Genomic DNA, 52,984 nt, shown 5'->3' with positions numbered 1-52,984 from the left:
CCGGGTCATGGCGGGGGCCACGGGAGAGAAAGACATGAAGACCAAGATCATCCTGGCCGCGCTCGTCGCCGCCACCGGCGTCGCGGCGATGCCCGCGGTCGCGCAGGACCGGTTCGATTTCGGCGGCGGCCGTCCCGACGGTCCCGAATACCGGCTGTTCGGCGCGGGCGTGCCGATGCTCGATGCGCCGCTGCGCGAAACCGGCCGCGGTCGCGCGTTCGTGATGCGCAATTTCGATTTCGACCATGACGGCCGGATCGACCCGCGCGAGGCGGATGCCGCCAACCGCGCGTTCGAACGCTTCGCGGGCGATCGTCGCGATCGGTTCGATTGGGACGCGCACGATCGCGGTGATGGGCCAGGACCCGATCGCGACGGACGCGGCCCGCGCCCCGACCGTGTCGTCGTCGTCGAACAGAGCACGACCTATGATCGCGGCGCGATGCGCGGCTATGGCTTTCGCCAGACCCCGCGCGGCGCGGCGATGACGCTTTCGGGCGACGTGCTGTTCCAGACCGACAGCGACGTGCTGCGCCCCGGCGCGATCGACCGGTTGCGGCCGCTCGCCGGCTATCTGCGCGCCAATCCGGGGACGCGCGTCGCGATCGACGGCTATACCGATGCGCGTGGGTCGGACGCGCACAACCAGGCGCTGTCCGAACGCCGCGCCGCCAGCGTGCAGAGCGCGTTCGACGCGATGGGGGTGACGCGAGCGCGCTTCGCGGTGGACGGGCATGGCGAGCGCGATCCGGTCGCGTCGAATGCGACGAGCGAGGGCCAGCGACTGAACCGACGGGTCGAAGTGACCTTGCTGGGGCAGCGGGCGGACCGGTTCTAATCCTTGTCATGCCGGGCTCGTGCCGGCATCCAGGGCCGCGGGCGATGCGCCTGCGGCCCTGGATGCCGGCATGAGGCTGGCGTAACGGCGGACAGGCTGTCCTACAGGGCGCGTTTCGGCTTACCCCCACGCCATGTCCCGATCCCTCGCCCCGTCTTCGTCCAATTGCTTCCCGGTGTCATTGCGCGGGGGTGTTTCCGACGCCGACGCAGCGTGTGGTTCGTCCACTTCCGATCCCGCGACTCGAGCAAGTGGAGGCGCGATGGCAGTCCTCCACTTCCTCCACTTCCGGGTGGCGGGGGGCGACCGCGCGGCCATTTCGCTTCCGTTTCGGGCCCGTCGTGCCTATATGCTGTCCATGAACGACACACCCGAAGACGCCGGCCGGCACGCCGCGCCAGACTCCGCCGAAAACCCCAACAAGAACGATTACGGTGCCTCCTCTATCAAGGTGCTGAAGGGGCTGGACGCGGTGCGCAAACGGCCGGGCATGTATATCGGCGATACCGACGACGGGTCGGGTCTGCATCACATGGTATTCGAGGTCAGCGACAATGCGATCGACGAGGCGCTGGCGGGGCATTGCGACCGGATCGACATCCAGCTGAACGCGGACGGATCGGTCAGCGTGACCGATAACGGCCGCGGCATCCCGACCGGCATCCATCCCGAAGAGGGGGTTTCCGCGGCCGAGGTCATCATGACTCAGCTCCACGCGGGCGGGAAGTTCGAGAACACGTCCGACGACAATGCCTACAAGGTCTCGGGCGGGTTGCACGGCGTCGGCGTGTCGGTGGTCAACGCGCTCAGCGAATGGCTCGATCTGACGATCTGGCGCGACGGTGAAGAAAACTACATGCGCTTCGCGTTCGGCGACGCGGTCGCGCCCTTGAAGATCGTCGGCCCCTCGAACGGCCGCAAGGGTACGAAGGTAACGTTCTTCCCGTCGCCCGCCACGTTCAAGATCACCGAGTTCGATTTCGACAAGCTCGAGCACCGCTACCGCGAACTGGCCTTCCTGAACTCGGGCGTGCGGCTGTTCCTGACCGATGCGCGCCACGAGGACCCGAAGACGGTGGAGCTGTATTACGAGGGCGGGATCGCCGCGTTCGTCCGCTACCTCGACCGGACCAAGTCGCCCCTGTTCCCCGATCCGATCGCGATCCATGGACAGCGCGACGATGTCGGCATCGACGTCGCGCTGGAATGGAACGACAGCTATTACGAGAACGTCCTCGCCTTCACCAACAACATCCCGCAGCGCGACGGCGGCACGCATATGGCGGCGTTCCGCGCCGCGCTGACCCGGACGCTCAACAATTATGCCGAGAAGTCGGGGCTGCTCAAGAAGGAGAAGGTTACGCCGACCGGCGACGACATGCGCGAGGGGCTGACCGCGATCGTCTCGGTGAAGCTGCCCGATCCGAAATTCTCGTCGCAGACCAAGGACAAGCTGGTCTCGTCCGAAGTGCGCCAGCCGCTCGAAAGCCTGATGGCGGACAAGCTGGCGGAATGGCTCGAGGAAAACCCCGTCCATGGCCGCTCGATCGTCGGCAAGGTCATCGATGCCGCCGCGGCGCGCGAGGCTGCGAAGAAGGCGCGCGAACTGACCCGGCGCAAGGGCGCGCTGGACATCGCCTCGCTGCCCGGCAAGCTCGCCGATTGCCAGGAGAAGGATCCCGCCAAATCCGAACTGTTCCTGGTCGAGGGCGACTCCGCCGGCGGCTCGGCCAAGCAGGGCCGCGACCGGCATTTTCAGGCGATCCTGCCTCTGCGTGGCAAGATATTGAACACCGAACGCGCCCGGTTCGACCGGATGATCTCCTCGCGCGAGATCGGGACGCTCATTCAGGCGATGGGCACCGGCATCGGCCGCGACGATTTCAACGCGGACAAATTGCGCTATCACAAGATCGTCATCATGACCGACGCGGACGTCGACGGCGCGCATATCCGGACGTTGCTGCTGACGTTCTTCTATCGGCAGATGCCCGAAATCATCACGCGCGGGCATCTCTTCATCGCGCAGCCGCCGCTGTACAAGGCCACCAGGGGCCGGTCCGAGGTTTATCTGAAGGATGATGCCGCACTCGACGAATATCTGGTCGATGCGGGGGTCGGGGCGATGGTGCTCGAGACGAGCGGCGGGGCGCGGTCTGGTCCCGACCTCAAGAGCCTGATCGACCATGCCCGGCGGATGCGTTCGGTGATGCGATATGTGCCGCGACGTTACGACGCGTCGATCATCGAGGTACTGGCGCTCGGCGGCGCGCTCGATCCGGTCCTGACGCGCGACCAGCGCGCGGCGACGGTGTCGGAGGTCACGCGCCGGCTCGACGCGGGCGATGTCGGCGAAGCGGGCGATGCGCGCTGGTCGGCGCGGCTGACCGAGGATGGCGGCGTCCATTTCGAACGGCTGTGGCGCGGCGTGACCGATCACCATATCGTCGAGGCGACGTTCCTGGGCTCGGCGGAGGCGCGCAAGCTGCATACGCTGGCGGCGGAACAGGCGGCGAGTTTCGAACATGCTGCCAAGCTGGTGCCGATGCGCGGGGCGGCCGCGCAGGAGGAGACGCCGGCGGATGCGAACGACGCGCCGATGACCGACGAGCAGGGCGCGACGACGACGCTGGCACGCGGCCAGACCCGCGTCGCGCGGCCGAGCCAGCTGCTCGACGCGATCCTGATCGCCGGCCGCAAGGGCCTTTCGATCCAGCGCTATAAAGGACTAGGCGAGATGAATGCGGAACAGCTCTGGGAAACCACGCTCGACCCCGCGGTCCGCACGATGCTGCGCGTGACCGCCGAGGAGACCGCGGCCGCAGACGACGTATTCTCGCGCCTGATGGGCGAAGTCGTTGAACCGAGGCGAGAATTTATCCAGGAAAACGCGCTGAACGTGGCGAACCTGGACGTTTGACGTCTATCGCTTCTGGGCGAAGGCACCGTATCGCATAACGGTTCGCCGGGAACAGGCGATAACCGTGCGTCGGCAACGCGTCGTTTACGAACCTCGGCTAGACAGGCCCAATGGGAATGGAAAGCCTCATTCGGGCGGCGGACGCCGGACGGCATGACGTCTGCGCGTTCCAGATGCTCGATCTGCTGCCGGGGATCGTCTCCTACGTTACGCCGGACCTCGTGTGCCGGTATGCCAATGCACGTCACCGCGAATGGTTCGGGCGGTCCGTGGCGGATATCGTCGGGCGGCCATTATCCACGCTGATCGCACCGAAGACATGGCCGATGATCGAGGTCCGGCTCACCCGGGCCCTGGCAGGCGAGCGAATCGATTTCGAGGAAACGGTGGATGTCGGCACCGGCCAGACGATGGTGCAGGGCAGCTACATTCCCGATCGCGGCGGCGACGGGCAAATTCGCGGCGTCGTCAGCATGGTGTCGTTGCCCGGCGTGCGAAAGGATTTGCGCGCCCGGCTCGCCGAAAGCCAGGCGCTGTTCGATACCGCGTTCGGCACGGCACCGATCGGCATGACGCTGATAACGCCACAAGGTCGCCTCCATCGGCTGAACCTGGCCATGGCGACGATGCTGGGACACGACGAGGCCGATCTGATCGGCCGTCACTTCGCCGATCTGACGCATCCCGACGATGTCGCGGTCAGCCTGGCGCAGTTCGACTCGGCGATGATCGACCGGACCGGCGGATATCGACTGGAAAAACGCTATCGTCACGCCGACGGCGGCACCGTACACGTCAGGCTGGCGGTATGGATCGTGCGCGATGCCGATGGCCGGCCGCTGCATTGCCTGACGCAGGTGGACGATATCAGCGATCGCCACCGTGCCGAACGCGCACTTCGCGATCGTAACGCGACATTGTCGCGGGCGATGGACGCCATCAGCGGCGGCTATTGGCGGATCGATACCGGCACGGGTTGCTTCGCTCTTTCGACGCAGCTGGCCGCCTATGTCGGCGTGTCTCCGGACGCATCGCTCGCCGATTATATCGAACGCATCCTGCCCGAGGACCACGCCCAGACTGACCTGTCGACACTGTTGCTGCCGGGTAGCGAACGATCGTCGGGGGAATATCGGATCAGGACCGCTCGGGGTCTTCGCTGGGTCCGAAGCGACCGTACCGTCGTGTATGGGCCGGCGGGGGAACTGCGCGAGATCGTCGGCGTCATCGCCGATGTGACCGATCAGCGCGAGCGGCTGGCCCGTGCGGAAGCGAACGCCATCACCGATCCGCTGACCGGTGCACTGAACCGGCGCGGGTTGCCGCGGCGGTTCGCACCCGGCAGCCATGCGTTGCTGGGCGTCGCGGTGATCGACCTCGACGGCTTCAAGGCGATCAACGATCGTCATGGCCATGCGGTCGGCGACGCGGTGCTGGTCGAGGTGGTGCGCCGGCTGAAGGGCTTGGGCAAGGGCCGCGTCGTCCGGCTGGGCGGCGACGAATTCGCGCTGATCGCCGAACGCGCCGATGACGCCGCGATCGTGCTGATCCGGCGCCGGATCGAACGCGCGATGGCGCGGCCGTTCGTCGCCGCCGGGTTGACGCTGACGATCAGCGCGAGCGTCGGCGTCGCCTCGACGGTGGACGGGTCGATCGACGTCGACGCGCTGATCCGGGTTGCCGACGGCCATGTCTACCGCGCCAAGCGCCGGACCGGCTGATCGCCGCCGCCAGTGCTGGCGATCCGTCGACCGGCGTGCGACGGGTTGCCGATAGACCCATCGGGAGACGATCGATGATCCGCCACGCCCTGTTCGCCACGCTTGCGATCGTGACCGCGGGTGGGCTTGCCGCGCAGATCCCTCGGACCGATGCCGGTGCCGCGACCGCGACCGCGACTGCGACCGCGCTCGCCGACCCGGCGCGTGCCGATCAGGCGACCGACGACGATCGTCGAATGGCCGCGCAGGCGCTGGCGTTTCGGGGGTGAAGCCGGGCGATCGTTCGGCGAAGGCGCTACCTGATACGCTGCTGAAATGGAAACGCGCGAATGTCGGCTATGTCGCCAATCCGACCAATCTGCCAAGCGCGTCGGTGCCTGTCGACCTGTTCTGGACGGTCGAGAATTATCACGACATTCCGCGCAACGGCACCGGCGAACCCGCGCTGCGCGCGTTCGACGGTGCGGTGTTCAGGATGCTGAAATCGGGCGGGACGTATCTGGTGGTCGATCATGCCGATGTGCCCGGCACCGCGCTGGCAGGCACGCAGGACAAGCATAGGATCGATCCCGACTTCGTGAAGCGTCAGATCCAGTCGGTCGGCTTCCGCTTCGTCGGCGCATCGCCCGCGCTGCGCAACCCGGCGGACGATCACGGCAAATCGGTGTTCGATCCATCGATCCGCGGACACACTGACCAGTTCATCTATAAATTCCGCAAACCATAGGCCGTCAGAGCAGCAGTTCCTGCGCAGTCGCCCGGCCGACCGGGCTGCCGTCGCGGCGGCGGTCCATCTCCGCCTGCGCGGTAAAGCGGACATCGGGGTCGCGATCGGTCAGGAACCCCATCAGCGATTCATGCCCGATCTCGCGCCAGTCCTTGCCGCGATCGGGACCATAGCGGACGCGGGGCAGCAGTCCGGGGGTACGCGACCAGTCGATCAGCTGCGCGACACTCGCCTCGTTCAGCATATCGCGCAGGTGGAACGCCGTGACATAGGCATCCGGAAAGGCCCGGTGCGCGGGCAGCCCGCGCTCATGATCCAAGCCCGCCGGGTCGCGCCAATAGCGAAGCACCTGGTTCGAAAAGCTCGGCGAGTCGGGCCAGAGCCGAAGCGCGCACTTCCAGGTGCAGATCCATTCCGCACCGTGAGTGAGCGTCGGACTGCAGAATTGCTGCTCGAATTCCGCACGATGCGCCGCCAGCGCGATGCGGCGCGGATAGGGATCGAGCACCGGCCGCGCGACGTCGTGCCACCAGCGCGCGTCGGCTACATCCTCGTCGCGGATATGATGGATCGCCATGGTCACCGGCGGAATCCGCCGGCCGGGATTGACGAGGATGTTGCCGCCCTCGCCGTGCAGTTCCCAGCGCCCGTTCGTGCCGAGAGCGACGTCCTGCCAGCCGATTTCGCACACGCCGTGCGCGGGGGGTGCGCTTCCCGTGGTTTCGAGGTCGATGACGCGGACGATCTGGAGTTGCGGCGGTGGCATGGGGGGTTATGTGGGCATCGTCAGCTGAAAAGCGAGCCGATCGGCACGACTCCGCTCGCGATCAGGTGCGCATCGATCGCCGCGACCAGTCGCGCCAACCCCGCATCGTCGTCCGCCTCGGCCCGGATCGTCAGCGCCGCCTCCGTATTCGACGCGCGCAGCAGCCACCAGCCATCGGGTGTCGTCACCCGCGCGCCGTCCGTCGGGTTGAGATCCGCGCCCGCTGCCGTCAGCCGCTCGAGCACCTCGCCGACGATTGCGATCTTGCGCGCCTCGTCCACCGGCAGCCGCCGCTCGGGCAGATCGACGACCGCTGGCATCGCAGTCTTCAGTTGGGCCAGCGACCGCCCCGATTCATGGATAGCCCGGATCAGCCGCACGGCGGCATAGGCCGCGTCGTCATAGCCATAATAATCGTCCGCGAAGAAGATGTGCCCCGACATCTCGCCCGCCAACGGCGCGCCCGTTTGCGCCATTTCGGACTTGATGACGCTGTGCCCGGTGCGGGTCATGACCGGCTTGCCGCCGAGTTCCGCGATCCGTTCGAACAAATGCCGGCTGGCCTTGACATCCGCGATCACGGTGGCACGGGGATGCGCGCGAAGTACCGGTTCGGCCAGCACCGCCAGGATCTGGTCGCCCCACACGACGCGGCCCAGCGCGTCCACCGCGCCGATCCGGTCGCCGTCGCCGTCGAAGGCCAGTCCGAAATCGAGCCGTTTTTCCGCGACCAGGCGTTTCAGGTCGCTAAGGTTCGCTTCCACGCTGGGATCGGGATGATGATTGGGAAAATTGCCATCGACCTGGGTGAAGAGCAGGTGATGCTCACCCGGCAACAGCTTTACCAGCTGCTCGATGACCGGGCCGGCCGCGCCGTTGCCGCAGTCCCAGCCGATCCGGTACGCGCCGATCGCTCCCTCGGCGAGGCGCGCGACGTAGCTGCCGAGGACATCGGTCTCCGCAACGCTGCCGGCACCCTCGGTCCAGTCGCCCGTGGCGGCCAGTGCCGCAATGTCCTGGATATCGTCACCGAAGAACGCGCGATGCTGAAGCACCATCTTGAAGCCGTTGTGGTCGCCGGGATTATGGCTGCCGGTTACTTGTACCGCACCATCCACCTCTAGCGTGGCCTCGGCGAAATACAGCATCGGGCTCGGGCCCAGGCCGATCCGGACGACATCGACGCCGCCCGCGCGCAATCCCGCCACCAGAGCCGCCTCCAGCATTGGCGAGGACAGCCGCCCGTCATAGCCGACCGCGACCCGCGTGCCGCCTAAGCGCCGGACCCGCGTTGCGAAACCGCGGCCCAGTGCGTGGGCATCCGTCTCGCCGAGGGTCCGACCGACCACGCCGCGAATATCATATTCGCGCAGGATGCCGGGGTGAAAGACGTGGGCCACCTAACGCGGGCGCGTCAGCAGGACGTCGCGCGCCGCATTCACCCGCCGCGCCAGCTCCGCCGAACCCCCGCGATCGGGATGAACGCCCGCAACCAGCCGGCGATGCGCTGCGCGGATAGCATCTTCATCCGCGTCGGGTCCGACGCCAAGGACTGCGCGCGCCTCGGCATCGTTCGGTACCGCGACACCCGGCTTGGCAGCGGGACGCTTGAACCAGGTCCACGCCGCCCAGATGAGGACGAGCGCGACGATGTATTTCAAGCTGCTACCCCCGGTAGCCCGGGCTGTTGGTTCCGTTCGGGCAGTTGCAATGCCGCCATCATCTCGCGCAGCTCCTGCCGCGCGGCGACATGCGACAGGCCCATCGAGCCGAACGCCTTGGAGTCGATCATCGTCAGTCCGCTTGGAAATAGCTCGCGATAGATCACGCGCTCGCCGAGTCCCGGAATGACACGGAATCCGACCCGCTTCGACAGCTGCGCCAGCGCATCTGATACCCGTCGCATGTTGCGCGCCTCGACATATTGCAGGCGGTTGCGAAGCACGACCCAGTCGATCGTCGTCCCGTCATGCCGCGCGCGCTGCTTGCGCGCATCCCAGATCAGTTCGGAATAGAAGCTGGGGCGGGTCACCTGGAACGTCTCGGGATGAACCTGCCCGATCAGGTCGAAGTCGACGAAGCTGTCGTTCATCGGCGTGACCAGCGTGTCCGACAGGGTTGCGGCGGTGCGTGCGAAGGGATCGTCGCGGCCCGGCGTATCGACGACGAGATAGTCTGCATCCTGGAGCAGTTCGGCCCATAAGGTCTCGAACTGCGCTTCGGTCTGGCGGTCGAGCGTCGCGTGGAAGGGCATTGGCAAGTCCGAGCCCGTGCGCTCGATCGTCGCGGTACGGTTGTCGAGATAGCGCCCGACCGTGCGTTGGCGGTGGTCGAGATCGAGCACCGCGACGCGCGCGCCCTTCGCGGCCAGCGCGATCGCGACATGGACCGCGGTGGTCGATTTGCCCGTTCCGCCCTTTTCGTTGGCGAATACGATGACGTGGGTATTCTCTGGCCCCTGGGGCAAAGCCTCGCATCCCTTGTTGATCGGCGGAAGCGTCGATCATAGAAGCCGACGCCTCGGGTAACGAGGGGTAAAATCACGTCATGGATATCGTTCGGGAACTTGCCACCTTGCGCACCGCGGTTGCGACGCTGCGCAGCGACGGCGCGAGCGTCGCGCTGGTTCCCACGATGGGTGCACTGCACGCCGGTCATGTTGCGCTGGTCGAGGCGGCGAAGCGACCCGGCACCAAAGTCGTGGCATCGATCTTCGTGAACCCGAGGCAGTTCGGTGCGAACGAGGATCTGTCGCACTATCCCCGGCGCGAGATGGCGGACTTGAAAATGCTGACCGAGACGGGTTGCGACCTCGTCTGGCTGCCCCCGGTCGAGGCGATGTATCCGCAGGGCTTCGCGACCAATATCGGCGTGACGGGGGTCAGCGACGGCTTCGACGGGGCCGCGCGACCCGGCCATTTCGACGGGGTCGCGACCGTCGTCGCCAAGCTGTTCAACCAGGTCGCCCCCGACCACGCCTATTTCGGGGAGAAGGATTTCCAGCAGCTCGCGGTCGTTCGCCGGATGGTCCTGGACCTCGACTTCGCGGTTCAGATCGTCGGCGTGCCGACGCAGCGCGACGATGACGGCCTCGCGCTGTCGTCGCGCAACATCTATCTCGACGAGGACGAGCGGACGAAAGCCGTGGCTCTGCCGCGTGCACTCGGCGTGGCGGCGCGCGGTATCGCTCGCGGCGACGATCCCGCGGATGCCGTCGCTGCGGCGCATGCCGCGTTGATCGCCGCCGGGTTTGCGGTCGACTATCTGGCGCTTGCGGATGCCGAAACGCTGGCCGCGGAACCGGCCGCCGATCGGCCGCGCAGGCTGCTCGTTGCCGCCCGGATCGGTACCACGCGCCTCATCGACAACATCGCGATCGAGCCACCCGAACAGGGTTAGCACGCGTTAACCATCTGGTGACGCGAATCGGTGCAAGCTTCCTTCAGGGCCAAAAAGGGGGCTTTCACGATGGGCAATGCAATGAAGAGCGCGCAGTTTCTGATCGACAGCCGGATCGCCGATGCGGCGTGCGGCAACAGCGATGCGCTGTACGATCTGGGGGTCTGTTATTCGACGGGCACGCGCGGAGTCGCGATCGACCTGATCGAGGCACATAAATGGTTCAACTTGGCGGCAGTCGGCGGCATCGACGCGGCGCAGGATGCGCGCGCCGACGTGGCCGAAGACATGACCGCGCGCGAGATCGCCACCGCGCAGGCCGCCGCTCGCGCGTGGCTCGGCACGACTCGCGCCCGCGCCGCCTGATTTCCCGCCCCCGGTCCGGAATACCGGTTGTTCCCCCGCGAACGCGGGGGCCCAGGGGCCACAAGCGGTAACCTGTGCGACCCCGGGCTGCTGCTTTCGCAGGAGAACGTCTGAACATTCCAGTTCGCTCAGGCGGCTATTCCTTCAGTTTTTTGACGACCTTCCTAGCCGGTGCCTTTTTCGGTGCCGCTTTCTTCCCCTTCTTGACCGGTGCCGCAGCCGCGCGCACGTCGATCAGCGAAGCAGCTTCCTCCAATGTCAGCCGATGCGCCTCGATCGACTTGGGCAGCGTGGCGTTCGTCTCGCCGTCGGTGACGTAAGCGCCGTAACGCCCCTCCATCAGCTTGATCTCCGCCTCGGTGCGCGGATGCTTGCCGAGTTCGCGTAAGGGTGCGCGCGGCGCGCCCCGTGCCGGTCGCCCGCCATTCGCCGCTGCCTCCGCCAGCTTCACGACTGCGGCGTTCATCCCCGTCTCGAACACTTCGGCGGTGGAGGCCAGCCGCGCATATTTGCCGTCGTGCACCAGATAGGGGCCGTAGCGACCGATCGCCGCGGTGATCGGGTTGCCGCTTTCCGGATGGTTCCCGATCGTCCGCGGCAGCGCGAGCAGCTTGAGTGCGATCTCCAGATCGAGTTCGACGTCCTTCGGGATAGAGGCGCGCTTCGCCTCCGTGCCTTCGCCCAGCTGGATATAGGGCCCGAACCGCCCCGCCTTGCGCTCCACGGGCAGCCCGGTCTCGGGATCGTTGCCCAATGTCTCCGGCCCGGTATCCTCGTCCGCCGCCCCGCCTTGCGCGAAGCGGCGGGTGAATTTGCAGTCCGGGTAGTTCGAACACGCCACGAACGCGCCGAACTTGCCGCCACGCAGCGCGAGGCGCCCCTCGCCGCAATTCGGGCAGAGCCGCGGATCGCCGCCGTCCGCCCTGGCGGGAAACAGATAGCTTTCGAGGAAGATGTCCAGTTCGGCGGTGATCGCCGACGGCTGCTGCTCCATCACTTCGGTCGTGCGCGGCTTGAAGTCCCGCCAGAACGCCTCCAGCACCGCCTGCCACTGCGCGCGACCGCCCGATACGTCGTCCAGCTCGTCCTCGAGTCCCGCGGTGAAATCGTAGGAGACGTATTTCTCGAAGAAGCGTTCGAGGAACGCGGTCAGCAGTCGGCCGGTCTCCTCCGCGAAGAAACGGTTCTTCTCCAGCCGGACATAGCCGCGGTCCTTCAGCACGTCGATCGTCGAGGCATAGGTCGAGGGCCGCCCGATCCCCAGTTCCTCCAGCCGCTTGATGAGGCTGGCGTCGGAGAAGCGCGGCGGCGGCTGGGTGAAATGCTGTTCCGCCTCGACCGATTTCTTCGCGGGCGCATCGCCTTCGCGCATCCGCGGCAAGCGGCGCGAGTCTTCATCCGCCGAATCGTCGCTGCCTTCCTCGTATAGTGCCAGATAGCCCGGAAAGAGCACCACCTGCCCGGTCGCGCGCAGCACGTGTCGCCCGGTGCCCTCCGCCAGTTCGACGACGGTGCGCTCCATCCGCGCCGACGCCATCTGGCTGGCCAGCGCGCGCTTGAAGATCAGGTCGTACAGCCGCGCATGATCGCCGCCGCCGACCTTGTCCTTGGAAAAGTCGGTGGGCCGGATCGCCTCATGCGCTTCCTGCGCGTTCTTCGCCTTGGTCTGATATTGCCGCGGCTTGTCGGGGACATAGCTCGCGTCATAGCGGTTCGCGACGGCGAGGCGCGCGGCGGAGATGGCGGACGAATCCATCTGCACGCCGTCGGTGCGCATGTAGGTGATCGCGCCGTCCTCGTAGAGGCCTTGCGCGATCCGCATCGTGTGGCTGGCGGAGAAGCCGAGCTTGCGCGCCGCCTCCTGCTGCAAGGTCGATGTCGTGAAGGGTGGCGGCGGGTTGCGTGTCGCGGGCTTGGTCTCGACGCTCTGGACCGAGAAGCGCCCCTCCTCGACCGCCGTCTTCGCCGCCATCGCATCGCCCTCGCCGCCGATCGACAGCCGCTCGAGCTTCTTGCCGTCCCACTGCACCAGCCGTGCGGTGAAGGGCGTACCGTCCTGTTCCAGGTTCGCGATCACCGACCAATATTCCTGGGCGCGGAATTCCTCGATCTCGCGCTCGCGCTGGACGACGAGGCGCAGCGCGACGGACTGGACGCGGCCCGCGGACTTCGCGCCCGGCAGCTTGCGCCACAAGACCGGCGACAGCGTGAAGCCGACCAGGTAATCGAGCGCCCGGCGGGCGCGGTACGCGTCGATCAGGTCGGTATCCAGCTCGCGCGGATGCTTCATCGCCTCGGTCACCGTCGCCTTGGTGATCGCGTTGAAGGTGACGCGCTCGACTTCCCTGGGCAGCGCCTTGCGCAGCCGCAGGACCTCCTGCACGTGCCAGCTGATCGCCTCGCCCTCGCGGTCCGGATCGGTCGCCAGGATCAGGCGGTCGGCGGTCTTCGCCAGATCGGTGATCGCCTTCAGCTGCTTCGATTTGTCAGCATAATTCTCCCAATCCATCGCGAAGCCCTCGTCTGGCTTCACCGACCCGTCCTTTGCCGGCAGGTCGCGGACATGGCCGTAGGAGGCGAGCACGCGGTAATCGCTGCCCAGATATTTCTCGATGGTTTTCGCCTTGGCGGGCGATTCGACGATGACAAGCTGCATGGGGTTCGAGGCGTCCTTACGTGTACGCGCGAGGGTGGGGTGGGGTTTTCGGGGCGTCAAGCGGGGTGGGGCGCGACGGGCGTTCGCCATAACGAAGGCTCGGAAGTGGACGAAGTGGACGCCACGTGCCCATCGGAATCGGGGGTGTCGAATTCGAAAAGCGTTTGAACAGCCACGATACCGGTCGATAACGATCCCCACCCCGGCGAAGGCCGGGGCCCAGTTGCAAAGGTCACGGTAACGGAGTGCATCGCGCCGCCACGATCGTCCCGCAACTGGGCCCCGGCCTTCGCCGGGGTGGGGCGTGGATCGAGTCGGACAAGCGCCATCGGAAGTGGAGGAAGTGGAGGTGTGCCATTCGACTTTCCACATCGTGCGAAAAGAAGGACTTACGCCGTTCGAGCAAGTCCCGGACGTTCCCCCGCGAAAGCGGGGGCCCAGGGGCCACAAGCGATGTGCTGTGTAACCCCACGCTCGCGTTAGCGGGAGAACGGGCAGTTGGATGATCGACCTGGGCTCGCATGATACGGGCATGGCATTGCAGGGGGTTTGTAGGACAGCGCAAATGGCTGCTTGCGCCCAATTTCCGGCCGATGCCGGGCTCATCGGCGACGCCCGGTAGCAGTCGTTCGACGGGTCATTCCGGCATCGGCCCCTCTCGATCGATTCTATTCCGCTGGCGATCTGGCTGCCTCAGCATGGCGGAGGATGGCGATGATTTTCCGCCGAACGATTGCCCGGCCGGCAAGATATTGGCTCCCCAGCAGGGCCAGCTTAGAGGTGGGTGCCCAGACACCCATAACGAGTGCGACGACGCGCGCAGGCTCCGTCCGGATGAGTATCAGGCTCAGCATGCCGGTCCCGACAAGAAGCGCCGACCACATGTACCCGAAGCCGACGATCATGCGAACTGACAGGTATTTTCCTGCGATGGCAGGAAGATAGCGAAGCAGCCAGCCGGATCGCAGCATGGCGACGCCGATTACCAGATAGATGATGCTCGCCTTGTACAGCACGTAGCGAGGGTTGCCCGTCACTAGGGATATGCCGCCCACTATGATGACGAGGACCAGACTCGCCCACTGAATCGGCGGCACGGCCCGTCCGCTCGCTAAAGCCCAAGCGAGTTGGGCGACGCCCAAGGCAGCGGCAAGAATGGTCGCCATCCCCACGTTGCCGGTAGCAGCATAGGCTGCGTAGAAGCAGAACGTCGCCATCAGGTCGGCGACCAACGGTCGAATGACGTGTAGGACCGCGACAAGCTCCAGCGCGCGCGCAGCGGACCTATCGTTGCGAAGTAGGGCAAGATCGTCGTCGATTACCGCTGATCTCCTCTCACAGAAGCCCGGCCAGTTTTAGCAAAGCAGCGTCCAAAAGCCGACTGTCTTCTTGCCACCAAACTCAGACATCGCTGCTATTCCAAACTGACCCGCCCACCCGCATGCCGCGTCAGTCGGCCGGCAAGTTCCAGTTCCAGCAACACAATCTGCAAGATCGCGGGCGATAGACCCGATTGGCGGATCAGCTCGTCGACGCCGCAGGGCACCGGCCCGAGCAGCGCGACGATACGGCGGCGGTCGGCATCACTCGCGTCCTCGGGCGGTGGCCCTTCGAAGCGGGCACCCGGCGATCGCACCGCGCGCGCGTCGATCGGGCGGACCTGTTCCAGGATGTCCGCCGCCGACTGCACCAGCGTCGCGCCCTCGCGGATCAGCATGTTGCCGCCCTGCGCGCGCGGATCGAGCGGGCTGCCGGGGACCGCCATCACCTCGCGCCCCATCTCGCCCGCCAGCCGCGCGGTGATGAGCGAGCCCGATTTCTGCACCGCCTCGACGACCACGGTGCCGAGCGACAGCCCGGCGATGATCCGGTTGCGGTACGGGAAATGCCGCGCACGCGGTTCGATGCCGGGCGGTTGCTCGGCGACCAGCAATCCCCGCGTCGCCACCATGTCCTGCAGATCGGCATTGTCGGGCGGGTAGGCGATGTCGATCCCACTGGCGATCACGCCGATCGTCGCGCCGGGGCGTTCGGAGGTGCCGACCGACCCCTGATGCGCCGCGGTGTCGATCCCGCGCGCCAGCCCCGACACCACGCTCGCGCCGCCGGCCACCAGATCATGCGCGATCTCGCGCGCGAAGCGGCACGCGGCGGCGGAGGCGTTGCGCGCGCCGACCAGCGCGATGCAGGGGCGGTCGTTCGCCAGCGCGATGTCGCCGCGGACGATCAACGCGGGTGGCGCGTTCTCGATCTCGGCCAGCAGCACGGGATAATCGGCGTCGTCGAGAAACAGATATCGCGCACCGGCGCGCCCCGTCGCCGCCATCTCGCGCGCGATCGCCCGTTCGTCCGGCACGACCGGCGACCGTCCACCGCCGCCGCGCGCCGCCAGCATCGGCAGCGCGTCGATCGCCGCGTCCGCGCTGCCGAACCGGGCGAGCAATTGCCGATAGGTGACCGGCCCGACCCCCGTCGTCCGGATCAGACGGAGCCGCGCGACCGCGGCGTCAGCCACGCGTGCGCCCGATGCGGGGTTCCGTGCCCGCCAGCAGGCGTTCGAGATTGGGCCCGTGCTTCCAAACCACCAGCAGCGCCAGCGCGATCAGGAGCAGCACCATATCGAACCGCCCGAGCAACGCGGCGCTGACCGGCGTGCTCGCCGCCGCGACCATCCCCGCCAGCGACGAGATCCGGAGTGCCGCCAGCAGCGCCAGCCACATCAGCGCATAGACGAGCCCGATCGGCCAATAGAGCGCAAGCGCGATTCCCAGCAGCGTCGCCACCCCCTTGCCGCCGCGAAAGCGAAGCCAGACCGGATAGCAATGCCCGAGAAACGCGCCCGCCGCTCCGAGCATCTCGTCGCCAGCGAACAGCCGCGCGACCAGCAACACCGCGACCAGCCCCTTCAGCATGTCGAGCAGCAAGGTCGCCGCCGCCAGCCCCTTGCGACCGGTGCGAAGCACGTTGGTCGCGCCGATATTGCCCGATCCGATCGTCCGAAGATCACCCGCGCCTGCCAGCCGCGTCAGGATCACGCCGAACGGGATCGCGCCGAGCAGATAGCCGAGCGCGAGCGCCATCGCCGGTGCGGTCCACAGGATTTCGGTATGCAAGCTTTGCCCCCCCCCGGTTCTCCTCCTTAGCGGTTCCGTTGCGCAAACCCAACAACCTCGATCAGCGCCTTGCCGCGCCGGGCGATCGGGCTATGCGGGCCGTATGACGGACGACCGCCCGATCCTGTTCTTCGACTCCGGCGTTGGCGGCCTGTCGGTCGTCGCGCCGACGCGTGCGCTGCTGCCCGCGGCGCGGTTCGTCTATGCGGCCGACTCGGCGGGGTTTCCCTACGGCACGCGAAGCGAGGCCGAGATCGCGGCGCGCGTGCCGGCTTTGCTCGGGCGGCTGGTCGAGCGATACCGGCCGCGGCTGGTCGTGATCGCGTGCAACACCGCGTCCACGATTGCGCTGCCGGTGGTCCGCGCGGCGCTCGACGTGCCGGTCGTGGGCACGGTGCCCGCGATCAGGCCCGCCGCGGCTGTGTCCGTCACGCGGGTCATCGGCGTGCTGGGCACCGATGCGACGGTGCGGCAGGCCTATGTCGACGATCTCGCCGCGCGGTTCGCCGCGGATTGCGTGGTGTTGCGCCACGGCTCCGCCGCGCTGGTCGGGATGGCGGAGGCCGCGCTGCACGGACACCCCGTCGATCCCGCCGCCTATGCCGCGGTATTGGCGGGATTGTTCGATCAGCCGGGGGGCGACCGGATCGACGTGATCGTCAACGCCTGCACGCATTTCCCGCTGGTCGAAGCCGCGCTTGCCGCCGCCGCGCCGGCGGGCGTCCGCTTCGTCGACGGATCGGCGGGGATCGCGCGGCGGATCGCTGCACTGACGGCCGGACAGGATTGGTCCGAGCCCGAGCCGGGCGTCGCGGTCTTCACCCGGCTCGGTCCGGACGAGGCGGCGCTGGCACCCGCGTTCGCGGCGCGCGGGTTCGCTCGGATCGAGGCGCTGTGATCGACCCGGTCCGATCGCGACGATGGATATAAATGCACTGGAAAAATACCGGGTCGCCGCGTAAACGACGACTTATGAGCGACGGCGCGCCTTCCGAACATTCCGGCGTGCGCGTGGACTATTCCCGCGTTTTCACCCAGGCGATCGACCGGCTGCACGCGGAGGGGCGCTACCGGGTCTTCATCGACATCCTGCGCAACAAGGGCTCGTTCCCCAACGCACGCTGTTTCGCGGGGCATAACGGGCCGAAGCCGATCACGGTGTGGTGTTCGAACGACTATCTCGCGATGGCCCAGCATCCCAAGGTGATCGCGGCGATGGAGGAGGCACTGCACGATGTCGGCGCAGGCTCGGGCGGCACGCGCAACATCGGCGGCAACACGCATTATCATGTCGATCTGGAGGCCGAACTGGCCGACCTGCACGACAAGGAAGCGGCATTGCTGTTCACCAGCGGCTATGTCTCGAACGAGGCGACGCTGGCGACGATCGCGAAGATCCTGCCCGGCTGCATCATCTTTTCCGACGAGCTGAACCATGCGTCGATGATCGCGGGCATCCGCCACTCGGGCTGCGAGAAGCGGGTGTTCCGCCACAACGACCTGGCGCATCTCGAATCGCTGCTGGCGGAGGCCGATCCCGCCGCGCCAAAGCTGATCGCGTTCGAGAGCGTCTATTCGATGGAGGCCGATGTCGCGCCGATCGCCGCGATCTGTGATCTGGCGGACCGGTACAATGCGCTGACCTATCTCGACGAGGTCCATGCGGTCGGCATGTACGGCGTGCGCGGCGGCGGCATTTCCGAACGCGACGACGTCGCCGGGCGGCTGACGATCATCGAGGGGACGCTCGGGAAGGCGTTCGGCGTGATGGGCGGTTACATCGCCGCCAGCCGGACGATCATCGACGTGATCCGCAGCTATGCGCCGGGCTTCATCTTCACGACCTCGCTGTCGCCGGTGCTGGTCGCGGGCGTGCTGGCGAGCGTGCGGCACCTGAAGCAGTCGAGCGTCGAGCGCGAGGAACAGCAGGCGTCCGCGACGGTGCTGAAGGCGATGCTGTCCGAGGCTGGCCTGCCGGTGATGCTGGGCGAGACGCATATCGTGCCGGTCATGGTCGGCGATCCCGTCAAGGCGAAGAAGATCAGCGACATCCTGCTCGCCGAATACGGCGTGTACGTGCAGCCGATCAATTACCCCACCGTGCCGCGCGGGACCGAGCGGCTGCGCTTCACGCCGGGCCCGACGCATACGCCCGCGATGATGCGCGAGCTTACCGACGCGCTGGTCGAGATCTGGGGCCGTCTGGCGCTTCGCAAGGCGGCCTGACGGCCTGACCGTTGCGGTAGGGATTAAGCCGTCACGACCGGAACACCCACTTCGTCATGCCGGACAAGCCCGGGGTGACGGCGTTCATTGCTCGCACAGGCTGACGACCATTCGTCGCGACCCTAATCCTCGCCCAATATGGCGTCGATCGCCTCGGCCATCTCGATATCGCGGCCAGACAGGCCGCCGGCATCGTGGGTCGTCAGCAGCACCGCCACCCGGTTGTAGACGTTGGTCCATTCGGGATGATGGTCCGCCTTCTCCGCGATCAGCGCGACCTGCGTCATGAACCCGAATGCCTCGACGAAATCGGAAAACACGATCGACCGCGTGATCGCGTCGCGCGCCTCGTCATAATCCCATTCGGGCAGGCCATCGAGCGCATCCGCGCGTTCGGCATCGCTCAGCGGTTCCAGGGCGGGCGTGGTCATGGCGCGTGCTTCCTTGCCGGTACGGTCGCGACCGGCCTATGGCGGAGCGCATGAGCGGGCAAGGGGCGATCGGCGAGGCGAAGGCGTGACCGCGTTGCTGTCGTTCGACCAGGTCGCAGGCATCCGGCGCGGCGAGACGCTGTTCGAGGACATGTCCTTCGCGCTGTCGCCCGGCAAGGCGCTGCTCGTCACCGGTCCCAATGGTGCAGGAAAATCCACGCTGATCCGGATCGCGGCGGGGCTGCTCAGGCCAGGCGCGGGGCGGGTCGTCCGGCGGGGGCGCACCGCGCTGCTCGCCGAGACCGCCGCTCTGGACGCGGGGCGCAGCGTTGCGGAGGCGTTGGTCTTCTGGGCGCGGCTCGGCGGTCGCGCGCATCACGTCGCCGCGGCGCTCGACGAACTGGGGTTGACCGCGCTCGGCGATGTGCCGGTGCGGATGTTGTCGACCGGCCAGCGCCGCCGGGTGGCGATGGCGCGCGTGGTGGCCAGCGCCGCGCCGCTGTGGCTGCTGGACGAGCCCGCCAACGGGCTCGACGCGGCGGCGGCGGCGCTGCTGGAGGCGCTGATCGCGCGGCACCGTGCAGGGGGCGGCGCGGTGGTCGTCGCGACGCATCTGCCGGTCGCGCTGCCGGACGCGGTGCCGTTGATGCTGGGGGCGGCGGCATGATCGCGATCGTTCTGCGCGACGTTCGCCAGGCCTATGCTGGTGGCGGCACGACGCTGGTCGTTGCGTTCTTCCTGCTGGTGACGATCCTGTTCCCGTTCGCGATCGGGCCCGACACCGTGTTGCTGGCGCGAATTGGCGGCGGGGTGATCTGGGCGGCGGCGCTGCTCGCCGCGCTGATCCCGGTCGAGCGGCTGGTCGCGCCGGATCTGGAGAGCGGTGTACTCGATCAGTTCGCGGTGCGCGGGGTGTCGATGGCGGCGGTGGCGGCGGCGAAGATCGTCGCGCACTGGCTCGCCTTCGCGCCGCCGCTGATGCTGGCGGCGGTGGTCGCGGGTGGATTGCTCGGCCTGCCGCTGCGGACGCTGGGTCTGGTCGAGGCGGGGCTGGCGATCGGCACCCCGGGGCTGGCCGCGCTGGCGGTCGCGACGGGGGCGCTGGTCGCCGGCCTGCGCGGGGGCAGCGCGGTGGCGGGGCTGGTGATGCTGCCGCTGGCGGTGCCGTTGCTAATCTTCGGGGCTGGGGCGAGCGCCGATATCGTCGGGGGCGCGGGGGCGCTGAAGCTGCTGGCGGCGGTCAGCTTGCTCCTGCTGGCGGGAGCGCCGTTCGTGGCGGGCGCGGCGATGCGGGCGGGGATGGAGTGACTTCTAATTCCTCCCCGTTCACGGGGAGGGGGACCATCCGCAGGATGGTGGAGGGGGCGTGCGGCGAGCGATACCCTTGCGGCGAACCCCCTCCACCACGCCCTGCGGGCGCGGTCCCCCTCCCCGTAAACGGGGGAGGAATTATGCGTTCGACCATCGCGCCCAGATCGCGGTCGGCAACACCAGCCCGCGCGCTTCCTCGCGCACGCCGAGTTCGCCGCATTCCACCTTGCCGGGCAGGTCAGCGAACGCCTGGGCGACCAGTTCGCCGATCGCCAGCGCCGACATCCGCACCGCATACACCGTCAGGAACAGGTAGCGCGATTTCTCGTCGAGCAGTTTCCGGCAATCGGCGATCAGGCGCGGGAGGTCCTCTTCCAGCCGCCACAATTCACCATCCGGCCCACGGCCATATTTGGGCGGATCGAGCAGGATGCCGTCATAGCGCCGCCCGCGTCGTACTTCGCGCGCGGCGAACTTCACCGCATCGTCGACCAGCCACCGCACCGGCGCATCCGCCATGCCCGACAGCGTCGCGTTGACCCGCGCAGCGGCGACCGATTTCTTCGACGCGTCGACATGCACCATCTTTGCGCCCTGTACTGTCAGCGCCAGCGTCCCGACACCGGTATAGCCGAACAGGTTGAGGCATTCCGGCGTCTCGATCCCCGCCAGCCGCTCGCGCATCCAGGTCCAGACGGGGGCCATGTCGGGGAAGAAGGCGAGGTGGCGGAACGGCGTCGCCTGTGCGTTGAACGTGACGTCGTCCCATTTCAGCGTCCAGCCGTCCGCCGGGACTGGCTCGGCATATTGCCAGCGGCCGCCGCCATCCTCGTCCGCGCCGGGAATGAACTCGCCAGCCGCGCGCCAGTCGGGCCTGGCGGGGGCCCACAAGGCCTGCGTCTCGGGGCGGATGAAGCGGAAGCGGCCATAGCGTTCGAGCTTGCGGCCGTCGCCAGAGTCGATGAGGCCGTAATCCGCCCAGGGATCGCCCACCAGCGCCTGCAACGACGGGCTCACGCCCGGGCCACCGCCCGTTCGGCGACATACGCGCCGACCGCCTCGACCGTGCCGGGCAGCGACGCGAACCGCTCCTCGCGGTCGAACAGGTCGCCGACGCGGGCCGGCAACGTGGGACGAATGCCCGTTGCGCGTTCCACGGCGTCGCCGAACTTCGCCGGGTGCGCGGTGGCCAGCGTCACCACCGGCGTGCCGGGTGCCATCCGCCGCGCCGCCGCCAGCGCGACCCCGGTATGCGGATCGATCACCTGCCCCGCCGCGTCATGGGCCCAGCGCATCGCCATGGTCATGTCGTCCGCGTCGATCCGCTCGGCCGCGAATAGCGGTGCAGCGCCCGCGACCTGCGCATTGGTCAGCCGCATTGCGCGCGTCGATTCGAACTGGCGCATCTGCGTCGCGGTCGCCACTCCGTCGCGGCCGCCGAGATCGAACAGCAGCCGTTCGAAATTGGACGAGACCTGGATGTCCATCGACGGCGTGGCGGTGGGGACGGTGACCCCGCGCGAATAATCGCCGCTGGCCAGCGCGCGCGCGACGATGTCGTTGACGTTGGTCGCGACGATCAGTTTCGCGACCGGCAACCCCATCTTCGCCGCGACATAGCCGGCGAACACGTCACCGAAATTGCCCGTCGGCACCGCATAGGCCACCGCGCGGTCGGGCGCGCCCAGGCGGACCCCGGCATAGAAATAATAGACCACCTGCGCCATCAGCCGCGCCCAGTTGATCGAATTGACGGCCGATAATTGGAACCGTCCGGCGAAGGCGGCATCGTTGAACAGCGCCTTCACGATGGCTTGCGCGGTGTCGAAATCGCCACGAATCGCGATGTTGTGGACGTTGGGCGACAGGACCGTCGTCATCTGCCGCCGCTGCACGTCGGATACCCGGCCCGCGGGGTGGAGCATGAAGACGTCGATCCCCCCGCGCCCCGCCACTGCGTCGATCGCCGCGGAACCCGTATCGCCGCTGGTCGCGCCGATGATCGTCAGGTGATCATTGGTGCCGGTCAGGAACCGTTCGAAGAGCAGCCCGAGCAATTGCAGCGCGACGTCCTTGAACGCCAGTGTGGGCCCGTGGAACAGTTCGAGCAGCCAGCGGTCGTGATCGAGCTGCACCAGCGGCGTCACGGCGGGATGGCTGAACCGGCCATAGGCGGCGTCGCACAGCGCACGCAACTCGCCGGGGTCCAGTGCGTCGCCGATGAAGGGCTGCATGACGATCGCCGCGGTCTCGGCATAGGACAGGCCCGCCAGACCGGCGATGGCGTCGCGGTCGAGCGTCGGCCAGGCTTCGGGTACGTACAGCCCGCCGTCGCTTGCGAGCCCGGCGAGCGTCGCCTCCCTGAACCCCAGGACGGGGGCGGTGCCGCGGGTACTGATATAGCGCATCGGCGCGCGGCTTAGCGGGGCGGTGGGGGCGCGACAAGCGGGGTGGCCAATCGCCGCCGCACCGCGAGCAGGTAGATCACGCTCGCGATGCCGGCGAAGAAGAACCACTGCACGCCGTAGGACAGATGATTGTTCGGCACCGATTCCGGATGGGGTGGCGCATTCGCGGCGAGGCCCGGCGGCGGAGCGCTGGCGACCAGCATCATCGCCTGCGGCCGACGATCGAACAGCGTGCCGATCAGCGACCGGCCATCGGGGGTATGGCTGACATAGCCGGCGACGGTACCGCCCGGCCAGGCGACGTGTTCGTTCGGGTCGCGCGTGGTGCCCAACTGCACCGTCAGGCCGCCCCGGCATCGTGCGATCAGGCGGAACCCGAAGGCGCCGGCACCGCGCGGTTCGATTGATACCGGCGCGCGGCAATCCGCGATGGCGCGGCGGAACAGCAGCCTGTCGTCGGGCGCGATCGGGAACGCGATGACCGGCCTGGCGGGATTGGCGCGAAGTTCGGCTATGAACGCCTCCTTCTGCGGCAGCCGGTCGATCAGCTGCCACAGCCCCAGCGCGATCATTAGCGCGACGCACAAGGCCACGACGATCGTCGGCAGGACAGGCAGCCGCCTCAATCGACCAGCCCGTCGCGCCGCGCGTTGCGATATTCGATCGTGATCAGCGCGCCCTTGGCGACCCGCAGCGATAGCACCACGCCCGCGGTGGTGATCGGGATCCATAGCAGGACATGCACCCACCAGGGCGGATGGACCGTCACCTCCAGTACCACCGCGGCGGCGACGACGATCGTGCCGAGGATCAGCGTCAGGAACGCCGCTGGGCCGTCGCCGACGTTGAACGCGCCGATATCGAGCCCGCAGACCGTGCAACGCTCGGCGAATTTCAGCCAGCCGCGGAACAGCGTCGGCGCGCCGCAGCGTGGGCATTGCCCTTTCAGCGCGACATCGACGATAGCGGGCAGTCCCGCCGGGGCGGGGGCCGGATCGCTCACCGGCGCACCCGCCCGGTCTTCCTCAACCCCCCGCGACCGGTGCGCCCCAGCCGCCCCAGACATAGACGGTGACGAAGAGGAACAGCCAGACGACATCGACGAAATGCCAGTACCAGGCCGCCGCCTCGAAGCCGAAATGCTGCTTGGGCGTGAATTCGCCCTTATAGGCGCGGATGAGGCAGACGATCAGGAAGATCGTGCCGATCATGACGTGGAAGCCGTGGAAGCCCGTCGCCATGAAGAAGGATGCGCCGTAGTTCAGGCCCTTGAACGGGAACGGCGCGTCCGAATATTCATAGGCCTGGATCGAACTGAACAACAGGCCAAGCACGATCGTCAGCCACAGGCCCTTCAACACCGAATCGCGATTACCGACCCCGATCAGGCCCCAGGGCCCCGTCTTCTCCCCGCCCCGCTGACCGTGGATCAGTGCGTGGTGGGCCCACGTCACCGTCGTACCGCTCAACAACAGGATCAACGTGTTGAGCAAGGGAAACTGGAACGGGTTGATGACGACCAGCCCCCTGGGCGGCCACTGCGCGACGATCGCCGCTGCGCCCTCGGTCGCGCGCGTCACCTGGCCGTCGGCGAAGGTCATCGCGGTCGGGAACAGCGAGAAGTCGAAGAACGCCCAGAACCAGGCGACGAAGAACATCACCTCCGAGGCGATGAACAGGATCATGCCGTAGCGGAAATGGAGCTGCACGACGGGCGTATGGTCACCGTGATGCGCCTCGGCGACGACCTGCGCCCACCACGAATACATCGTGAACAGTACGCCGGCGAGACCGATGAAGAACACCCAGCCGGTGCCGTTGGGATGACCGACATGCCCGGTATGCATCCAGGCGATCCCGCCCGCCGCCATGCAGAGCGCGGACATCGACCCGACGAGCGGCCAGATGCTGGGCGGAAGGATGTGATAGTCGTGGTTCTTGGCACCGGCCATGATCGGGTCCCCGTTTATACGCTTTGTCGGTGTACTAGCTCGCGACCTTGCCGGAATCCACCGGGTAAAACGTGTAGCTGAGCGTGATCGTCTGAACGTCGGCGACGTCCGGGTCCTTCAGGATCGCAGGATCGACGTAGAAGATCACCGGCATCCGCGCGGTCTCGCCGGGCTGGAGCGTCTGCTGGGTGAAGCAGAAACACTGGATCTTCTTGAAATATTTGCCGACCGCATCGGGCTGGACGTTGAAGGTTGCGGTGCCGGTGACGGGGGTCGACGCGTTGTTGGTCGCCAGGAAGAACGCCATGTCGCGTGCGCCGACATCGACCGTGTCGGACCGCGCCTCGGGCCGGAAATGCCATTTCAGGCTGGGCGCGACATTGGTGTCGAACGCGACCGTGATCTGGTGGCCGACCGCTCCGGGCGCGGCAAGCCCGCGGCCCGTCGTCCCGTTCAGCCCGGTCGCCTGGCAGAACAACCGATAAAGCGGGATGCTGGCCCAGGCGAGGCCGGTCATGAAGCACAAGGCCAGCACGGCGAACATCGCGGTCCGCGTCTTGCCGTCCATGCGGGCAATCGCGCGGTTCATTTCATGCCCTGCTGGATCTTCACGATCGATACCGCGAAGATGAGGACGACGAGCGCGCCGAGCAGCAGCGCGAGGACCAGCGATCGGCTGCGCTGCCGCCGACGGATCAGGTCGTGGTCGTCGGGGCTCATGCGACCCACCGATCGACGACCAGCGCGGCGAAGATCACGAAAAGATACGCAATCGAATATTTGAACAGGCGCTTCTCCGGTCGCATGAGATCGTCGGTCTGCGTCTTGCGGGTGGCGACGACGTACGCCAACCAGCCGAACCAGGCGGTCGTCGCCACCGCCACCGCGCCGTAGACGGGACCGGTCAGCCCCAGCGGCCAAGGCGCGATCACCGTCGCCGCCATCGGGATGGTGTACAACCCGATCTGGCGCCGCGTCATCCGCTCCCCTGCCACGACGGGCAGCATCGGGATGCCGGCATTGGCGTAATCGGTCTCGACGAACAGCGCGAGCGCCCAGAAATGGGGTGGCGTCCACAGGAAGACCATGGCGAACAGCAGGATCGGCAGCAGCGTCACGTCGCCCGTCGCCGCCGCCCAGCCGATCAGCGGCGGGAACGCGCCGGCCGCACCGCCGATGACGATGTTCTGTGGCGTCCGCGGCTTCAGCCAGGCGGTGTAGACCAGCACGTAGAACAGGATCGACATCGTCAGGATCGCGGCGGCGACGACATTCACCGCCAGCCCCATCAGGATGACCGAGAACGCACCCAGCCCGACCCCGAAATGCAGCGCCGATTGCCGGTCCATCCGGCCGGCGGGCAGGGGCCGCTTCATCGTCCGGCGCATGATCGCGTCGATGTCCGATTCATACCATTGGTTCAGCGCCCCCGCCGCCCCCGCGCCGAGCGCGATGCACAGGATCGCGGTGAAACCGATCACCGGGTTCACATGCCCCGGTGCCGCCAGCATCCCGCACAGCCCGGTGAAGACGACGAGCGACATCACCCTGGGCTTGGTCAGCGCCAGGAAATCGCGCCAGTCGGCGGGCGGCAGGAGGGGGGCGGCGATCGTCATGGCGTGACGGCGCTATAGGCCGCGCGGGGCGTCACGAAAAGCGATGGATTCAACCGGGTGGGCAAGCGCCGTAACCCGCGATTTCGACGGATGTCCGATAACTGTCACCGATACGACGCGCGGCCGTAACGCTGATCGGCAAAGGCACGCGCGACGCCGCAACGGCGCATCTTAGGGGTCATCATGAAGCTTTCCTGCCTTTTGGCCGGCACCGCGCTGTGCGCGGTTACCGCGCCCGCCGCCGCACAGGCCGCTACCGAGCAGGCCGCTACCGAGCAGGCCGCGACCGAACTGGCTGCTACCGATCGGGCCGCCAGCCCTGCGAACGCCACCGACACCGCGAACACGGACGACCAGAGCCGCGACATCGTCGTGCTCGGCTTCGGCCAGAGTCGCCAGGTGCAGAGCGTCACCGCGGCGGACATCGCGCGGCTGACCCCGGGGTCCTCGCCACTTAAGGCTATCTCGAAACTGCCAGGCGTCAATTTCCAGGCGGCGGATCCGTTCGGTGCCTATGAATGGGCGGTGCGCATTTCGCTGCGCGGGTTCAACCAGAACCAGCTCGGCTTCACGCTGGACGGCGTGCCGCTGGGCGACATGAGCTATGGCAACGTCAACGGGCTCCACATCAGCCGCGCGATCATCTCCGAAAACGTCGCGCGGACCGAGGTGGCGCAGGGCGCGGGCGCGCTGGGGACGCCATCGACCAGCAATCTGGGCGGTACGATCCAGTTCTTCAGCGACCGCCCGCATGACCATGTCGGCCTGACCGCGTCGGGCACCTATGGCGCGGATTCGACCTACCGCGCCTATATTCGCGCGGACACCGGCGACATCACCGGCAACGGACTGAAGGCGTATCTCAGCTACGCCTATCTCACGACCGACAAATGGAAGGGCGACGGGCCGCAGCGCCAGCATCAGGCGAACGTCAAGGTCGAACAGGATCTCGGCAGCCAAGGGACGATCAGCGCGTTCTTCAACTATTCGGCACGGCGCGAGACCGACTATCAGGATCTGACGCTCGATTTGTTCAACCGCCTGGGCACGAACGCGGCGTACCGGGTGGACAATATCCGCCCGAACTACGCGCTCGCGCAGCAATTGGCGACCGCCTACCAGAAGGGCACCGCCTTTCCTCAGCCGTACCGGAATGTCGACGACGTCTATTACGATGCCGGCGGCCTGCGGGACGATTATCTGGGCGGCGTCAATCTCGATGCGCATCTGACGTCCGCGCTGTCGCTGACGATGACGGGCTATTATCACGGCAACAAAGGGCAGGGATCCTGGTTTACTCCCTATGTCGCGACTCCGGCGGGCGCGCCGGACCAGAACGGAACGCCGATCGCGAACCCGGCGTCGCTGTCGTTCCGCACCACCGAATATGCCATCCACCGCGGCGGCGTCGTCAGCGCGCTCGATTATGTCACGGGCGCGAACACGGTGGAGATCGGCGGCTGGTACGAAAGCAACAGCTTCGACCAGGCGCGGCGCTATTACGGTCTTGCGGCGAACGCGCCAAACCGAAGCGCGCTCGATTTCCAGAGCAACCCGTTCTTCACCCAGTATCAGGGCACCTACGACACCGATACCGCGCAATATCACGTGTCGGATACGCTGAAGCTGCTGAACGACACGCTGGTGCTGAACGGCGGATGGAAGGGCGTGCAGGTCATCAACCGCGGCATTGTCCAGGTCGGAACACTCGCCAGCGGGCGGATCAGCGCAACCGATTGGTTCCAGCCGCAGGTCGGCCTGGTCTATCATGTCGCGCCGTCTACCGAGCTCTTCGGCGATTACACCGAAAACATGCGGGCTTTCGTTTCAGCCCTGACCGCGGGTCCCTTCTCCACGACCCAGGCCGGGTTCAACGCACTGGTCGGCAAGCTGAAGCCCGAAACGTCGAAGACCTATGAAGGCGGCGTCCGTTTCCATGAAGGGCCGTTCCAGGCCTCCGCGGTCGGCTATTATATCGACTTCCGCAATCGGCTGGCGGCGTTCGCCAACGGTTCGGGCATCGCGGGCAACCCTGCCATCCTGAACAATGTCGGCGGCGTCCATGCCTATGGAACTGAAATCTCGGCCAATTATCGGCTGTTTCATTCGGTGTCGCTGTTCGCCAATTATTCGTACAACCACTCCGCCTACCAGAACAACGTCCTGAACGGCGACGGCAGCGTCTATGCCTATACGCAAGGCAAGTTCGTGGTCGATGCGCCCGAGCATATGGCCAAGGGTGAAGTCGTCTATGACGACGGCCATGTCTTCGGTCGCGTCGGCGGCGACTATATGTCGCGCCGGTATTTCTCCTATGAGAACGATCTCGTCACCTCCGGGCGGTTCGTCGCCGACGCCAGCGCGGGCTATCGCTTCACCGGCGACGGCGCGCTCGAGAACCTGACGGTCGAGGTCAACGTCACCAACCTGACCGACAAGAAATATATCGGCACGGTCAACACCAACAACGTCCAGGTCCGCGGCTATACCGACACACCCAATTCGGGCCGGGTCAACGGCATCGGGTTCGATGCCGACAACCCCAATTTCATGGTCGGCGCGCCGCGTCAGTGGTTCGTCACGCTGAAAAAGGGGTTCTGACCTGCGCCCGTCTGCTCGCGCCGCGCCGCTGATTTCAATCATTATGATCTGAACCGCCGGACCGCTCTCGCGTTGAAGGGCGTGGGAAAGGGGTGCGGGTGGAAGCGAAACGACCACGGAGCAGCATGCGGCAGACGTTCGAACGGTCGGCCGCGGGGGCGGGGCTGGCCGCGCTCGGTGTCGTTTACGGCGATATCGGCACGAGCCCGCTCTACGCGTTCAAGGTCGCGGTGCAGGCCGCGGGCGGTACGCCGGGAACCGCGGCGATCGGGATCGCATCGCTCATCATCTGGTCCCTGATCTTCGTCGTCTCGCTGAAATACGCGGTATTGATCCTGCGTGCGGACAATCACGGCGAAGGCGGGGTCGTCGCGATGCTGGCGATGCTCGGCGCGCGCGATGCTAAACCGCGGACACGGCAGGCGGCGTTGCTGGTGCTCGGGCTGATCGGTGCGGCATTGCTCTACGGCGACGGCGCGATCACGCCCGCGATCTCGGTCCTGAGCGCGGTGGAGGGGTTGAAGGTCGATGCCCCCGCTCTGGGTCCGGTCGTCCTGCCGATCACCGTCGCGATCCTGATCGGGCTGTTCTTCGTACAGGCGCGGGGCACCGGGTTCATCGGCCGGATCTTCGGCCCGGTCATGCTGGTGTGGTTCGCGGCGGTCGCGGCATTGGGCGTGGCGGCGATAGCGCGGCATCCGGCGGCGCTCGACGCGCTCGATCCGCTGCACGCGATCGGCTTCGTCGCGCGGACGCCGATCGGTGTCACCTTCGCGGTGCTGGGGGCGGTGTTCCTGGCGGTGACGGGGGGCGAGGCGATGTATGCGGACATGGGTCATTTCGGGCGCTTCCCGATCCGCCTCGCCTGGTTCGCCATCGCGCTGCCCGCGCTGGTGCTCAACTATCTGGGGCAGGCGGCGCTGGTGTCGGTCGATCCGGGCGCGCTCGCCAACCCCTTTTACGGCCTCGCCCCCGGCTGGCTGCATTATCCGCTGGTGCTGTTCGCGACGCTGGCGACGGTCATCGCCAGCCAGGCGATCATCTCGGGCGTGTTCTCGCTGTCGCAACAGGCGATCCAGCTTGGGTTCCTGCCGCGGCTGTCGATCCGGCATACCGCGGCGGATCAGGAGGGGCAGGTCTATCTGCCGCTGGCCAACTGGCTGCTCGCGACCGCGACGCTGGCCGCGGTGCTGATCTTCCGTTCGTCGGACGCGCTGGCGGGGGCGTACGGAATCGCGGTGTCGGGACTGATGGCGATATCCACCTTCCTCGCCGCGCTGATCGCGCTTCGCTGGGGCTATAATCCGTGGCTGGTCGTCGCGGTCAATGGCGGGTTCTTCGCGCTCGACCTCCTGTTCTTCTCGGCGAACGCGGTGAAGCTGCTGGAGGGCGGCTGGTTCCCGTTGCTGATCGCCGGGGTCATCGCGTTTCTCATGCTGACATGGCGCACGGGGGTACGCCTGGTCGAGAAAGCGCGAATGCATCTGCGCGAGGAGGAGGGGGCCTTCATCGGCGCGCTGACCGAAGGCGGCAAATGCCAGCGGACCGACGGCATCGGTGCCTTTCTCAGCGCGTCGGTGGACGGCGTGCCGCTGTCGCTGTCGCATCATGTCCGCCACAACCGCGCGCTGCAGAAGCGGATCGTGCTGATATCGGTGCAGACGGTAGAAAAGCCGTTCGTCGGCGACGACGACCGCGCGGTGGTTCGCCATCTGGCGGACGGGATCGACCGCGTGATCCTGCATTTCGGTTTCATGGAGGAACTGGCGATCCCGGACGGGCTGGCGCGCGCCGGGCTGTTCGGCGCGGACGAGATGGAGCAGATCAGCTATTATATCGGGCGCGAGACGGTGATCGTCGATCGCAAGATCGCCGGCATGGCCCCGTGGCGCGAGGCGCTGTTCGTATCGATGCAGCGCAACACCGCGCCGACGGGCAGCTCGTTCTGCATCCCGTCGAGCCAGCTGGTCGAGATCGGGACCGAGGTTCGGATTTAGGCGATCCTCGTGCTCCTGCGAACGCAGGAGCCCAGAGTTCCGACCGCGCCGCCTGTAATCCTGGGGTTCCTGCTTTCGCAGCAACACGAGGCCCTACGGCATCGCCACCACGGGCAGCCATACCCGGCTCGGATTGGCACCGCCGGTATCCACCGACACCGTCGCCTTCCGGTAATCGCTCGCCTTCGCCAGAAAGATGTTCGGCACGAAGGTCTGTGGGTTGCGGTCGTAGAGCGGGAAGAGGCTCGACTGGACCTGCACCATGATCCGGTGGCCGGGCTGGAAGACGTGGTTCACCGTTGGCAGGCGGAACTTGTATTCCTGGACGCGGCCCGCGGGGATCGCGGTCGGGTGCGCGAAACTGTCGCGGTACCGGCCGCGGAAGATGTCGAGGCTGATGGGGAGTTCGTATCCGCCCATCTTCGGGTCGGCGGGGTTCTCGTCGGGTAGCACGTCGATCACCTTCACGACGAAATCGCCGTCGGTGCCGGTGGTGCGTGCGAACAGGTCGGCGATCGGTACGCCCGACACCTTCACCGGGGCCGTCAGCACCGGCGTTTCATAGGTCAGCACGTCGGTGCGCCCGTCGACCCCGCGCTGGTCGCTGACCAGCCAGTCGCCCCAGCGGCCGTCGCCGAAATTCACCGGCCGCGGCAGGTGCGGGACGGGCTTGGCGGGATCGGACACGTAACTGTCGCTGCCCGCCGCGGCCTTGCCGAACCCGAGCCCGCCCCCGGGCGCGAGGTACAGCGGCGTCAGCGGTGCCGTGCAGCCGGACTGGCAGGCGGATGGCCAGGAGGCGAACCGGTCCCAGTGGTTCTCGCCGGTGTTGTAGATCGTCGCCGACGGCAGACTGACCGCCGGGCCGTCCGCCAGATACTGCGCGAACAGCGGCATCACCATGTCGTCGCGGTACTGCGCCGCGGTGTCGCCGTTCCATTTGAACGCACCGAGTTCGTAGCCGACGCGGTTGATCTGGCTGTGCCGCCACGGCCCCATCACGAGGTGGTTGTTCCCCGTTTTGCCGACAGCTTTCAGCGCCTCCCAGCTATGGATCGATCCGTACATGTCCTCCTGGTCCCAAAGCCCCTGTTCCCAGATCGTCGGAATATCGGACGGGTTCTGCGCGATCAGCGTGTCGAGCGCCTGACCCTGCCAGAAACCGTCATAGGCGGGATGCGACACCATCCGCTGCCAATAGGGGAGGTGGTCGTAACCCGACTTCTTCGCCCAGTCGCCCGCCGATCCGGTGCGGAAATTGTCGTAGTCGTCCCAGCCGCCTGACGGCGGGGCCTTCCCCGCGCCCTTGTACCCGGTCTGTCCGCCCAGCCAGCCGATATTGGTCAGCCGGAACGCGCCGTAATGGAACCAGTCGTCGCCCATCCAGCCATCGACCATCGGGCTTTCGGGCGCGGCGACCTTCAGCGCCGGGTGCGGGTGGAGCAGCGCCATGACGACGGTGAAGCCCTCGTACGACGACCCGATCATCCCGACCCGGCCGTTTGATTGCGGCAGGTTCGCCTTGTTCACCAGCCAGTCGATCGTGTCGTAGGCGTCGGTGGTATGATCGACCTTGGTCTGGTTCAGCGGACCGATGACGGGACGGGTCACGACATAATCGCCCTCTGACCCGTATTTGCCGCGAACGTCCTGATAGACGCGGATCCACCCCGCCTTCACGAAATCCTCGTCCGACAGTGGCAGCATCGACAGCATGCTCGGGCTGTCGATCCGGTTCGCGCGTGCCTTCGCATTGTAGGGCGTGCGCGTCAGGACGATCGGCGCGTTCGTGGCGGTCTTCGGGATCACGATGACGGTGTAGAGCTTCACCCCGTCGCGCATCGGGATCATGACCTCGCGCTTGATGTAGTCCGCGGCGGGGACGGGGGGCACGAACTTGGCCGGGATGTCGCCCCCGGTGGCCGTCTGCTGCGCGGGTGCCGCGGCCGCGACGCACAGAGCGGCGATCGTGGAAAGCGTGGCCGATATGGTGAGGCGCATGTAAAATTCCCCTTCGATCCCTGGTCGATTGCACGAACGTAGCGGCGGTTTTCGCCGCTGTCGTCGTATTGTCACCTAAAATTGCGATAGCCCTTACTGCGGCCGATCGCATAGCGACCGCACGACGAAAGGGCACTCGCCTTGGCAACGCAGATGAGCACGATCGGCGTCACCCGCGCCTATGACCGCTGGGCCCCGATCTACGATCTGGTGTTCGGCGCGGTCTTCCGTCGCGGACGCTCCGCCGCGATCGACGCGGCGGAGCGGATCGGGGGCCGGATCATCGAGGTCGGTGTCGGCACCGGCATATCGCTGCCGCAATATTCGCGCGCCAACCGGATCGTCGCGGTCGATCTGTCCGACCCGATGCTGGACAAGGCGCGCGAACGGGTCCGCAAGCTCGGGCTCAGCCATGTCGAGCAGATCGCGGTCGGCGATGCCGAAGCGCTGAACTACGTTGCCAATGCCTTCGACGTGGTGGTCGCGCAATATGTCGTGACCGCGGTGCCGAACCCCGAACGCGCGCTCGACGAGTTCGCGCGCATCTGCCGGCCGGGCGGCGAGATCGTCATCACGACGCGCGAAGGCGCGGGCAAGGGCCTGCGCGGTCGGATCGAAAAGGCGCTGATGCCGATCACCAGCCGGCTCGGCTTCCGCACCGAATTCCCGTTCGAACGCTATACCGACTGGGCGGCGGGGCGCGGCGATATACGGCTGGTCGAACATCGGCCGCTGCCGCCGCTCGGCCACTTCTCGCTCATTCGCTTCGCCAAGATCGCCACCTCGAACGACAGGGCCTGAAGAAACACATGACCGGCTTTCGCGCACAACTCGCCGAGCAGCGGTGGGACGATCACCGCTTCTACCACCACAGCCTGGTGAACCAGAGCCTGCACTTCGTCAGCGCCTGTACCTTCCTGGTCGCCTACGCGATCCTGTTCGTCGATCCGGCGGTGGCGAGCCTGCTGGCCTGGGGGGTCGCGATGACCAGCCGGCAGGCGGGGCATTTCTTCTTCGAGCCTAAGGGTTTCGATCAGGAGAACGGGGTCAGCCACCAGCATAAGGAAGCCATCAAGGTCGGGTATAATCTGTTCCGCAAATGGGTGCTGATGAGCATCTGGGTGTCGGTGCCGGTCGTGCTGCTGATCGAACCGACCCTGTTCGGCACCATCCAGAAACCCGATGGCGTCGAATGGTATCTGCGCCATGTCGGGATCGGCTGGCTGATGCTGGGTGTCGGCGCGATCGCGTTCCGGTCGGTGCAGCTGTTCGTGCAGCGCGACGTGGAGACGGGGCTGGTGTGGGCGACGAAGATCGTCACCGAGCCGTTCAGCGATTTCCGGTTGTACCGGGGGGCGCCGGTGCGGTTGATCAAGAATGTGCGGCCAGCGGGTCGCGCGGTCTGAAGCAGAAGACCCTGTCCTCACCCTTCGCCGCCTTCGGCGTCTTTTCCCTCTCCCAATGGGAGAGGGAGGGAGCGGCGCAGCCGCGGAAGGGTGAGGACAGGGTTCTGCTCTACCCCGCCCAACCGCACCCGGACAGCCTGTCGCAAAACCCCCCGCCGCAGCCGCTTGTCGGTCAGCCCCTCGCCGCCATCCCACCACCCGTCGGCCAGCATCGCCGCAGCCGCCGTGGCGAACCGCGCGACGATATCGGCGAACAGCGCGTCGTCGATGTCGAGGCTGAAGATCAGCCGCCCCGTCCCGACCCAGCTGAGCGCCAGCCCTTCGGCGCGGAGATAATATTGCAGCATCCAGTTATACGCGGACGGGCGGGTGTAGAGGATCGTCCAGATCGACTGGAGATGCGCGACCGCGACGGGCGCGCCGACGTCTGCCAATGCGCGGTTGAACTGCGCCGCGCGCGCGTTCCAGCGTTCGTCCAGCCCGTCATATTTGGAGCGCCATTCGGGTTGGTTGATCCGCCGCAGGAACGCGTTCATAGCACCCATCACATAGGGATGCGCATTGAACGTCCCGCGCGCGAAGCAGATGTCGAGCGGGCGATCGTCGCGGTACCGCTTCATCAGCGCGGCGCGTCCCGCCAGCACGCCGACCGGCAGTCCGCCGCCCAGCGTCTTGCCGTACGTCACCATGTCGGGCCGCACCCCGAAATATTCCGCCGCACCCCCGGGGGCGAGGCGGAAGCCGACGAACACCTCGTCGAAGATCAGCGGGATGGCGTTCGCACGGCAGGTCTCGGCGAGGCGGTGCAGCCACGCGCGATAGGCGGGCAGTTCGGTCCCCGCCTTGCGGCTGCTATCGACGAGCTGGTTGTCGGACGGCGCGCTGCCGTTGGGGTGCAAGGCCTGGAGCGGATTGACGAGGACGCAGGCGATGTCGCGGCGCGTCGCCAGCACCGCGAGCGTCGCGTCCGACATCTCCGCCAGCGTCAGCGTGTCGTCCTCCGCGACCGGGTTGCCGATGCCCGGCTGCACATCGCCCCACCAGCCATGATAGGCCCCCGCGAACCGCACCAGCCGCCGCCGCCCGGTGTGATAGCGCGCGAGGCGCACCGCCTGCATGACGGCTTCGGTGCCCGACATGTGGAACGACACCTCGTCCATGCCCGACAATGCGGTCAGGCGGCGGACATTGTCGGCGACGAGCGGATGGTACGCGCCGAGTACCGGCCCGAGCGTCTCGACCGCTTTCGCACCCTCGGCGATCGTCTGCTTGTAGAATTCATAGCCGAACAGGTTGACGCCGTAGGAGCCGGTCAGATCGATCAGCCGGTTGCCGTCGAGATCGACCACGGTCGGCCCCTCGGAGCGTTCGAGGAACGCGCCGGTGCCGAGCGTGGCGCGGACGCGCGCGCTGAACGGGAAGGGCACGCGGTAGGCGCCGGTGAATTGCAGGTCCGACAGCCCGGCGCGCGCCTCTGCGGTCAAGGCGAGCGTGTTTGCAAACCGCGTCTTGTACAGCGCGCCCAGCCGTTCGAACGCTGCTGCGCGGCGGGCGGCGACCTCGTCGGACGCACCATCGATGCGGAAGAAGCGGTCGCCATCTTGGCTGAAGGCCGGGATCTGCCCGGCGATCCGCTTCGCCATCCGGACATGGCCGCCGAGCGACGGATGCTTCGCGCGCGACAATGCGATGCGGGATCGACCCTTCGTCAGCGCGAGGGCGGTCACGGCGGCGGCACCGAGCAATCCGGCGATCTGGCTGCGTTTCATGCGCCCACCTTCCCAATTATCGTGACGCTGGCATGACAACGCGCCTGTCCGCGCTTCGCCGATCCTTTGTCCGGCTGTTGCTGCAGGAGGATCTGAACTTTCTGCTGACCAATCGCATCCCGCGCCGGCTGGCGACGACGCTGGTCGGCCGGATCGCCGGGATCGAACACCCGCTGGTGCGCGTGCCCGCGCTCGCGGCGTGGCGGTTCTTTTCGGCACCCGATCTGTCGGATGCGGCGACGCTGCGGTTCCGGTCGCTGAAGGACGGCTTTACGCGCGCGCTTCGCCCCGGCGCGCGACGGTTCGATCCGGACCCCGAAGTGCTGGCCAGCCCGTGCGACGCGATCGTCGGGGCGCATGGCCGGATCGATGGGGACTCGCTGTATCAGGTGAAGGGCTTCCCCTACCGGCTGCAGGACCTGATCCCCGATCCGGCGCTGGCCGCGACGTTCGAGCATGGCTGGTTCGTCACGCTCCGGCTGACCGCGGCGATGTACCACCGCTTCCATGCGCCCGCGGACATGACGGTCGAGGGGGTGCGCTATCTGTCCGGGGACTGCTGGAACGTGAACCCGATCGCATTGAAACGCGTCGAACGCCTGTTCTGCCGCAACGAACGCGTGGTGATCGAGGCGCGGCTGGCGGGGGGAACGCCGGTGCTGCTGGTGCCGGTCGCGGCGATCCTGGTGGCGAGCATCCGGCTGGCGTTCATGGATACGGGGCCGATGGCGTGCGACCTGGGGGGCGCACGGTTGGCCTGCGATGTGGCCTTGGCGAAGGGGGCGGAGATGGGATGGTTCGAGCATGGCTCGACGATCCTGGTGTTCCTGCCTGCAGGGGCGGTCGGGTCCACCGATCTGGTGGAAGGGCAGGAGATACGGGCTGGAGAGGCTTTGGCCGTTCTGGGTTAGGCCAACGGTCGCCCTCATCCTAGCTAGCGCATCTGGGCCCTCGTCTCCTTCCACAACCGCAACCCTTCCGCCCGCACGACGTTTCCGATCGTTGCCGGGGTCAGGTCATGTCGCGCGCTGCCGGGAAACAGGATCGTCGTTATGCCGCCGGTCATGCTCTCCATCGGCGACACCACCGCGGTACATTGCCCGCTGCCGCCGCGCGCCGTGCACAGCCGCCGCCCGAGCGCCTGGTGCAGCGCCAGCGATCCTTCCCCCAATTTGGCATAGGGACCGGTATCCGCGACGATGACCGGAACCGTTCGGCCATTCGCGATCACGACGCCAAGATCGCCGATACCCACTCCGGTCAGCCGCTGGAACTCGCCGCGAACGGCTTTCGGACCGGCTTGCGGAATGACGACATAGGGGATCGTCCCGGCATCCACCGGCACTTCCCCACCTCTGCCGTCGGGCAGCATCAGGGAGGTCGGACATTGATCGGTGCGGCCGCGGTTCGGGCTGCAAGCATAGGCCGATCCGTCGAGATCGACGGCGAGCTTGGACACGAACGCGACCGCGCCGCCCGGCAGTCTGCGAAGCGCGGTAACGGCGTTCGGATCGCCCTTGCAGCCATATTTCGGGCGGCGGCCGCGGAACCGACGTTCCTGATCGCACCGGTCGAACTGCCGGCGATAGTCTTCGTCGATCGCGCGGCCTGCGGGCAGCGTTACGCCAGCGGGCCAGACGGATGCGGTGGGCGCGACGGATGCGGCGAGGAGCAGCGCAAGGGGTATCGGCATGTCGGCGGAAGCCTCGGAGGAGGGGCCATCTCAACCCCTGCCGGTCGACCCCGTTCCCTGGCGGTCGCGTTCCCTATCGGTTGCTGTCCGCCACCGCCGCGGCGCGCGCGACCTCCGCACCGCTCGTCAGGTCCGCATCCGACCAGCCGCCGCCAAGCGCCTGAACCAGCGCGACCGACGCGGTCTGGCGATCCTGTTCCGCCTGGAGCAGCGCACGGCGTGCGGCGAGCGCGGTCGCCTGCGACGTCACGACATCGGTGAAGACGACCAGCCCCGCACGGTACTGGTTGCGAAGCGTTGCCTCCGACTGGTCCGCCGCGACCGAGGCGGTGCGAAGCAGCTGCTCCTGCCGCGCCAGCACCTGGACCGCGATCAGGTCGTCCTGCACTTCCTGGAACGCGGTCAGCGTGACTTGCCGGTAGTTGGCGACCGCGGCGTCATAGGCGGCGCGCGCCTGTGCGACCCGGGCCTTGCGCGCGCCGAAGTCGAGCAGCGTCTCCGCGACCGACGCGCCCAGCGACCAGAGCGAGGCCGCGGACGAGAACAGCCCGGACAGCGAGTCGTTGCTGAACCCCGCTTCGCCGGTCAGGTTGACCGTCGGAAAGAACGCCGCGCGCTGCACCCCGATCTGCGCGTTGGCGGCGGCGACCGCGCGTTCGGCCGATGCGATGTCGGGACGACGCTGTGTCAGCGTGGCGGGCACGACGAGTGGCACCGCGGGGACGGCGGCGGACCAGGTCGTGCCGAGCGAAGGGATCGTGAACCCCGCCGGGTTTTCGCCGACCAGCACCGCGATCGCATCCTCGAACTGCGCGCGGGTACGCTGTTCGCCCACCAGATTGGACTGGGCGGAGGCGAGCTGCGACTGCGCCTGGAACTGGTCGGTGCGCGCGACGACGCCGGCATTGTAGCGATTGGTCGCAATGGTCAGCGATCTTTGATACGCCTGGACGGTCGCGGTCAGGCTGGCGATCTGCGCATCGACGCCGCGCAGGGACAGATAATCGGTCGCGAGCTCGCCCTGGAGCGCGAGCCGCGCATTGGCGAGATCGGCGAGCCGCGCCTGTTCGGTCAGCCGGGCATTGCGCGCGGTATTGGTCAGCGCGCCGAAGAAGTCGGGGGTCCAGGCGGCGGTCAGGTTGACGCGGTAGTTGGTCGTCGCCCGACCACCGCTGGTGACGGTACCCGTCGTCGTGCCGGTGCCGGTCGTACCAGTACCGGTCGTCCCCGTACCACCCGTACCCGTCCCGGTCGTCGTTCCCCCCGACACCGTGCCGCCGGTCGCGACCGCGGTGTTGCCGCCCGAATAGGTGTGGGTGACGTCGCCGTTCACCCCGATCGTCGGGAACAGGTTCGCCCGCGCCTCGCGGGTGGCGGCGCGGGCCTGGCGATAGGTGGCCGCCGCCTGTGCCAGCGTCTGGTTGTGCGCGACCGCGCGGCCGACGAGATCGTTCAGCGCGGGATCGGCGAACGCGGTCCACCAGTCGGCGCGCGGCGCATCGTCGAGCGGGGTCGCGATCGCCCAGCCGGGCGCGGTCTTCCAGGTCGGCGGTGTCGCCCCGCCGGCGCCGACGTTCGGCCGGTGATAGGCGGGCGCGAGCGAACAGCCCGCCAGCGCGAGCGTCGATGCAAGGGTGGCGAGACGATTGGTCAGGGTCATGCGGGAAGCTCGGTTGGACGCCGCTGGATGCGGCCGCGGCGACGATCGCGTCGGCGCTTGCCGCGCTGCGCGAGATTGTCGAGCGAGACATAGACGACGGGCGTGGTGATGAGAGTGAGCAGCTGGCTCGCGATGAGCCCGCCGATGATCGCGACGCCGAGCGGCTGGCGAAGCTCCGCACCCTCGCCGAACCCGATCGCGAGCGGCAGCGCGCCGAGCGCGGCGGCGAGCGTCGTCATCAGGATCGGGCGGAAACGGAGCAGCGAGGCTTCGCGCGCGGCCTGGACCGCGGTGAGGCCGCGGTCGCGCTGCGCGTGGATCGCGAAGTCGATGATGAGGATCGCGTTCTTCTTCACGATACCGAGCAGCAGGAAGACGGCGATCAGCGCGATGATCGAGAAATCCATTCCCATGATCATGAGCCCCAGCACCGCCCCGACGCTGGCCGCCGGCAGCGTGGACAGGACGGTCAGCGGATGGATGAGGCTTTCGTAGAGGATGCCGAGCACGATGTAGATCGTGACGAGTGCCGCGAGGATCAGCAGCGGCTGCGATCCCTGGCTCTGTTGCGCCTGGAGCGCGGTGCCCGCGAACGCGCCGTGCACCGTCGACGGCATCGCGATCTGCGCCTCGGCCTGGTCGATGGCCGTCTTCGCGTCCGACAAGGCCTTGCCCGGCGCGAGATCGAACGAGACGGTCGCGGCGACCTCGGTCCCCTGGTGATTGACGCTGGCGGCGGTCGCGGCCTGCGTGAACGACGCGACCGCGTTCAGCGGCACCATCGTCCGCACCGCGGTCGCCAGCGCCGATCCGGTCGATGCGTCGCGCAGCGCGGGGTTGGGGCTGACCGCGGTGCCTGCCGATCCGGTCGCGGGGCTTGCGGCGGCCTGCGTCGTACCCGAGGCGGTGGTGGCGGCGGTATCCGTGCCGGTCGCAATGCCGTTCAGCGTCGCGACGGTCGCGCCGGTGCTGGTCGTCGCCCCCGTCGCGGTCGTCGTGCCGGTGCCCGTCGATGCCGCGGTCGATACCGCGACCGGCGACGCGGTCGGAATCCGGACCCCGGGCAGGAATTGCGGGCCACCGAGCGACGACGGGGCCCAGCCCATGATGACGCTATACTGGTTGATATCCTCGTAGATGGTCGCGACGTTGCGTTGCCCGAACGCGTCGTACAGCGCGTTGTCGACCGCGGTGACGGTGATGCCGATCCGCGACGCGGTATCCTTGTCGATAGCGACGAAGCTTTCGACGCCATTCTCGGCCAGGTCGCTGTCGACATTCTTCAGCACCGGACTGGCTTCCAAAGCCTTGGTCAATTTTTGCGACCAGAGCTTCAGATTGGCGGTATTGTCCGCCATCAGCGTATATTGATACGTCGCATTGCCCTGCCGCGCGCCGACGCGCAGGTCCTGTACCGGCATCAGGAACAGGCGGATGCCCTTTACCGGCTGGAGCCGGCGTTGGAGGTCGGTCGCGACGACGCTGCTGGGCTTGCCCGGACGCTGTTCGACGGGTTTCAGCGCGATCATGATGAAGGCACCGCCCGCGCGGCTGCCGCCGGTGAAGCCGACGACGCTTTGCACCGCATGGTCCTTCTTGATGATCCCGACGACCTGTTTCAGCTTTTCCTGCATCGACTGGAACGACACGCTTTCGTCGGCGCGCACACCCGCCATCAGCAGCGGCGATTCCTGCGTCGGGAAGAACCCTTTGGGCACCGCGATATAGAGATAGACGGTCAGGCCGATGACGGCGACGAGCAGCAACAGCACCAGCGGTTTCATCGCCAGCGCCCAGTCGAGGCTCCTGGCATAGGTCCGCTCGACGCGTACCCAGCCTCGTTCCAGGACCTGCGAGACCCGCCCACCCCGGCGATGCTCCGGCGACACGGTGTCGGGCCGCAGGAACCATGCGCACAGCATCGGCGTGGTGGTCAGCGACAGCACCAGGCTTATCATGACCGCGACCGACAGCGTAACCGCGAATTCGCGGAACAGGCGGCCGACGATGCCGCCCATGAACAGCAGCGGGATGAAGACCGCGACGAGACTGAGCGAGATCGACAGCACGGTGAAGCCGACCTCCGACGCGCCCTGCAACGCGGCTTCGAAGCGGTTCATTCCCGCCTCCAGATGCCGCGTCGTATTTTCCAGCACCACGATCGCGTCGTCGACGACGAACCCCGTCGCCACCGTGATCGCCATCAGCGACAGGTTGTTGAGGCTGAACCCGAGCAGATACATGACCCCGAACGTGCCCATCAGCGACACGATGGTGGCGATCGCGGGGATCATCGTCGCCCGGACGTCGCGCAGGAATGCGTAGACGACCAGCACCACCAGGATCAGCGCGATGATGACGGTGATCTCGATCTCCTTGATAGACGCGCGGATCGAACTCGTCCGGTCCATCGCGACCTGCAGCTGGATGTCGGCGGGGATCTGCGCGCGGATGCCGGGCAGCTCCGCCTTGATCGCATCGACCATCTGGATCAGGTTCGCGCCCGGCTGCTGCGTGATGTTGACGACTATCGCGCGCTTGCCATTGTAGAGCCCCAGCGTGCGGGTGTCGGCCACGCCGTCGCTCACGGTGGCGATATCCTGCAACCGCACCGACGCGCCGCTGCGCCATGCGATCACCAGCGACCGGTAATCCGCCGCCACCTGCCCCGGCGCGTTGGTGTAGATCTGCCACGAGCGGCCGTTGACGCCCTGCACCAGCCCCTTTGGCCGGTTCGCGTTCGCCGCCTGGATCGCGGCGCGGACGTCCTCCATCGCGATGCCGTAGCTGCTGAGCCGGTAGGGATCGACGTCGACCCTGACCGCCGGAAGCGATCCGCCGCCAAGCTCGACATCGCCGACGCCCGGGATCTGGAGCATCCGCTGCTGGATGATGTTCGACACCGCGTCGTAGACTTGCCCCGCGGTCTTGGTGTCGGATGTCAGCGCCAGCGTCACCACCGGCTGGTTCGCCGGGTTGACCTTGCGATAGGTCGGGTTCTGCTTCAGCGTCGCGGGCAGATCGACCCGCGCGGCGTTGATCGCCGCCTGCACCTCACGCGCGGCACCGTCGATATTCTTCGACAGATCGAATTGCAGCGTGATCCGGGTCGAACCGAGCGAGCTGGACGACGTCATCTCGTTGACGCCCGAAATCGTTGCCAGCCGCCGTTCGAGCGGCGTCGCGACGCTTTGCGCCATCACCTCCGGGCTCGCTCCCGCCAGTGTCCCCGACACGCTGATGACGGGAAAATCCACCTGCGGCAGCGGGGCCACCGGCAGCGACAGAAACCCGGCGATCCCGGCCAGCGCGATCCCGATCGTCAGCAGGATCGTCGCGATCGGCCGCCGGATGAAGGGTGCCGACAGGTTCACGCCTCCGCCTCCGGCCCGATTCGCGCCCCTTCGGCCTCCGGCCCGATTCCTGGCGGTGCCTTCGCACCCCAGCCATGTTTCGCGAGCCGCTGCTGCGCACGGTCGAAATACAGATACACGATCGGCGTGGTGAAGATCGTCAGCAACTGGCTGACCATCAGTCCGCCGAAGATCGCGATGCCGAGCGGTCGGCGAAGTTCCGCGCCCTCGCCGAAGCCGAGCATCAGCGGCACCGCGGCGAACAGCGCGGCCAGCGTCGTCATCAGGATCGGGCGGAAGCGAAGGACCGCGGCCTGCCGGATCGCCTGCACCGGCGGCAGCCCCTCGTCGCGCTCCGCGGCGATCGCGAAATCGATCATCATAATCGCGTTCTTCTTCACGATGCCGATCAGCAGGACGATGCCGATGATCCCGATGATGTCGAGGTCGTGCCCCGTGATCCAGAGCGCGAACAACGCGCCGACGGCGGCGGAGGGCAGGGTCGACAGGATCGTGACCGGATGGATGAAGCTTTCGTACAGCACGCCGAGCACGATGTAGACGCAGACGAGGGCCGCCAGGATCAGCCAAAGCTGGTTGTTGAGCGAACTGGCGAAGGCGCTTGCCGCACCCAGGAACGTGATCGTCACCCCGCGCTTCAGCTGCAAAGTCCCGACCGCATTGCTGATCGCGTTGGTCGCGGTGCCGAGCGACACGCCGGGGGCGGCGTCGAAATTCACCGTTGCCGCGGGGAATTGCCCCACATGCGTGATGGCGAGCGGCGACTGACCTTCGGTGATCGTCGCGATGGCGTTCAGCGGCGTCGCGCCGCCCTGCGCCTGGACGTGGAGCAGCCCGAGCGACTGCGGATCGGTCACCACCCCGGACGCCGCCTCGAGGATCACCCGGTACTGCGTCGTTTCGGTGAAGATCGTCGAGACGATGCGCTGCCCGAACGCGGAATAGAGCGTGTCGTCGACGCTGGACGCGGTGATGTTCAGCCGCGCGGCGGTGTCGCGGTTGATGGTGACCAGCGCCGACGATCCGGTCGCACCCGCGTCGGTCGAGACATTGGCGAGCTTGGGACTGGATTGCAGTGCGACGGCGATCCGTTTCGATTCGGCGATGACGTCCGCGGTGTTCGACCCTTGCACCGACAGCCGGTACTGCGTCGGGCCTGTCGCGGCGTCGATCGTCAGGTCCTGGACGGGTTGCAGGTACAAGGTCAGCCCGGCGATCCCGTCGACCGCATTCTTCAGCCGCACCATCAGGTCCGCCTGGCTCCCATGGCTCGTCTTCAGGTTGATCAGCATCGTGCCGCTGTTGAGCGACGCGTTGTTCGACCCGTCGACGCCGACGAACGACGCCAGCGATTCGACGTCCGGGTCCTGGAGGATGGTCTGCGCGGCCTTCGTCTGCAACGCCGCCATCTGGGCATAGGATACGCTGTTGCCCGCGGTGATCCGCGCCTGGAGCTGGCCGGTATCCTGCGTCGGGAACAGCCCCTTGGGTATCACCAGGTACAGCAGGACGGTCAGCACCAGCGTGCCGATCGCGACCACCAACGTGGCGAACCGGCGCGACAGCACGAAATCGAGCCCGCGTTCGTAATGATGCTCGACCCGCGCGAACGCGGCGGCGGAGCGCTTGGCGATGCGGCTGGGGCGCTCGTCCTCGGGCCGTTTCAGCCAGCGCGCGGCCAGCATCGGCGTCAGCGTCAGCGACACGACGGCGGAGATGAGGATCGTCACCGCCAGCGTGACCGCGAATTCGCGGAACAGACGCCCGACGATGTCGCCCATGAACAGCAGCGGGATCAGCACCGCGATGAGGCTGATGGTCAGCGAGATGATCGTGAAGCCGATCTCACCCGCGCCCTTCAGCGCCGCCGGGAACGGGTCCATCCCGTCCTCGATATGGCGCTGGATATTCTCGATCATCACGATCGCGTCGTCGACCACGAACCCGGTCGCGATCGTCAGCGCCATGAGGCTGAGGTTATCGAGGCTGTAGTTCAGCAGGTACATGACCCCGAACGTGCCCGTCAGCGAGATCGGCACCGCCAGCCCCGCGATCAGCGTCGCACGCGCCGAATGCAGGAAGAAGAAGATCACCAGCACGACCAGCACGATCGCGAGCAGCAGGTCGAACTCGACATCGTTCACCGACGTGCGGATGCCCGTCGTGCGATCCGCCAGCACCGATGCGTGCAGCCCGGCGGGCAGGCTCTTGAGCAGCGCGGGCAGCTGCACTTTGATCTGATCGGTGGTCGCGATCACGTTCGCGCCGGGCTGGCGCTGGACGTTCAGGATGATCGCAGGGGTGTCGTTGGCGAGTGCACCGAGCCGCGCATTCTCCGCGCCCTCGATCACCTGCGCCACGTCCTTCAGACGGACGGGGGCGTTGTTGGCGTAGGTGATGATGAGGTTGTTGTAATCGTCGACCGTTTCGAGCTGGTCGTTGGCGTTGATCTGGTACGCGCGGTTGGTGCCGTCGAAACTGCCCTTCGCCGAATTGGCGTTTGCACCCGTGATCGCGGTGCGGATCTGCGCGAGGCTGAGGCCGTAGGACGCGAGCTTCTGCGTGTCCGCGCGGATCCGCATCGCGGGCTTCTGCCCGCCGGCCAGGCCCACGAGGCCGACGCCGGTGATCTGGCTGATCTTCTGCGCCAGCCGCGTATCGACGATCGACTGGACCTGAGTCAGCGGCATCGTCTCGGACGTGATCGCCAGGGTCAGGATCGGCGCGTCGGCAGGGTTGACCTTGGCGTAGATCGGCGGTGCGGGCAGGTCGGCGGGCAGCAGCGCCTGCGCCGCGTTGATCGCGGCCTGCACTTCCTGCTCGGCGACGTCGAGGCCTTCGGCCAGCGTGAATTGCAGCGTGATGACCGAGGCACCCGACGCGCTGGTCGACTCCATCCGTGCGAGCCCCGGCATTTGCCCGAACTGGCGTTCCAGCGGCGCGGTGACGGTCTGGCTCATCACCTCCGGGCTGCCGCCGGGGTAGAGCGTCGTCACCTGGATCGTCGGGTAATCGACCTGCGGCAGCGCGGACAGCGACAGCAGCCGGAAACCGACGAACCCCGCCAGCACGATCGCGACCATGAACAATGCGGTGGCGACCGGGCGGAGGATGAACAGGCGGGACGGGCCCATGTCGATCAGCCGCGCTTTTGGCGGCCGCTATGCCCGCCCGCCCCTGCCGCCGGCTTGTCCCCGGGCAGCGCGACCTTCGCCCCTTCCGTGAGGCGGTCCCCACCGTCGGTGACGATCGTCTCGTTCAGCGCCAGCCCCTTGCTGACCTGCACCTTGTCGCCTGTATTGACGCCCGTCGTTACCTTGCGTTCGGTGACGGTACGGTCGGGCCTCAGCACCCACACGAAGCTGCCGTCCGGACCGGACCGGACCGCGGCGGGGGGCACCGTCACCGCGTCCTTGATGGTATCGACGGTGAGCCGCACATTGACGAATTCGCTCGGGTAGAGCTGGAACTGGCCGTTGGCGAAACGCGCCTTGCCCTTCACGGTCCCGGTCGTGGTATCGACCTGATTGTTGAGCGTCGTGAAATGCCCGGTGTCGAGCGTCTTGACGCGTGCGCTGTCGAGCGCGAGCGCGGGGATTTCGGCGCCCGCGACGACGCGCTGCTGCACCTCCGCCACCTGCTGCTGCGGTACGGCGAATTCGACGTCGATCGGCTGCAGCGTCGTGACGACCGCGATACCGTTGGTGTCGCCGGCACCGATATAATTGCCGATATCGACGACCTTCAGACCGATCCTCCCGGCGACGGGTGCGACGATACGCGTGTAGCCCAGGTTGATCTTCGCCTGGTCGGCGGCACCCTGGTCGATCGCGATCGTGCCCTGCAGCTGACCGACCAATGCCGCCTGCGTGTCGCGGTCCTGCCGGGCCACCGAATCCTCGTTCAGCAGCATGTTGTACCGCGCGAGCAGCACACGCGCATTGGCCAGCTGCGCACGGTCGCGCATCAACGCGCCCTGTGTCTGAAGGAGAGCTGCCCGATAAGGGCGCGGGTCGATGATCGCCAGCACCTGGCCGCGGCGGACCAACTGCCCCTCGCGGTACAGCAGCTGCGTGATCGTGCCCGATACCTGCGGGCGGACAGTGACGGTCGCCGCCGGCGTGACGGTGCCGAGCGCCTCGATCTGGATCGGCAGGTCCGCCGCGGTCGCGGTCGCGGTGCCGACCGTCGTCGGCTGGTTCGCGCCGCCGCCGGGGCCGCCGCCGCCGCCACGCCCGCCGCTGCTGCCGCCGCCCGCGCCACGGCGCCCACCGCCGCCGCCTTGCCCGGTGCCCGATGCGCTGTTGCTATGGTGCGACAGAGCGACCGCTCCGGCGATCAGCGCGAACAGGCCCAATATGCCGAATATCCAACTGAGCGCACGGCCGCGACGGTGCATCGTATAGCCCTCGACAGGATATGGGTCGGTTGAACCGGTCGATCCCTCGTCAGGGTCGAAATCGCTGTGCGTCATGATCGTCCCGTGGTCCGCTCGGAACCGCTTTCACGCAGCGCCGCGCCGCGCTGTCAAGGGGCGTGTCCCGTGTGGAAGTGATGCAGCGCACCCTGCCGATCCGATGCACGCGCCAGCTAATGCCGCGAAGCTGAACCGGATATATACCGGGTCACCGGATTATGAAGCCGCTACGCCTTCGCGAAGAGCGACTTTCGGGCAACAGTCCACCGAGATTCCATACCCGATCTTCGAATATAACCACGCCGTCGCCAGATCATCATTGAGCGAAACGAAATTGCCTCCTAAGGAATCCGCCGCAGCGTTTAAGACTGTGGAGAGGATATATTATGATTGGTGGCCATTTGCGTATCGTCGTGTCCGTGGCGGCGCTCGCCGCGGGTCTGGTCGCCCAGCCGGCGCTCGCCCAATCCGCTGCCAGCCAGACGCCGCAGCCCAGCGACAACGCCGCGGTGCCCCAGGCCGCGCAGCCCGTCGCGAACACCGCCGCGCAGACCGGCGCTACCCAATCTGCGCCCGCCAGCGTCGACGACATCATCGTTACCGCGCAGAAGCGCAGCCAGAGCCTGCAGGACGTGCCGATCGTGGTCACGACCGTCAGCCATCAACTGCTTCAGGATACCGGCGTCAAGGACATCAAGGACCTGGCGCTGCTCGCGCCCGGTCTGCTCGTGACCTCGACCAGCAGCGAAGCATCGACGACCGCGCGCATCCGCGGCATCGGTACCGTCGGCGACAATCCCGGCCTCGAATCGTCGGTCGGCATCGTGATCGACGGCGTGTATCGCTCGCGCAACGGCGTCGGCTTCGGCGACCTCGGCGATGTCGAGCGGATCGAGGTGCTCAAAGGCCCGCAGGGCACGCTGTTCGGCAAGTCCGCGACCGCGGGCGTCATCAACATCATCACCGCGCTGCCGCAGTTCGAATATCATGCGGACGCCGAATTCACCGCTAGCAACTATCACGGTTACGGCGGTGCGGCAGAAGTCACAGGGCCGGTCAGCGACACGCTGGCCGCCAGCCTGTATTTCGCCGACCGCCAGCGCGACGGCTTCTTCCACGTCAACGACGGCGCGGGTCCCAACACCGCCACGCGCGACACCGATCGCGATTTCTATACCGTCCGCGGCCAGCTGCTATTCAAGCCGAACGAGACCTTCACCGCCCGGCTGATCGCCGATTATTCGAGCCGCAACGAACATTGCTGCATCGCCGTCATCATCCGCCCGAGCCAGGCACCGGGCCCGAATCTTGCGAACGGTTCCGTCGCGGCGCTGGGCGGCAACGACGGCGACCCGACCAACCCCTATGCGCGCAACGCCTATGCGAACCGCCCCGATCGCCAGCGGACGCGCGACGGCGGTGTGTCGATGCAGATCGACGGTCAGATCGGGCCGGGCACACTCACGTCGATCACTGCGGTCCGCAGCTGGAAGCAGACGGGCGGTTTCGACTCCGACTTCTCGACGCTCGATCTGTTGTATCTCCCCGACGACAACAGCAACTCGACGCTGTTCCGGACGATGAGCCAGGAGCTTCGCTACGCAGGAACGACGAAGAACCTCGATTACCTAGTCGGCGGCTTCTATTCGAACGAGAATCTGCATCAGAACACCAGCATTCTGACCGGCAGTTCGTTCACAAACTATCTGAGCTATGCTATTTCCCCGCTTGCCGGGGGGTTCAATCCGACGTTCCTTCAAACCGGGCTGACATTCCCATTCGTCAGCAGCAACGGCGCACGTGGCGTGAACTATCCCGCAAACTCCGGCGCGATTGATCGATACCGCCAGGATGACAACACCTACGCGGCGTTCACCAACGACACGCTGCACCTGACCAGCAAGCTCGATTTCAATATCGGGCTTCGCTATACGATCGATCAGAAGTCGCTGAACAGCTACAGCACCAATATCGGTGGCGGTGCCGCCTGCGGCGCTGCAAATACGGCGATCTCTTTCATTCCGAATACGCCTGCGTCGGAGGCAGCGCTTGCCGCCGTCAACCAGACGCTCTGCCTTCCCTTCCTGAGCCCGGGTTATAACAACTTCTTCGATCACCAATCGGAGGCCGAGCATAATCTGTCGGGCACCGCGAAGCTCGCGTACAAGTTCAGCCGCGACCTGCTGGTCTACGCGTCCTATGCGCGGGGCTACAAGGCAGGCGGCTTCAACCTCGATCGTGTCCAGTGCGCTGTCGGCACCGCCGGGTGCGCGCGCGGCACCGCCGCGGCCGTCACGCCGATCACCGACACCTCGTTCGGCAAGGAAACGAACAACGCGTTTGAGATCGGCGAAAAGGCGACGCTGTTCGACCGGAAGGTTCTGTTCAACGTCACTGGCTTCTACCAGCGCTACACGGGCTTCCAGTTGAATACCTTCAACGGCTTCGTGTTCGTGGTCGATTCGGTGCCGCACGTCATCAGCAAGGGCGCAGATGTGGACTTCGTCTGGTTCACGACGCCGAAACTGACCTTCCAGGGTGGATTCACCTATGCCGACACCCGCTACGACCTGACGACGGCGCAGCTTGTCGATCTGAAGACTCGCACCGGGTTCCAGGGTCAGCGCAACTCGCGCCTGTCGCTGGCGCCGCTCTGGTCGGCATCGCTGTCCGGCACCTATACCCAGCCGATCGGCGACAGCTACAAGGCGCGCTTGAACGCCGGCGCCAAGTATAATTCGGACTATAACACCGGCTCCGATCTCGATCCGGGCAAGGCCCAGAAGGCGTTCACACTGGTCAACGCCCGTCTCGGCTTCGGTCCGCAGAACGACCGCTGGAGCATCGAGGCCTGGGTCGAGAACGCGTTCGACACCAACTACAAGCAGGTGGCGTTCAACTCGGCCTTCCAGAACCTGCCGAGCAACGCGACGGGCGTGCTCGACGCGTTCCTGGGCGCGCCGCGCACCTTCGGCGGCACGGGGCGTATCAAGTTCTGACGAAATGGCGGACCGGTGCGGGAAATCGCATCCGGTCCGCCCCCGCGGCGATTGGGGCAGGTCATTTCGGATCAGCTTTGGCTCGACCTGATCGCAGCGATGGCGGCCATTCTGCTCGAACTGTATTCCGTCAGGCTACTCGCAGCGATCATTTCGTTCGACCTTCATGCCCGATCATCTGCACCGAAATGCCGCCGACACCTGAGTCATGCCCCCGTCACAATAGCCGTCGATTGTCGGATGATCGGCGCTGCCGGCGCTTGCGACTCATGGCGAGGATCATCCGATGGCCAGCATTCCCGTAACGCCCGCCGCCAGCGGGACGGACCGATTCGATCACCCCGTGCATCCCGGTGCGAAGATCGGCTTCCTGGCCGTGCTTGCCGGCGGTATCGCCTTCGCGGCGTGGCAAATCTTCTCGGAGACGCGGCATGCGGGCGAGCCGCTCGCGCTCGGCGCGTTCGCGTTCCTGGCGCTTGCGCTGCTGGTCGCGCTGGCATTCGAATTCGTCAACGGCTTCCACGATACCGCCAACGCGGTTGCCACCGTCATCTATACCAATTCGCTGACTCCGCCCGTCGCCGTGCTCTGGTCGGGCTTCTGGAACTTTGCGGGGGTCATCGTTTCGTCGGGCGCGGTCGCGTATTCGATCGTCACGCTGCTGCCGGTCGAGCTGATCCTGAACGTGGGGTCGACCGCTGGCTATGCGATGATCTTCGCACTGCTGATCGCGGCGCTGCTGTGGAACCTGCTGACCTGGTATGTCGGCATTCCGAACAGTTCGAGCCACGCGCTGATCGGGTCGATCCTGGGCGTCGGACTGGCGAACCAGTTGCTGTCGAGCGGCCGCGGCGGTACCTCCGGGGTCGATTGGAGCCAGGCGACGAAGGTGCTGTCCGCGCTGCTGGTCAGCCCGCTGCTTGGGTTCGTCGGCGCGCTCGTCCTGTTCTTCGTGATGAAGGCGCTGATCCGCAATCCGAAGCTGTATCAGGAACCCGAAGGCGACGCGCCGCCGCCCAGGGGCATCCGTGCGCTGCTGATCTTCACCTGCACCGCGGTCAGTTTCGCGCATGGCGGCAATGACGGTCAAAAGGGCATGGGGCTTATCATGCTGATCCTGATCGGCGTCGCGCCGACCGCCTATGCGCTCAATCGCACGATGGCGGACAGCGCCACGCCCGCCTTCGTCCAGAGCGCCAATGCGGCGCACGGCGCGCTGGTGCGGCAGGCCGGGACGCAGACGATCACCCCGATCGGCGACGCGCGCACGGTCCTTCGCGATGCACTGCAGAAGCGCGACATGCGTACGCCAGCGGCCTATGGCGCGATGGCGTCGATGGCGCAGGAATTGTCGAAGCGCGTCTCGTCCTTCGGATCGATCGCGGCGGTGCCGGCGGCGGCAACGCCGAACATGCGCAACGACATGTATCTCGAACTTGACACGCTTCGCATGGCGACGAAGGACGAGGGCAAGGTTCCGGCCGCACAGGCCGGACCGATGAAGGATTTTGCCGGCAAGCTGGAGAAAGGAACGCGGTACATTCCGTTATGGGTGAAGATCGTGGTTGCGATCGCGCTCGGGCTCGGCACGATGGTCGGCTGGAAGCGGATCGTCGTCACGGTGGGCGAAGGCATCGGCAAGAAGCATCTGACCTATGCGATGGGCGCTTCGGCCGAATTGACCGCCGCCGCCACGATCCTCGCCGCGGAATGGGGCGGGCTGCCGGTATCGACAACGCATATCCTGTCGTCCGGCATCGCCGGATCGGCGGTCGCGAACGGGCAGGGTCTGCAAGGCGGGACGATCGCGCGGATCGTGTCGGCCTGGGTATTGACGCTGCCCGTCGCGATGCTGCTGTCCGGGCTGCTCTACTGGTTGTTCCTGACAGTTACGGGGACGTCGCTGATCTGACGTCCCCGTCCGTTACCGGCGATCAATAATGCCGGTTGCGTCCGCCGCGATAACCATAGCCTCCGCGGCCATAACCATATCCGCGGCCATAGCCGTAATTGCGGTAATACCAGGTGTGATACGGGTAAGGTCGATAGGCCCAGCGCCCCTCGTAGAAGAACCACGGCCGATACCATTCGGGCGCGGCGTAATAATAGGGGCCGGCGTCCGCTTCGAAGACGAAGGCCGGCGCGCCGCCGCGAACGACATAGCCCGGGGGACAACCGGGGCTGGTATCGCCCGCGGTGGTGCTGCCGACGACCGCGCCGCCCGCCGCGCCCGCCAGCCCGCCGACCAGCGCTCCGGTGCCGCGATCGTGACGACCGCTGACGCTCGACCCGAGCAACGCGCCGAACAGCCCGCCGATCACTGCGCCGGTGCCGGCATTGCTGCGCGCCTTGGTGCAATAACGCTGCGACCAGTCCTCGGCATAGGCCTCGTAGCGACGGTCCATCTGGGTCTGATCGCCATAGCCCGCATCCGCCCGGTACCCGGGAGGCGGGGGCGGGGGCTGCGAACCGTCATAGCCCGGCGGCGGCGGGGGGGGTGGCGAGTTCCTGTTCGCATCGGCGGTTTCGTCATAACCGTTCTGCGGCTGTCCGTTATAGGCAGGCTGACCGTTATACTGGGGCTGACCGTTATACTGGGGCTGACCGTTATACTGGG

The 52,984-nt window shown here is 66.8% G+C and carries 43 protein-coding genes; 18 read left to right on the top strand and 25 right to left on the bottom strand.

Annotated elements, in window-relative coordinates; translation table 11 throughout:
- The first annotated feature begins 7 nt into the window (after positions 1-7).
- The 5 genes from ACFE7D_RS02100 (at position 8) to ACFE7D_RS02080 (ending at position 6,206) form a co-directional block, all read left to right on the top strand.
- Positions 8-838: an OmpA family protein gene (locus ACFE7D_RS02100; RefSeq protein ID WP_375393773.1), complete on the top strand. Its 831-nt coding sequence runs from the start codon at positions 8-10 to the stop codon at positions 836-838.
- 358 nt (positions 839-1,196) lie between these two features.
- Positions 1,197-3,758 carry a DNA topoisomerase (ATP-hydrolyzing) subunit B gene (gyrB, locus tag ACFE7D_RS02095; RefSeq protein WP_375393770.1) on the top strand — a complete coding sequence of 854 codons (2,562 nt, stop codon included), beginning with the start codon at positions 1,197-1,199 and terminating at the stop codon, positions 3,756-3,758.
- 116 nt (positions 3,759-3,874) lie between these two features.
- On the top strand, positions 3,875-5,479 hold the full coding sequence (locus ACFE7D_RS02090) for a PAS domain S-box protein (RefSeq protein WP_375393769.1): 1,605 nt from the start codon (positions 3,875-3,877) through the stop codon (positions 5,477-5,479).
- Between the two features lie 74 nt (positions 5,480-5,553).
- Positions 5,554-5,748, top strand: a complete 195-nt coding sequence (locus ACFE7D_RS02085; protein ID WP_375393768.1) for a hypothetical protein — start codon at positions 5,554-5,556, stop codon at positions 5,746-5,748.
- A complete protein-coding gene (locus ACFE7D_RS02080) occupies positions 5,745-6,206 on the top strand; it encodes a hypothetical protein (RefSeq protein ID WP_375393767.1) in 462 nt (153 codons plus the stop codon). The genes ACFE7D_RS02085 and ACFE7D_RS02080 overlap by 4 nt, the downstream gene beginning before the upstream one ends.
- Before the next feature lie 4 nt (positions 6,207-6,210).
- Here ACFE7D_RS02080 and ACFE7D_RS02075 read toward each other — a convergent pair whose 3' ends face one another.
- Genes ACFE7D_RS02075 through ACFE7D_RS02060 form a run of 4 tightly spaced genes read right to left on the bottom strand, consistent with a single transcriptional unit; the run spans position 6,211 to position 9,439 of the window.
- Positions 6,211-6,972 carry an exonuclease domain-containing protein gene (locus ACFE7D_RS02075; RefSeq protein ID WP_375393766.1) on the bottom strand — a complete coding sequence of 254 codons (762 nt, stop codon included), beginning with the start codon at positions 6,970-6,972 and terminating at the stop codon, positions 6,211-6,213.
- A 20-nt stretch (positions 6,973-6,992) separates the two neighbouring features.
- Positions 6,993-8,372 (bottom strand): phosphoglucomutase/phosphomannomutase PgmG, encoded by a 1,380-nt coding sequence (gene pgmG, locus ACFE7D_RS02070; protein WP_375393765.1) that lies wholly within the window; start codon positions 8,370-8,372, stop codon positions 6,993-6,995.
- On the bottom strand, positions 8,373-8,633 hold the full coding sequence (locus tag ACFE7D_RS02065; RefSeq protein WP_375393764.1) for a J domain-containing protein: 261 nt from the start codon (positions 8,631-8,633) through the stop codon (positions 8,373-8,375).
- Complete coding sequence (locus ACFE7D_RS02060; RefSeq protein WP_375393763.1) at positions 8,630-9,439, bottom strand: division plane positioning ATPase MipZ; 810 nt, start codon at positions 9,437-9,439, stop codon at positions 8,630-8,632. Before ACFE7D_RS02060 ends, ACFE7D_RS02065 begins: the two co-directional genes overlap by 4 nt.
- 80 nt (positions 9,440-9,519) lie before the next feature.
- Here ACFE7D_RS02060 and panC point away from each other — a divergent pair, with 80 nt between their 5' ends.
- Together panC and ACFE7D_RS02050 are read left to right on the top strand one after the other, a co-directional pair.
- Entirely contained in the window at positions 9,520-10,371 is an 852-nt protein-coding gene (gene panC, locus ACFE7D_RS02055) for a pantoate--beta-alanine ligase (RefSeq protein WP_375393762.1), read from the top strand.
- Between the two features lie 69 nt (positions 10,372-10,440).
- Complete coding sequence (locus ACFE7D_RS02050) at positions 10,441-10,737, top strand: hypothetical protein (protein ID WP_375393761.1); 297 nt, start codon at positions 10,441-10,443, stop codon at positions 10,735-10,737.
- 136 nt (positions 10,738-10,873) lie between these two features.
- Here ACFE7D_RS02050 and topA read toward each other — a convergent pair whose 3' ends face one another.
- The 4 genes from topA to plsY form a co-directional block, all read right to left on the bottom strand.
- Complete coding sequence (gene topA, locus ACFE7D_RS02045) at positions 10,874-13,393, bottom strand: type I DNA topoisomerase (RefSeq protein ID WP_375393760.1); 2,520 nt, start codon at positions 13,391-13,393, stop codon at positions 10,874-10,876.
- A 668-nt stretch (positions 13,394-14,061) separates the two neighbouring features.
- Positions 14,062-14,625: a septation protein IspZ gene (locus ACFE7D_RS02040; RefSeq protein WP_375393759.1), complete on the bottom strand. Its 564-nt coding sequence runs from the start codon at positions 14,623-14,625 to the stop codon at positions 14,062-14,064.
- Between the two features lie 182 nt (positions 14,626-14,807).
- Positions 14,808-15,908: a DNA-processing protein DprA gene (gene dprA, locus ACFE7D_RS02035; protein ID WP_375393758.1), complete on the bottom strand. Its 1,101-nt coding sequence runs from the start codon at positions 15,906-15,908 to the stop codon at positions 14,808-14,810.
- Positions 15,901-16,506: a glycerol-3-phosphate 1-O-acyltransferase PlsY gene (plsY, locus tag ACFE7D_RS02030; protein ID WP_375393757.1), complete on the bottom strand. Its 606-nt coding sequence runs from the start codon at positions 16,504-16,506 to the stop codon at positions 15,901-15,903. Before plsY ends, dprA begins: the two co-directional genes overlap by 8 nt.
- Before the next feature lie 103 nt (positions 16,507-16,609).
- Here plsY and murI point away from each other — a divergent pair, with 103 nt between their 5' ends.
- Positions 16,610-17,404 (top strand): glutamate racemase, encoded by a 795-nt coding sequence (gene murI / locus ACFE7D_RS02025; RefSeq protein ID WP_375393756.1) that lies wholly within the window; start codon positions 16,610-16,612, stop codon positions 17,402-17,404.
- A gap of 74 nt (positions 17,405-17,478) precedes the next feature.
- Complete coding sequence (hemA, locus tag ACFE7D_RS02020) at positions 17,479-18,732, top strand: 5-aminolevulinate synthase (RefSeq protein WP_375393755.1); 1,254 nt, start codon at positions 17,479-17,481, stop codon at positions 18,730-18,732.
- A gap of 122 nt (positions 18,733-18,854) precedes the next feature.
- Here hemA and ACFE7D_RS02015 read toward each other — a convergent pair whose 3' ends face one another.
- Positions 18,855-19,163, bottom strand: a complete 309-nt coding sequence (locus ACFE7D_RS02015; RefSeq protein WP_375393754.1) for a 4a-hydroxytetrahydrobiopterin dehydratase — start codon at positions 19,161-19,163, stop codon at positions 18,855-18,857.
- 85 nt (positions 19,164-19,248) lie between these two features.
- On the opposite strand from ACFE7D_RS02015, the gene ccmA reads away from it, so the two are divergent.
- Positions 19,249-19,830 carry a heme ABC exporter ATP-binding protein CcmA gene (gene ccmA, locus ACFE7D_RS02010; RefSeq protein ID WP_375393772.1) on the top strand — a complete coding sequence of 194 codons (582 nt, stop codon included), beginning with the start codon at positions 19,249-19,251 and terminating at the stop codon, positions 19,828-19,830.
- Positions 19,827-20,471 (top strand): heme exporter protein CcmB, encoded by a 645-nt coding sequence (locus tag ACFE7D_RS02005; RefSeq protein ID WP_375393753.1) that lies wholly within the window; start codon positions 19,827-19,829, stop codon positions 20,469-20,471. Before ccmA ends, ACFE7D_RS02005 begins: the two co-directional genes overlap by 4 nt.
- Before the next feature lie 141 nt (positions 20,472-20,612).
- On the opposite strand, the gene ACFE7D_RS02000 is transcribed toward ACFE7D_RS02005, so the two are convergent.
- Genes ACFE7D_RS02000 through ACFE7D_RS01965 form a run of 8 tightly spaced genes read right to left on the bottom strand, consistent with a single transcriptional unit; the run spans position 20,613 to position 26,450 of the window.
- Positions 20,613-21,491 (bottom strand): class I SAM-dependent methyltransferase, encoded by an 879-nt coding sequence (locus ACFE7D_RS02000; RefSeq protein WP_375393752.1) that lies wholly within the window; start codon positions 21,489-21,491, stop codon positions 20,613-20,615.
- On the bottom strand, positions 21,488-22,882 hold the full coding sequence (gene thrC, locus ACFE7D_RS01995; protein WP_375393751.1) for a threonine synthase: 1,395 nt from the start codon (positions 22,880-22,882) through the stop codon (positions 21,488-21,490). Before thrC ends, ACFE7D_RS02000 begins: the two co-directional genes overlap by 4 nt.
- A gap of 11 nt (positions 22,883-22,893) precedes the next feature.
- Positions 22,894-23,508, bottom strand: coding sequence for an SURF1 family cytochrome oxidase biogenesis protein (locus ACFE7D_RS01990; protein ID WP_375393750.1), 615 nt, complete (start codon positions 23,506-23,508; stop codon positions 22,894-22,896).
- Complete coding sequence (locus ACFE7D_RS01985; protein ID WP_375393749.1) at positions 23,505-23,885, bottom strand: DUF983 domain-containing protein; 381 nt, start codon at positions 23,883-23,885, stop codon at positions 23,505-23,507. Before ACFE7D_RS01985 ends, ACFE7D_RS01990 begins: the two co-directional genes overlap by 4 nt.
- Before the next feature lie 22 nt (positions 23,886-23,907).
- The gene (locus tag ACFE7D_RS01980; protein WP_375393748.1) at positions 23,908-24,834 is read right to left on the bottom strand and encodes a cytochrome c oxidase subunit 3; all 927 of its coding nucleotides are present in this window, start codon (positions 24,832-24,834) and stop codon (positions 23,908-23,910) included.
- A 34-nt stretch (positions 24,835-24,868) separates the two neighbouring features.
- A complete protein-coding gene (locus ACFE7D_RS01975; RefSeq protein WP_375393747.1) occupies positions 24,869-25,423 on the bottom strand; it encodes a cytochrome c oxidase assembly protein in 555 nt (184 codons plus the stop codon).
- Complete coding sequence (locus tag ACFE7D_RS01970; RefSeq protein WP_375393746.1) at positions 25,420-25,554, bottom strand: hypothetical protein; 135 nt, start codon at positions 25,552-25,554, stop codon at positions 25,420-25,422. Before ACFE7D_RS01970 ends, ACFE7D_RS01975 begins: the two co-directional genes overlap by 4 nt.
- Positions 25,551-26,450 (bottom strand): heme o synthase, encoded by a 900-nt coding sequence (locus ACFE7D_RS01965; RefSeq protein ID WP_375393745.1) that lies wholly within the window; start codon positions 26,448-26,450, stop codon positions 25,551-25,553. Before ACFE7D_RS01965 ends, ACFE7D_RS01970 begins: the two co-directional genes overlap by 4 nt.
- A 183-nt stretch (positions 26,451-26,633) precedes the next feature.
- On the opposite strand from ACFE7D_RS01965, the gene ACFE7D_RS01960 reads away from it, so the two are divergent.
- Both ACFE7D_RS01960 and ACFE7D_RS01955 read left to right on the top strand, forming a co-directional pair.
- Complete coding sequence (locus ACFE7D_RS01960) at positions 26,634-29,051, top strand: TonB-dependent receptor domain-containing protein (RefSeq protein WP_375393744.1); 2,418 nt, start codon at positions 26,634-26,636, stop codon at positions 29,049-29,051.
- A gap of 125 nt (positions 29,052-29,176) precedes the next feature.
- Positions 29,177-31,048 (top strand): potassium transporter Kup, encoded by a 1,872-nt coding sequence (locus ACFE7D_RS01955; protein ID WP_375393743.1) that lies wholly within the window; start codon positions 29,177-29,179, stop codon positions 31,046-31,048.
- A gap of 93 nt (positions 31,049-31,141) precedes the next feature.
- Here the strand turns inward: ACFE7D_RS01955 and ACFE7D_RS01950 are convergent, their stop codons facing one another.
- The gene (locus ACFE7D_RS01950; RefSeq protein WP_375393742.1) at positions 31,142-33,049 is read right to left on the bottom strand and encodes a CocE/NonD family hydrolase; all 1,908 of its coding nucleotides are present in this window, start codon (positions 33,047-33,049) and stop codon (positions 31,142-31,144) included.
- 141 nt (positions 33,050-33,190) lie between these two features.
- Between ACFE7D_RS01950 and ACFE7D_RS01945 the strand changes: the two genes are divergently transcribed.
- Both ACFE7D_RS01945 and ACFE7D_RS01940 read left to right on the top strand, forming a co-directional pair.
- Positions 33,191-33,850 (top strand): class I SAM-dependent methyltransferase, encoded by a 660-nt coding sequence (locus tag ACFE7D_RS01945; protein ID WP_375393741.1) that lies wholly within the window; start codon positions 33,191-33,193, stop codon positions 33,848-33,850.
- An 8-nt stretch (positions 33,851-33,858) separates the two neighbouring features.
- Positions 33,859-34,455 carry a hypothetical protein gene (locus tag ACFE7D_RS01940; RefSeq protein ID WP_375393740.1) on the top strand — a complete coding sequence of 199 codons (597 nt, stop codon included), beginning with the start codon at positions 33,859-33,861 and terminating at the stop codon, positions 34,453-34,455.
- Between the two features lie 17 nt (positions 34,456-34,472).
- Here the strand turns inward: ACFE7D_RS01940 and ACFE7D_RS01935 are convergent, their stop codons facing one another.
- Entirely contained in the window at positions 34,473-36,224 is a 1,752-nt protein-coding gene (locus ACFE7D_RS01935) for an aminotransferase class III-fold pyridoxal phosphate-dependent enzyme (protein ID WP_375393739.1), read from the bottom strand.
- 32 nt (positions 36,225-36,256) lie between these two features.
- On the opposite strand from ACFE7D_RS01935, the gene asd reads away from it, so the two are divergent.
- Positions 36,257-37,135 carry an archaetidylserine decarboxylase gene (asd, locus tag ACFE7D_RS01930; protein ID WP_375393738.1) on the top strand — a complete coding sequence of 293 codons (879 nt, stop codon included), beginning with the start codon at positions 36,257-36,259 and terminating at the stop codon, positions 37,133-37,135.
- 23 nt (positions 37,136-37,158) lie between these two features.
- Here the strand turns inward: asd and ACFE7D_RS01925 are convergent, their stop codons facing one another.
- The 5 genes from ACFE7D_RS01925 to ACFE7D_RS01905 all read right to left on the bottom strand — a co-directional run bounded on the left by ACFE7D_RS01925 (position 37,159) and on the right by ACFE7D_RS01905 (position 47,425).
- Positions 37,159-37,917 carry a hypothetical protein gene (locus tag ACFE7D_RS01925; protein ID WP_375393737.1) on the bottom strand — a complete coding sequence of 253 codons (759 nt, stop codon included), beginning with the start codon at positions 37,915-37,917 and terminating at the stop codon, positions 37,159-37,161.
- Positions 37,918-37,990: 73 nt separating this feature from the next.
- Positions 37,991-39,577 (bottom strand): efflux transporter outer membrane subunit, encoded by a 1,587-nt coding sequence (locus tag ACFE7D_RS01920; protein WP_375393736.1) that lies wholly within the window; start codon positions 39,575-39,577, stop codon positions 37,991-37,993.
- Entirely contained in the window at positions 39,574-42,951 is a 3,378-nt protein-coding gene (locus tag ACFE7D_RS01915; protein ID WP_375393735.1) for an efflux RND transporter permease subunit, read from the bottom strand. The genes ACFE7D_RS01920 and ACFE7D_RS01915 overlap by 4 nt, the downstream gene beginning before the upstream one ends.
- Positions 42,948-46,085, bottom strand: a complete 3,138-nt coding sequence (locus tag ACFE7D_RS01910; RefSeq protein ID WP_375393734.1) for an efflux RND transporter permease subunit — start codon at positions 46,083-46,085, stop codon at positions 42,948-42,950. The genes ACFE7D_RS01915 and ACFE7D_RS01910 overlap by 4 nt, the downstream gene beginning before the upstream one ends.
- 5 nt (positions 46,086-46,090) lie before the next feature.
- Positions 46,091-47,425, bottom strand: coding sequence for an efflux RND transporter periplasmic adaptor subunit (locus ACFE7D_RS01905; RefSeq protein WP_375393733.1), 1,335 nt, complete (start codon positions 47,423-47,425; stop codon positions 46,091-46,093).
- 329 nt (positions 47,426-47,754) lie between these two features.
- Here ACFE7D_RS01905 and ACFE7D_RS01900 point away from each other — a divergent pair, with 329 nt between their 5' ends.
- Entirely contained in the window at positions 47,755-50,367 is a 2,613-nt protein-coding gene (locus ACFE7D_RS01900; protein ID WP_375393732.1) for a TonB-dependent receptor, read from the top strand.
- Between the two features lie 286 nt (positions 50,368-50,653).
- Positions 50,654-52,279, top strand: coding sequence for an inorganic phosphate transporter (locus tag ACFE7D_RS01895; RefSeq protein WP_375393731.1), 1,626 nt, complete (start codon positions 50,654-50,656; stop codon positions 52,277-52,279).
- 22 nt (positions 52,280-52,301) lie between these two features.
- Here ACFE7D_RS01895 and ACFE7D_RS01890 read toward each other — a convergent pair.
- The coding region (locus ACFE7D_RS01890; RefSeq protein WP_375393730.1) for a glycine zipper domain-containing protein at positions 52,302-52,984 on the bottom strand (683 nt) is incomplete at its 5' end.

The organism is uncultured Sphingomonas sp., from assembly GCF_964244235.1.
Taxonomy (GTDB): Bacteria; Pseudomonadota; Alphaproteobacteria; order Sphingomonadales; family Sphingomonadaceae; genus Sphingomonas.
Note: the sequence above shows the minus strand (reverse complement) of the source record. Positions and strands in the feature narration are given on the sequence as shown.

Excerpts from the sequence above, each read along its gene's own strand:
- ACFE7D_RS02100 (WP_375393773.1), top strand. The coding sequence starts at position 8 with ATGGCGGGGGCCACGGGAGAGAAAGACATGAAGACCAAGATCATCCTG.
- gyrB (WP_375393770.1), top strand. The coding sequence starts at position 1,197 with ATGAACGACACACCCGAAGACGCCGGCCGGCACGCCGCGCCAGACTCC.
- ACFE7D_RS02090 (WP_375393769.1), top strand. The coding sequence starts at position 3,875 with ATGGAAAGCCTCATTCGGGCGGCGGACGCCGGACGGCATGACGTCTGC.
- ACFE7D_RS02085 (WP_375393768.1), top strand. The coding sequence starts at position 5,554 with ATGATCCGCCACGCCCTGTTCGCCACGCTTGCGATCGTGACCGCGGGT.
- ACFE7D_RS02075 (WP_375393766.1), bottom strand. The coding sequence starts at position 6,972 with ATGCCACCGCCGCAACTCCAGATCGTCCGCGTCATCGACCTCGAAACC.
- panC (WP_375393762.1), top strand. The coding sequence starts at position 9,520 with ATGGATATCGTTCGGGAACTTGCCACCTTGCGCACCGCGGTTGCGACG.
- ACFE7D_RS02050 (WP_375393761.1), top strand. The coding sequence starts at position 10,441 with ATGGGCAATGCAATGAAGAGCGCGCAGTTTCTGATCGACAGCCGGATC.
- topA (WP_375393760.1), bottom strand. The coding sequence starts at position 13,393 with ATGCAGCTTGTCATCGTCGAATCGCCCGCCAAGGCGAAAACCATCGAG.
- murI (WP_375393756.1), top strand. The coding sequence starts at position 16,610 with ATGACGGACGACCGCCCGATCCTGTTCTTCGACTCCGGCGTTGGCGGC.
- hemA (WP_375393755.1), top strand. The coding sequence starts at position 17,479 with ATGAGCGACGGCGCGCCTTCCGAACATTCCGGCGTGCGCGTGGACTAT.
- ACFE7D_RS02015 (WP_375393754.1), bottom strand. The coding sequence starts at position 19,163 with ATGACCACGCCCGCCCTGGAACCGCTGAGCGATGCCGAACGCGCGGAT.
- ACFE7D_RS02005 (WP_375393753.1), top strand. The coding sequence starts at position 19,827 with ATGATCGCGATCGTTCTGCGCGACGTTCGCCAGGCCTATGCTGGTGGC.
- thrC (WP_375393751.1), bottom strand. The coding sequence starts at position 22,882 with ATGCGCTATATCAGTACCCGCGGCACCGCCCCCGTCCTGGGGTTCAGG.
- ACFE7D_RS01980 (WP_375393748.1), bottom strand. The coding sequence starts at position 24,834 with ATGGCCGGTGCCAAGAACCACGACTATCACATCCTTCCGCCCAGCATC.
- ACFE7D_RS01975 (WP_375393747.1), bottom strand. The coding sequence starts at position 25,423 with ATGAACCGCGCGATTGCCCGCATGGACGGCAAGACGCGGACCGCGATG.
- ACFE7D_RS01970 (WP_375393746.1), bottom strand. The coding sequence starts at position 25,554 with ATGAGCCCCGACGACCACGACCTGATCCGTCGGCGGCAGCGCAGCCGA.
- ACFE7D_RS01965 (WP_375393745.1), bottom strand. The coding sequence starts at position 26,450 with ATGACGATCGCCGCCCCCCTCCTGCCGCCCGCCGACTGGCGCGATTTC.
- ACFE7D_RS01960 (WP_375393744.1), top strand. The coding sequence starts at position 26,634 with ATGAAGCTTTCCTGCCTTTTGGCCGGCACCGCGCTGTGCGCGGTTACC.
- ACFE7D_RS01955 (WP_375393743.1), top strand. The coding sequence starts at position 29,177 with ATGCGGCAGACGTTCGAACGGTCGGCCGCGGGGGCGGGGCTGGCCGCG.
- ACFE7D_RS01950 (WP_375393742.1), bottom strand. The coding sequence starts at position 33,049 with ATGCGCCTCACCATATCGGCCACGCTTTCCACGATCGCCGCTCTGTGC.
- ACFE7D_RS01940 (WP_375393740.1), top strand. The coding sequence starts at position 33,859 with ATGACCGGCTTTCGCGCACAACTCGCCGAGCAGCGGTGGGACGATCAC.
- ACFE7D_RS01935 (WP_375393739.1), bottom strand. The coding sequence starts at position 36,224 with ATGAAACGCAGCCAGATCGCCGGATTGCTCGGTGCCGCCGCCGTGACC.
- asd (WP_375393738.1), top strand. The coding sequence starts at position 36,257 with ATGACAACGCGCCTGTCCGCGCTTCGCCGATCCTTTGTCCGGCTGTTG.
- ACFE7D_RS01925 (WP_375393737.1), bottom strand. The coding sequence starts at position 37,917 with ATGCCGATACCCCTTGCGCTGCTCCTCGCCGCATCCGTCGCGCCCACC.
- ACFE7D_RS01920 (WP_375393736.1), bottom strand. The coding sequence starts at position 39,577 with ATGACCCTGACCAATCGTCTCGCCACCCTTGCATCGACGCTCGCGCTG.
- ACFE7D_RS01910 (WP_375393734.1), bottom strand. The coding sequence starts at position 46,085 with ATGGGCCCGTCCCGCCTGTTCATCCTCCGCCCGGTCGCCACCGCATTG.
- ACFE7D_RS01905 (WP_375393733.1), bottom strand. The coding sequence starts at position 47,425 with ATGACGCACAGCGATTTCGACCCTGACGAGGGATCGACCGGTTCAACC.
- ACFE7D_RS01900 (WP_375393732.1), top strand. The coding sequence starts at position 47,755 with ATGATTGGTGGCCATTTGCGTATCGTCGTGTCCGTGGCGGCGCTCGCC.
- ACFE7D_RS01895 (WP_375393731.1), top strand. The coding sequence starts at position 50,654 with ATGGCCAGCATTCCCGTAACGCCCGCCGCCAGCGGGACGGACCGATTC.